Here is a 57,671-nt window from a genome sequence, read left to right as displayed (position 1 = left end):
CTTGAATATATCAAGTATCCTGCTTGTGAAGGCATTAAGGTCGCATTAAGGTTTATCCTGTGTCCCACTTCTATCTCCACATGGTCGTTTACTGAAATTGAAGTTGCATCCAAAATCACTTGAACGGTTACCTGCTTGATTGAACGTGCGTATTGCTTATTTCCCTTAAATTCAACGTTGACAAATGTGGTGCCAGTATTAATACCTGTGATTCTGCCTGTCTGACTGTCGACATATGCAATACTCGAATCACCTGAGGAGTACACCAAATCACCGACATTAGGATTTAAGGTAGCATTTAAAACGATTGTATTACCTTTAATCACTGGAGTGAATCCAACTACACTGATGGATGTTGGTATTGCACTTACCCTAACAGCCACGTTTGCTTGGGACGGTAGATAATCCTCGCATCCTTCATAGCTGACGGTGATTGTCGCAACACCTTGGCCAACGGCACATACCTTACCATTATTATCCACTGTTGCTATTGACTCATCGTTGCTTTTAAATTTTATTTGACCGTCATCAGGATAGTTCAATGTTGCATATATTGTTGAGTTCTCAAACACTTCCAAATATATATTTTCAACATCAGTTGTGATTTTGGTTGCCTTTGCAATGACTGTTACGTTCACTGTTGCAGAGGATCCTGAATATACCTTAGTTTCATTGAAAGTGATGGTGATTCTTGCGGTTCCTTTCTTAAGTGCTGTTATCTTACCATCCTTAAGAGTTATTATATCCGGACAATCAATTGAATAAACTAAATTCAAGTTTAAATCAATGCCACTTTGGTCAACAATGTGTGCATCCAATTTTTGAATGTCTTCAACTGATAGCGTAATGTTATCTTTGACTTTGATTTGAGTGATTCTTTTTGTGACCTTGACGGTTAACTTTTCGCTGAATTGCTCATATCTTTCGTTTCCAGCATAGCTTACTGTTATTTCGGCAGTTCCTCCGCTTAAAGTCTGTATGAATGTATCATCCATTGAAATAACATTAGTGTCATTACAATTGAAAGTTAAATTATTTCTTAGTTCCTTGTAATTTAATTCGAAATCAATGTATCCATTGAAGCCTATCTGAATAATAGCTTGACTTCCATTAATTTGGATTAAATCATCACTTATAAATTCAATCTTTGGCTGCAATTTGGTTGAATTAATTTCAACGTCGACTTCAACCGGCAGATATATGTCATCACCATTGAAACTTACGGAAATTTTAGCCAAACCGGCCTTATGAACTGTGACTTTACCGTATTCATCAACGGAAACAATGCTTGAATCATTGCTTGCATAGTTCAATTTGCCACTTGATGGAGTTAAACTAGCGTTTATGTTGAAAGTGTCGAACGGATTAGCTGAAATTTTATCATCAACATCAATTTCTGATTTGAGGCCTTTTACTCTAATTATAACATTTTTGATTACAGGCAAATACTTGCCTTCGCCGGCATAGCTGATTGTGATATTGGCCACGCCAATTTTAAGCGCATTGAATATTCCATTTTGATTAATGCTTACAATGGATGAATCATTGGAATTGAATGTTAGCCTGCCGCTATTGTTTGGACTTAATGAAGCTGAAATTTGGTTTTGGCTGCCCGCATCGACTTCAATGTATTCATCTGCCGTTATTGTTGATTCCACTCCAACCACTTTAATATGAACATAAGCAGTGCTTGGAAGGTATTTGCCTTCACCTGCAAAACTGACAATGATGTCCGCTTCACCAAATTCATTAGCTGTAATGCGTCCCCTCTCATTAACGCTTACAACAGTTTCATTTGTACTGGAATATGTCAATTTACCTGATGAATATGGGATTACTACCCCTCCAACATAAAGGCGTTCAGTTCTGTTGATTTCAAAATTGCCATTAATATCAATTGAAGTTTCCACTGCGGTAACCTTAACATGAACAATTGTTGAACTTGGAAGGTATTTGCCTTCACCGGCAAAACTGACTGTGATATTTGCTTCGCCAACACCAATAGCTACCAATACACCATATTCATTGACTGTAACCACACTCATATTGGAACTAGTGTAGTTTAATTTGCCTTTTGCGTATGGAATCAATTTAGGGTTTATCTTACCTCTTTCGGACAGGTTCATCTCAACATTGTCATTTACTTCAATTACTGTTGAAACTGCAACAACATTAACCTCCACGGTTTTTGAAGAAGCAGTGTAATTCTCATTTCCAGCATATTTGACAGTTATATTGGTACTACCAATTTTATGAGCTGCGATTAGTCCATTCTCATCAACAGTGACTATCTCTTCGTCATTACTGACATAAATCAATTGGCCACCAGCAGGAGTAATTAATCTTGCAGCGATTGAAACGCTTTCGGTGACATTTAAGGAAATATTATCCGGAGCGACGATTTCACTTGGAATTATTAAAACATTTACATGGACTGTTGTACTGTTTGCCAAAAATCTGCTGTTTTCATTATAGGAGATTGTTATTGCAGTGTTTCCAACTTTTAATCCTTTAATATTGCCATTTTCATCGATTTCAAGAATTTCCGGATTTTCAACCACATATATGAAGTTTCCATTTAATAATGCACTTATTGGAGAGATTGTAGCTCCGATGTTGGTTGAATTGCCGACATAAATATAAATTGTCTCGTTAGCTGAAATGTTTGTTTGAACTTTTGATTCAACCACTTCAATGGCTACGGTCTTAATGGCTGATGCATATCTTTCAGTTTCATTATAGGTGATTGTGATATTGGCCTTGCCAATTCCACAGGCCACAATGTTTCCATTGTTGTCAACAGTTACAACGCTTGTGTTATCGCTAAAGTAATTTAATTTTCCATTAATATGGTTTAGAGTTGCATTTATGTTATCTGTCTCACCATCCAACAGTATTATTTCAGATGGCGCATTAATTTCAGTTGGTTCAAGCACAACCCTAACCAATACTGTTTTGGAAGATGCCAAATATTTATCGGTTTCATTGAAATTGATAGTCACTTCAACCAAACCTAGTCTGTTTCCTGTCATACGACCATAATTACCGATTGTCAATATGTCAGTATCATTGCATCTGTACTCAAGTGCTCCGCTTATCGGCGCATTTTGCCATTCGGAAATCAGACGCACACCAATGTATTTACTATTTTTATTGTATACTTCAATTTCATCAGCAACATCAATTCTGGTTGACCCCTTTTGGACGGTGACAATCACAGTAGCATTAGACGGCAGATATCTTTCAACGCCTGGATATGAAACGGTTATCTTGGCAACACCCTCTTTCATTGCGTTCATATATCCCTTATCATTGATATTAATGACACTAGTGTCATTACTTTCATAAATCAAATTGCCGACTTTCGGATTTAACTTGGCGCCAATGTTTTTAATCTCTCCCACATGCAAGTCAAAACTGGAATTGACCAAGATATTTGTTTCAATGGATTCGACAGTTACAATCATACTTGCACTTGATGATAGATATTTTCCATAGCCAATCAAATCAATGGTTACATTAGCTATACCATTTCCCACAGTTTCATATTGACCATAATTATCCAGAAAACGAATGACATTAGTGTCATTGCTTGTAAATACTAAATTGAATGAATAATTTGGAGTTATGGTAAAAGGCAATATTCCAGTATCCATACGATACAAATTCAAAGTTTCATTAACGTTGATTTTTGTTTGAACTGCACTGACCTTGACAATCACATCTACGCTAGATGGCTCATATTCATTATTTCCTTCAAAGTAAATTGTGACTTTTGCCAATCCCTGACCTGTGGCTGAAACTCTACAAATGCCATATTCAAATTCTGCTGTAGCAATATCAGTATTATTGCTAACACATTTTAATTGACCTGCCTGACTTGGATTCAAATAAACATAAATCAGATGATCATTATTTAAATCGAGATCAATCCAATCAATATCATTATCATCAATGCTAGTTGGTTTTCTGTTAACTTTAACTGTGAAATTCAATTGTGAAGGTTCATAATTGGCATTGCCTGCATATGTTACAGTGACCAATGCCACTCCACTAGAAAGAGCCTTATAATAACCATTAGAGTCCACTCTTAAGACTTGAGTATCATTACAGGCATATGTAACTCCACCACTAGCCAAGCCTGGCCTAACTGATGCTATGAAACTGCCGGAATCGCTAACATTTAAAGAATCCACCTCATAGATCAATTCTATATTTGTTTGGGTGCGAATAACATTGACAGTAATAGTTATATTCGATGGAAGATATTCATAATCCCCTTTTAGATTACATCCGGAATATTTTATTGTGATATTTGCAGTTCCTGCTTTCATTGTAGTTATTTTGCCCTGATTATCAACTTTGACAATGGATGAGTCACTGCTTTGGAAAGTGAGATATTCAGTGAGGAAAGGAGTAACGTCCTCATGGTAAGGGCGTATTGTATAGGACAGATAACTTGTTTTTCCGATATTTTTTATAATTGACTGGTTTGCTTCAATCCAAGACATTTTTTGATACTTGAATGGAAGAATGTATCTGACATTTTCATATTCAGCAACAAGATTTCCCATGAAATAAGTGGTTGTTCCCTCAATTGTTTCTCCAAGCTCCACATCATTCTTGATTATTGTTAAGTTCTGGGAGGATAATTTCAGACTGATATGAGGTAACTTGCTTGAATCATAACTACTGATTGTTTTTATAGAATCGTCATATTCCATGAAATTGAATTGAGTAACAAAACTGCCCGAATCCTTATCATATATTGGATCAGTTGCATTCAGGAATATCCATTTTGTCACGTTAGCCCTATTGTCAACATCAGGCATGTTTGCATGATTATTCCAAACAGTTCCATACCAGTTATCGTTGGCATCTAATCCGCCGAAGACATTACAAATGGCTTCACCATTATTGTTTAAAAATATTGAATTACTTATCTTTCCATTGGTATACCAAAAAACAACTCCGTTCAATGGAGCCGTGTTATTAATGAATACAGATTTATCGATATTTCCACCATATAAACAAAATACAGCAGCACCATCCTTTGCTTCGTTTTCTAGGAATATTGAATTCGCAATGGATATATAATTAGCGCATATTGCTCCACCGCCCATTTTTGAATCGGTTGCTATGGCAACATTGGCCTTGAAAATACAGTTTTCAATGCTGGAAACAACATCACTAGTATATCCATTATCATAAATTGCCCCACCATATTTTGCACGATTATCGGTAAAATTACAATCAATGATGTTTGCTCCAGCACGAAATACGTATATGGCACCACCTGATCCTTCAACAGAGTTTGCTGCATTATTTTCAAATACTGAATTAATTATATGTGCACCGCTTTCATACCAGTAAACGGCACCACCTACAGAATAATCATGAGTGTTATTGATAAAGGAACAGTCAGTCACATAACCGTTGCTTCCACTCCAGTATAATGCTCCACCACCTGTCAAACCGTTTGCATGGTTATTGATAAATGAACAGTTCATCAATCTTCCGTTTGGAGATTGCCAAACCATTCCTGCTCCAAAGTCCGTTTCTCCACCACCATTACAGTTACCATTAACAATCTTGAGATTTTTTATTACAATGCTTCTTGAAAAAGAGTTTACTACAAATACTCTTGATTTGCCTGCTGCATTAACTGTGTGACCTTTTCCATCGATTGTGATATTGTTTTTATAGGAAATTACAATTCCCTTGGTAATTGTATCCCCTGCACTATATACATAATCACGGTCAAGTGTGATGATAGTATTGTTTCTTGCATTTCTTATGAGTTCCTGCAATGCGGAAAAACTTCCAAAATTGATTGTTTTGGTTACATTGACATCATTATAACTGGCAGTGATAGTTGCAATATCATTTATAATATATGAAACTTTAGCAACACCCGTAGAATCCAATGTTATATTATTAGATGTAAGAGTAATATTAGTACCTTTTAAGTCAACATTAATTGCAGGTAAATTAGTTGCAGAATGTATACTGGCAATAGTACTATCATCATCATATAAATTATTTATAGATACAGTAAGGTCAGTATCTCCACTATCTACAATAACATCCATATACAGCCATTTGGTAAATCTTACTTGATTGGTAATTCCCGGCTTTACGGATTTATTGTCATAGGTATTTCCCCACCAATTATAATCAGCGAAAAACATTGCACCCCATGAATCAATAACATTTGTTGGTTCACCCAATACAATAGAATTGGTCATATTAATATATGCTGATACATAGTTGGATATTGCACTACCATTTGATGCCTCATTATTTACAAATAGACTGCCTTTGATATTAACATGGTTATTCCAGGGTCTATTTTCATTAGCCAAAGTACCGTATATTATCAATGCACCACCATAGCGGTTAGCAGTGTTTGAATCAAAAATACAATTCAGTATATCATGCCTATAACCATAGATAGTAGCCAATGCACCACCATTATCCGCCTTATTGTTGATAAAACTTGAATTGTAGAATACTGTGTAGGAATCAGGATAGGAATAAACAGCTCCACCCCAATTTGATGCAGTATTATTTATAAAAGTACAATTTATAACTCTAAGATTATCTCCATATCCATATATGGCACCTCCACTACTGCCAATGGCAAAACCATTAGCGAATACTATGTTTCTCAAGGTAACTGCAGTTCCGGTCACATTAAATATTCTGGATTGCCCATTTCCATCAATGGTATGTCCCTTACCATCAATAATTGTATTATTTTGACTGATTACTATACCCTTACCATCATTAAATGATGAAGTATATATATAATTTCGGTCTAACTCGACTGTTGAAGATCCGCTGTTGACTAAAGCGTTTAAATCTTCAAAACTTCCTGTGTCACTTAAAATTTCATTTTCAGTATTTAAGCTTAAATTATCATCATAATCATTGTTCGTTTCCGTAATGATATTTGTATTGTTGTCTTCTGCAGATACAGAAGCAATATTAATGAGTATAAAGCATATTAAGCATATAACAGTTATCTCATTTTTAAATTTCAAAACAATTTCCTCCCATTTTTATACCAAAATCGGTCGATAATATTATTAGTTTTATAAAAAGAGAATATATATAATTATTGCAAAATTGCTTTTGAAATGAAATTTTTTAAAAAAAAAAGAAAAAATGTTATGTGGAAAAACATAACATCTACTAATTTTTGCGTCTAAGAGACACCGCTCCTAAACTAATTAATACCAATATTAATGCAAATAATGGATTTCCTGTAGCCCTTTCATCATATCTATGGCGCTTCTGATGGGTTTTAGCAGTATGATTTTTCCCAATATCATGATGCTTTTTGTGATGTTCCTCTTCTCCTTTTTCAGGATGATGCTTCATTTTTACAACATTGGTAGTGTTGGTACAGTTTTCGGTTATATTGGTAATATTGTTACCTGCCCGAACCTTATTGCTCTTTTTACCGGTAGCTGTAGTAATGAAATATAATATAAGCTCTTTTGTGCTTTCATTTACCTTTAAAACATCATTGTATTCCCATCTGTGATTGCCTCTATATGTCCAAGAGTGTGTCGGATCGACATAATAATCGTAGTCCATGCCACCACTGTATTCATTATCAACAATATAAACTCCAGTTATATCACATTCGCCCTCATTTTTAACGACGATTGTGAAACTGATTTCCTGGCCCAGGTAAACTTCTTTTTCATTAGAAATTTTTTCCACAGACATTTTTGGTATATGTCTTGTTCTTGTTGTATTAGTTGAATTTGATAAAGTAATATCCAAATAACCTGAAGTGACATTATTTCTTAATTCACCAACAGCACGGGTACCGAATATTATGATAAAGCTTGCATTTTCTCCAAGCCCCAATTCATGAGTCAATACCCATTTTCCATTATTTTTATATTCCCAATTACCTTTTTCCGCTTTCCAAGTATTGTAGACTAAACCTTCACTGTAGTCTATATCTTCAACAAAGACATCAGTGAGTTCCATATTTCCTGTGTTTGTTACTGTTATTCTAAACTGAACATCCTGGCCAACAAGGACTGTCTCATTTATTGTATCCTTTGTTACAGTTTCATTATATCTTGGTGTAAATTGACTACTTTTAAACAGAACCATATTCTGGTTATCTGTAGGTGTCAGGAACAACTGCATATCATATTCCATTTTTGTCCCATTCGGAAGGATATATGATGTCTTGTTGATAGCGAAGCTCGGATCATCGTTGAGTCTGAGGATTTCCCTCACAAAGGCATTGTCTGATTCCCAATATCTTGAATCTGAGAAAATCCAAATGATAGACTGTGTATCATACTGGTCATATCTGCCAGGATAAGCATCCTTCAGATAGAACATTATCTTGAGATAATCGGACACAAGACTTCTGTCGATTGAATTTGTGATATAACTTAAGTCAGAGGTAATTACTCCTTCAGTATGTGCAGGAAGGAACAAGTGCTGTTCAACACAATATTGATTGTAACCGGCATATTTACCGGATTCAATGAAGTGCTGGCTTGAATCCTGACCGTTTAATATATCAACCGTGAAATCATTTACCGCCTGTTGTGAAAATACAAGAGATTCACCTTCAGGAATGAAGGTTTCATCATCTATTTTGAATCCATCAACAACTACCAGGCTGTTTCCACCATGATAACCTACATTATCCTTAAATTCTGATTTAGCTATATCGAAGCTTAAAGAGAAGATTGCTCCTCCGTGATTAGCATGATTATACTGAAAGGTACAGTTCTTGATGTGTGAGTGACTTATTGAAAGTGCACCACCATAGTTATCCGCCGTATTATTGAAGAAAATTGAATTCAAAAAGTAATTGTCATTACTTCTATATCCAGTATTGATTGCTCCACCACCGTATCCGGTTGCAATATTGCCGTCGAATATACAGTGATCTGCAGTCATGTTATAATTACAGCAGATGGCTCCACCGTCAAATCCAAAATTTTCATGGAATCTTGAATTTTTAATGTTGACGTGATTACTAGGATATAAATCTGATGCTGTTTCGGCAACAGCCAAAATAGCTCCACCTTTAAGTCCGCTGTTGTGAGTGAAACTGCAATTATCAATATCCAACTTATGGGTGTTGGTAATTGCTCCTCCACCTTCATTAATCTGGTAGGAACCACTGTTAACTACAACATTATCGTTGAATGTCGAATCCTTAATGTTTGCATTTGAAGAGTATATCGCCCCTCCCAGCCCCTTGAAATCCAGGCTGGATGAAGAGTCCTTTGGTGTGTTTGTAGTAACTCTGTTTGAATCGAATGAAGACCCTGTCACTGTCAAGTCCTTTGCATAAATTGCACCGCCATGGTACAAAGCGTTATTGCCGTCAAAGTCACAATTATTGACAGTTATGCGTCCAGATGAAAATGAACCTGATGTGGCTATTGCTCCACCGTACTTTTCAGCACGATTATTTTCAAATTGACAGTTATTTACTGTTAAATCTCCACTGGTTAAAAGGACTGCACCCCCATCACCTTCGTTAGAAGTTTGTCCATCTACAAATCGTATATTATTCAATACTACAGATCCACCCTGCACATCAAACATACGTGCAAGATGACTTCCATCAATGGTACAGCCATTTCCATTTATTGTCAAACCGGAAATACTAATACCATCCTTTAAACTACTACTGTCCTTAGTAGAATCATATTTATAATTTCTAGCTAAGTCCACAACACCATCATGCTGATTGTTTATCAAATCAGCCTGCAAATCTGTGAATGAAGCGGTTTCTCCATCACCGATAATTTCAACATCTGTACTTTCATGAGTTATAGCTAAATTTTCGTCATTATTTACATCTGAATCCATTGAAACATTTTCAGCAGCTGAAACCATCCCAACGGACATAATTATCAGTATTAAAAATACCAATAAAACATTCAGTTTAACATATTTCATTATTTCCCTCAAACCGAGAGACCAAACCAAATATCTAAACCAAATCAATTTTCCATTCAATAATATAATTTAAGATTTATTTCAGTTTGAAACTTATACAAATAATATAATCTAATCATGATAATGCTTTAGCAAACGAAGTATAGCTAACCGAAATCAATTATATTCATTAATTAAAACACTAGACCAAAAAATACCAATCATATCAGTTAAACACTTATTTAACAGAAATTCGATTTTGTATTTTAATATTAGATTTGTTCAACTCAATAAACATAATATTATATTATTTAAATTTTCAGGAATAACAACAGTATTATTCCGTATTTATTATTTTTAAGTATTTTTTAATATAAACATTTCTATAAATATTTTCATTTATTATTATCCGATTTTTAAACAATATTAAAATTAAATATACAAAAATTCGTGATTTTTATTTAATAATATTGAATTTTTAAAATTATTATTAATTAGAATGCAGTTATTCCCAGATTAATTAAAAACTTTTTAATAAAACTGTGAATTTTATAACAACATAATTATTATAAACAAGCATATAACAAATAGTAAAAAAATGCCAATTAATCAAAATTTCAATTGAATAAATAAACAGAAAAAAAATCCTGCTTTTGATAAAAATTAAGAAAAGAACAAATTTAACAAAAAAAATTAAATGTTTTAGCAGAATTCATTTGTTCTTACAGCACCCGAAAAAGAAATTCTTTACTTTTTGAGTCTTGGATTTGCTCTTTTTCTTTTCCAGCTCTTGCCTTTCATGCATATGCCTTCTTGCTTCAGCCATATCACTCATGATTTTACCTCAAAGTAATTTAGTTATACCTAAATATTACTTTGGAAAAGATCATATATAAAGTTATTCATTAATCCAAGCTTCAACAGTTTCCTTTACATCATATACATTGGCGCCTGGAATTGACAAACCATTTTTTATGTCTGCACCATCGCACAATTTTGCCAAATCCTTCTGTGATGAGCCAAAACCTGATCCCTCATGTGTAACAAAGGGTTTTACGGTTTTGCCTGAAAAATCCAATTTTTCAAGTTGGGTAAACATCGGCATGGGAAGTGTGCCCCACCAGTTGGGAAAACCTATGTAGACAGTATCATATTCTGCGATGCTTTCCAAAGTTTCCCTGATTTCAGGCCTTGCATCTTCCTGCTGCTGCTTTTTGGCAACATCAATGCATTCCATGTAGTCTGCAGGATATTTGACTGCCGGTTCGACCTTGAAAAGATCTGCCCCGTCAAGTTCATGAATGTATTCCGCAATGACTTCAGTGTTTCCCTTTTCAATGTTTTTGAGTTCTCCTCCGAAGTAGTTTTCACCGCTTCTAGAAAAGTAAATTACAATGCTTGACATATTATCACCTTAGTTGCGAGTAACAACAATCATAATTTTAAAAAAATAATAAGAAATAGTCTATTGACTATTCTTTAATTGAACGGGCTAATTCTGCACCTTTTTCGAATGCTTCCGCTAAAACATCTTCATCAGGTACAAACAATACATCCAATGTATCGGTTACTGTAAATCCAGCTTCCTCAAGGTCACGTTGGAGTTTTGCAACAGCTCCTCCACCCCAACCTTTTGATGAAAAGATCAAAGCGCTTTTCTCACTGCCGGTTCCCTTGAAGTTCACGCAATCCAACCAGTACATCATGTTACCGATTCTTGGGAAAGGCTTGTTCATCATTGTAGGAGCACCGAGGGCAATTGCCTTGGAGTCCAGGATATCAGTAATCACATCATCCGGACCGTCTTCCTGCATGAAGTACATTACAGCTTCAACACCTTCGCTCATGATACCTTCAGCGATTTGATAAGCCAATTTCTCAGTTGAATGATGCATTGTATCGAAGATAACAGTGATTTTGTCCTTGCATACGCCTGATCCCCATTCGGAGTATTTTTCAACGATTGGAGCAGGGTTTTTCCAGATTTGACCGTGACATGGCGCAATCATCTTGATGTCATTGATCAAACCTGTGCTGGTCAATTCATCCAATTTCATCCTGAGCATTGGGGAGCCTAAAGTCACAAGGTTAGCATAGTATTTCTGTGCTTCCCTTAAAAGATAGTTTGTGTCATAATCCTCATCGAATCTTTTGGAATGAGCCACATGCTGACCGAATGCGTCATTTGAGAAGAGTATTCCCTCTTCTGCTAGCAGGGTGAACATGCTGTCAGGCCAGTGAAGCATTGGAGCTGAGATGAACTTAAGGGTTCTTCCGCCAATGTCCAATTCATCGCCGGTTGCAACAGCGTTGATTTCCAGATCACCGAAATTGTGATATTGGGCTTCCAAAAAGTTTATACAATTTTGTGATGCATATATTTCAGCATCAGGATTGTACTCTGCAATGGTTTGCCTTAAGAAAGTGGAATGGTCCATTTCAGAATGGTTTTGAACAAACACATCGATTTTGAAATCTTTGCCTTCCTGTTCGAATGCGTCCTTTACTCTTGCATCGAACTGTTCAAACATTCCTCTGTAAACATTATCAATCAATACGGTTTTTTCTTCACCAAACACCAAATATGCGTTATAGGTGGTTCCAGGAATTCCATATCCATGGAAAGTCCTGCTGTGCCAATGGATTACACCAACCCAATAAACACCGTCTGCCATTTTTACTGCTTTTGCTTTCATTTTTATACCTCAAAATTTTAGGTTGTATAAATATATATTCTATATTCTATATAAATTATTATATGACAAAAAGAATTGATTTACATATGCACAGCCTATTCAGTGACGGCGAATTACTGCCATCAGAACTTGCAAGAAGGGCCTTGAAACTAAACCATGAAGCAATAGCAATTACAGACCATGTGGATTGGTCAAATGTGGACACAATACCTGCCATTCAGGATGCAATTGATGACATCAACAGCAAATGGGACATTACTGTCGTTTTGGGTGCTGAAGTGACTCATGCCCCATGCGAATCAATTGACGGTATTGCAGAGCGTGCAAAGGAATTGGGCGCCAAGATTGTTGTTGTTCATGGAGAAACATTGAATGAACCTGTTACTCCCGGAACCAACAGGGCAGCAGTTGAGTCCAAACATGTGGACATTTTGGGCCATCCAGGACTGATCACCAGGGAAGAGGCTGAAATTGCAAAGGAAAATGACATCTATCTTGAAATTTCCGCAAGAAAAGGACACTGCCTTGGAAACGGCCATGTTGCAAACATTGCACGTGAAGTGGGAAACAAGCTGCTTGTAAACACCGATACCCACTCACCGGACAACATAATAACCTTTGAAAAGTCATACGAAATCGCATTGGGTGCTGGATTGACACACGATGAGGCAATGAAAGCTATTGTAGACAATCCTCGCGAATTACTTTCCAAAAAAGGCATATTATGAAAGCATCAAAATTACTGTCAATGATTAAAAAGGATTTAGAAAGTTATCCTATCGATTATTTAAGAAACAAGGTAACCGATCCAAGGTATAAGGATCCCCTAACCAAAAAGCTCGCCAAATACAACAGTGAAGTCTATGATGAAATTTTCGCTTTGGAAATCGCTGACGATTTTGAAATAAAGGACGGCGTCATAAAGAACATGCGGGCAGACATCGGCTTTTATTTTGAAAGGTATGCCGGAGGGGATGATGAAACCAAACGCTTCACCGAAAACATATCACTGTATCTGGCTTTGATTGCAAAAAAGCCGATGCATCCATTCAGTGAAGACAAAGGTGATGACGTATACCACTCAGACGGCGAGTACTACTGCAAACCACGCATGACAGCAATTCATGACGAAAGGTCACTCTGCAGATACTGCGTATGTAAAAATGTGGGATTCAGCGGGATGTTTTACTGAATTCCTCATAATCATCTGAATTCAAAACATCCAAAAAGAACCTCTTTTTTACAGGACCGAGTTGAGTCAAGAAGTCCTCATAATATTTTGTTGATTTAATTGCCTCGTAGTCCCTTTTAATCAAGTCAAACATGTGCGACTTATATTTTAAAGGCATGTCCCTTAAAGCAAATCGGGGACCATTGATTTTATAGGCAAGCAGGTCAAACTTGTATGCATCATACCATCCGTTTTCAATGAAAATCCTCATCAGCACCTGGCCGGCAGGCACAGTGTCAAAGAATTTCTCGTCAACCACATTGGTGATTGATGATTTATGCTTTCTTCTCACATACAGATGCCTATTGACAATTGAAATCCTTTCGGCCTTGAGATATACATAGTAAAAGAATGGCATGTCCTCAAAGAATATGCCTTCAGGGAATCTGGCATCGATTCTTTCGAGAAAACTCCTATTGTAGATTTTTTGACATACCCCAACAGACAAGTCAAAAATGGATCCTGGAGTTTCAATTGGTTTGAATGTTCTGTTTTTAAATGACTGAAGGGTCTTCAGCTCGAACCAGTCATTTTCATAGTATCTCTCGCCATCAAAATTGATCATCTTAAAAAAAGTCATATCCGCATCGAATTTTGTGATTTCCCCATAAGCGACTTCCAATGCATCGGAGGTGAACCAGTCATCAGAATCAAGATACATCACATATCTGCCTTGAGCTATCTTTAAAGCATTGTTTCTGGCCGCACCGGGACCCTGATTCGATTGGTTGATGAGTCTGATCCTATCATCTTTAAATGAATCGATGATATCCTTTGAAGAATCAGTTGACCCGTCATTTACAATGATTAGCTCAAAGTCTTCAAATGTCTGCACCAGAACGCTTTCAATAGATTTTCTGACAAATTCCTCACTGTTGAAAACCGGCAGAATAACTGATATTTCAGGCATAATGCACCACCAAAAAGTCAAAATGTAGATAAAATATCTGATTTAAAAAATAGATTAAAGAATTTCATGCATAGTTCCCTGACAATAAACATCAGAGAAATGCATGATTAAAATATTTTTATCTGTTATGAACGTTTTTCTTTCCAACTTTTGCCTTGTTTCCGGAAAATTTGGTTTTAATTACCTTTAAAGAACCGCTATGTTTAAATATTGCTCCACCGGTTGTAGCGCGATTCTTCTTGAATACACATTTGATTATTTTCATGCTCTTCTTCTCAAGCATGATTGCTCCACCAAGATGTTTCAATACTCCGCCGTTCTTTTTATTAACGGTCCATGATGCAACCTTTTTGGCAACATTTCCCTTGAAAAGACATTTGCTTATTTTTGACTTACAGTCCTGTGAGTAGAAAACACCACCCATTCCGGCTTTATTGCTAATGAATTTGCTGTTTTTAATGGTATATTTTGTCTTAAGGCCCATCCATATAACACCAGCACCTTTATATGCACTATTGCCCTTGAATTCACAGCCGGAAATTGTAACCTGAACCTTGTTTTTATTTATGCTGAAACTGTCCATAACTCCTCCGTCTTCATAAGCATGATTCTTATTGAATTTGGAATTTTTCATGACCAGTTTCTTTCCGGTATAGCAGATGGCTCCACCGTCTTCATAGATTGCCTTGTTCTTTTTGAAAACACATTTATTGATTGTTAAAGAATTGCATGTTAATCCATAAATGGCACCTGCCGCATTGGTAGCCTCATTACCTTCAAATGTACATCCAGTTAAAGAATTGCTTAAACATGAACTGTAATAGATTGCCCCACCACTGAATTGGAATTTGGTAGCTTTCTTATGACTTTTCAATGCTTTGGAAATACATTTATTCTTTTTAAAGACAGTGTTTTTTATTGATGAAGATCCCTTATTCATCCAAACTGCACCACCATAACCCTTTTTATCTGAATTTACGATTTTATTGTCACTGAAAATTGAATCGGTTATGGTCACCTTTGCATTGTAAGTAATAATTGCCCCACCCCTTAGATGAGCAACATTATTATTAAAGTTACATTTATTAACGTTTAATTTACCGCCGGAAAGGTAAATGGCCCCACCATTTTTAGTGCCCTCGTTACTAGTGAAAACACAATTCTGAAGATTCAAATTGCTGTTTACAGCAAAAATAGCTCCACCCTTATCATGTTTACCATTCTTTATGACAATGTTTTTTAGGGTTAATGAATGGCCGGACACCTTAAATATTAAAGATTTCTTTTGACCGTCAATGGAATGGCCCTGACCGTCGATTACAACATCATGTTTTATGACAAATGGTGTTGACACCTTAATATCTCCGGTTAGGTAAACATTCTTGTCACCACTGTTCAAATCATCAGTGAACTTTTCAATCGGAGATCCTGATGAACTGTCAGAATCAACACTTAAAAAAGCGTTTTCACTGTTATGCAATATTATTTCATCCTGAGAAACGGATAAAAATGAACTCTCATCATTTACAGAAATTTGATTATTATCCGCAGAAATAATATTATCATTTCCGTTTAATTCCATTGTACTATTATCATCTGATACCGCGCAAACCGCATTTGCGCAACAGAACAATAATAACAGCAACATTACTATTGAAAAATATTTAAATTTCATAATATTATCACCATTTTATACATATACTATTGTTAAAATGCTTTTTAAAGTTTTTGAATAATCCCATACATTAAAATAAGAACACCATTATAATTTTTAAAAAGATTTACAAACATTATCAAAAATTTAATGCAGAATGCCAAAAAATTATAAAAAGAGTCAACATTGACACAAATAATTTCAATGCATTGTTAACACAAAACTGGATGGCGACAGAAACAGCTATTTCCAAACCTTTTCAACAATTCTTTTTGAGGCATTGCCATCTTCAATACTGCAGAATCTTTCATAGAAGGCATCATATTTATCCTTATATTCCTCTTTTAAAGATTCGATATTTTTAATTGAATCAATTACCTCTTCAGTTGTTTTCAATAATGGGCCTGGAACCTCTTCATGAATATCAAGATAAAATCCTCTTAAAACATTCTCGTATTTTTCCAAATCATACGTATAATATAAAATTGGCCTTTTAAGGTTGGCATAATCGAAAAATACACTTGAATAATCAGTAATCAAAATATCTGCAACTAGATACAACTCCGCAATATCATCATATCTGCTTACATCAAAGGCGAAGTCTTCAACACCACTCAAATCCAGGTTATTTGATATGAAATAATGGGTTCTAACCAGAACAATATATTCATCACTTAAAGCTTCCTTAAGCTTATCCAATTCAAGCTGCAACTTAAACTTGACACTGCCAATGTCAACAAACTCGTCATCACGCCATGTTGGAGCATACAGGATGATTTTCTTATCATTTGGAATATTCAACCGAGATTTGATTTCATTGACCTTGTTTTCATCCGCATTATAGAGGATATCATTTCTCGGATATCCTGACTCAAAAATTTCCCTCTCATATCCGAATGAGCTTTTAAGGATATCTGTAGTATAGCGGTTCGGTGAAATCAGATAGTCCCATTCTTTTGACACGTCAATATATGAGTGCTTTAAGAATGGATCTCTTGTGTGGACATTGCCGATGTCGAGACCCAACTTCTTGAGAGGGGTTCCGTGCCAGGTTGAAACAATTATCTGGTCCTTTCTTTTGGCAAGCACAACTGATTGCCTTCCATTGATAATCCAATATTTGGAGCGTGCCACTTCCTTATAAAAATCCAGAGAAAATCTTTTTACCTTTTTGGGGTTTCCGGGAACCTTTACATTTTTATCGTTCAGGACCCAGACATAGTCAAATTCATCGGGATAATTCTCATACAGATATTCATACAGGTATTTCGGACTGTCTGAGTAGTAGTCTCCCCGAAAACTGCAAAAGATAATCTGCTTTTGATTAATTTCCTTTTTATTGAAAATCTTATAATATATTGCAGCCTTTATACGCCACATATTATCCATTTCAAGAAGCTTGCTGAAATTGATTCTTAATTTAAGCAGTTTCCTGAGTTTATTCTTGTCATGAGATTTTAAGGCTTTAAGCTCCCTTTTCTGGTAAAATGATAAATTTTTGAAATCCATATCGGCCATCAAACCAACCAGCATGTCAAAATATTCATTTCTCCATTTTTTATTGGGATTGGCATAAAATTTATCTGAAAAATTGGAGTAGTAATATTTAAAAAGCTTTGATGAGAATTCATCCTTCAATCTTTCAATATTGATGTTTTCAATCGCTTCTTTAAACTTTTCTGCATAAATCAGAAATGTATCCCCACCCATTTCATCATTGAGCGATTTCAAATTGATTGGGTCATCACGAATCCTTTTTGCATAAATCGCATTTTCAACACCGACAAATGACTCCATACGATTCAAGGCATCAATCATGAATTCATAGTCACTTTGATAAACGATTGATTCATCAAACAGCAAATTGTCAATTTTATCCCTTTTTATCAAACAATGCAATGCTGACAATATCTCAAAATCATTTGTCTTATCTCCAACAAGCAGTTTAAATGAAAATTCGTCATCAGATAATTTGTTTTTAAGTAATGGATATCTTTTCTTTTCGGCAAGCTTGTCAAGCTCTTCAGCGAATCTTTCCTTAATAAAGCCCGTATTGATTCTTTCACCATTTATAAAATCCGCATTGGTATTTTTGGCAACGTCAATGAGTTTTGACAAAGCGTCCTGATAGATGTAATCATCACTGTCGATGAAATAAACGTATTGTCCTTCAGCAATTTTTAATCCTTCATTTCTTGCTTTTGAAACATTAATGCTTGAATCGAAGGATTTTATGATGATATTTAAGTCATCATATTCTTTCAATAAATCGTCAACGCTTTCCCCAGCACCATTCAACACCAAAATTATTTCACAATCATCAATATTCTGTTCACGTAAACTGTCCAAACAGTCCTTTAAATATCTTTTAACCGTGTCAAATGGAATAATAATACTAATAAATGTCATTCAAATCCCAATTATTATTTAAAAATTTCTTTAAACCAAACTTCTTAATTAATTTTTGTATTGTACTTTATATATAGTTTTAGAAAATGAGAATATTGAGGTTCAATGTGGCCAAACCTTATCGACAACCCTTTTTGTTGCATCTCCATCTTCAAGACTGCAGTATTTTTCACAGAATTCTTCATATCTTTTCTTATATTGATCGTTAATATTATCCAAATCGCCTAATGCTTCAATGACCTCATCAGTGGTTCTCAATATAGGTCCCGGAACCTCATTGTATATGTCGATATAAAATCCTCTGAGTTCCTCTTCGTATCTTTCCAAATCATACATATAAAACAGCATTGGGCGCCTTAAATTTGCAAAATCAAAGAAAACACTTGAATAATCCGTAATAAGCACATCAGTTATTAGATATAATTCTGCAATATCGTCATAACGACTTACATCAACAGCAAAATGTTTATAGTCGTCAACATCCGAATCGGTTATCAAATAATGATTTCTAACCAGAACGATATACTCATCGCTGATGGCCTTTTCAAGCTTTTCCAAATCAAGTTTGAGTTTGAATTTTACCTTCCCCACATCATAGGAATCATCATCCCTCCAAGTTGGAGCATATAATATGACCTTCTTATCATCAGGCAAGTTCAATTTTTCCTTGATTTGACTGATCTTACTTTCATCGGCGTTAAACAGGATATCATTTCTCGGATAACCGGTTTCCAGTATTTCGCCATCATATGCAAATGCCCTTCTGAAGATTTCAGTTGAAAATCTGTTAGGGGAGATGAAATAATCCCATGCTGACGAATCATGAATATAACTATCTTTTGTTCGGGGATTTTGAATATAAATATTTCCCATATCAAAACCAAGTTTTTTAAGAGGTGTACCATGCCATGTGGAAAGTAAAACTTGCTGCGGTCTTTTAACCAGCCTGCCGGCCTGTCTGGTGTTTACAACCCAATATTTGGATGTTGCCATCAGTTTGTGATATTTCAGTGAAAACCGCTTTGTAGTTATGGGATTTCCAGGAATCTTAGTCTTATTATCATTTATCACCCAAACATACTCAAATTCATCGCCATAATGGTTATGCAGATATTCATAGATGTATTTGGGGCTGTCGGAATAAAAATCTCCGCTGAAACTTTCAAACATGATTCTTTTGTTGTTTATCGGGCGCTTGTTGTAAATGTTGTGATAAAGAGTGTGGTAAATGTTTTGAGGATGTTTAATGAAATTCAAAAGCCTGTTGCATGTTACCCTTATTTTTGAAAGCTTTATGGTCTTTTGCTTGTTTTTTGATTTCAATGCATTTAACTCAAAGTTTTGAATAAGATTGCCTTTAAAGTCATCGGCAATCCCCATGAATGCATCCAAAGCTTCAATCGGCTGCAGGTGATTTGTTTTTGAAAATGTGTAATAATAATATCCAAACATTTTTTGAGCCATTAATTCCTTAAACAGATCTGATTTGATGGCGGTTTTGGCCGCCTTATACTCCTCAATTGATTTGAAGATATAATCGTCACCGATTTCCTGATTCAATGAGGGCAAGTTTATAAAATCATCACTGATTCTTTTGGCATATACCGCATTTTCAACACCTTTAAAGGAATTGATCCTGTCCAGCAATTCCACCATAAACGGATAATCTGCGAAATATTTTTTTGACTCGACAAATTTTAAATCTCCGATTACATCAAGTTTAATCAAAGCATGAAGAACAGACAATACCTCAAGGTTATCATTTTCGCCAATGACAAGACGCATTGAAAATTCCTCATCGGAATACTTATTTTTCACGATTTTTGCATTGTTTACGCTGAACTCTTCGGAAAACCTGTTTTTTATATAGTATGTTTCTATTCTTTGACCATTGATAAAATCAGCACCTGTTTTTTTAGCACACCCAACAAGTTTTGAAAGGCCATCCTTATAGATATAATCATCACTGTCTATAAAATAGACATATTCTCCGCTGGCCATTTCTAATGCTTCGTTTCGTGCTTTGGAAACGCCCATCTCATCGGCATATGTTTTCACTATAATATTGTCAAAATCACTGATTAAATCATCAATATTTTCAACTGCCCCATTAACAACGAGTATAATCTCAAAATCACTTAGATTTTGCTCCCTTATACTTTCAAGGCAGTCTTTAAGGTATCTTTTACCTTTTTTAAATGGAATAATTATACTTAGAAAAGTCATATTTCACACAGGTTTATTTCTTTTTAATGATATTAAACATTTGAGATATTTCATCACTGCCGTCTGTCAAATCAATGAACTCATCAAAATGAACATCGGGAAACTGTTTTTCAAACGATCTTTTAAGAAGTGCCTTTGAGTTTTTCTTCTCAAAAAGAGCGGGCGTTAAATCGAATCTGAATGGAAGGATTTCAATACTTTCAGGAATAAGTTTAAAAATTCTTTCATGATTATTTGAAATATTGTCGTCCCACTGCTTATATGTTAAAAATGAGTCAAACCCATCTACATCAATTTGATTCAACTTATCAATTAACGAATCATTAAGGTTTCCGGCATAAATCAGAAGCCTTCTATTATCGCCTGAAACATGTTTGACAATGGAAGAGTTTTCCCCTTTAATAATGGTCCTTAAAATGTTTTCAACCGCATCGGGATTGTCATATTGACAGAACTTGTCAATGAATTCGCTGTCATCATAATCCTTATCCGAATTCAATTCCCTGACCAGATCATCAACATTGGTGACTTTTGGAAACGGCAAATCCTCAAGCGGAAAGTAAAATCCCCTATAGGATTCATAATCTTCTTCATCATAGCTGAACAGTATGATTTTTCTTTTCGTATTTGCAAAGTCAAAAAACACGCTGGAATAATCCGTTATCAAAACATCCGCCATATTCAAAACATCATAAACTTCATAATCTTTGGGAAATGCTCTAATATGATCAAATTTTGAAAAGTCAATTTGTGAAGCATTTAAAACATGCAATTTAGCAAACAGAATCTGATTCTCACTTAATCTTGAATCAATCTCATTCAGATATTTTTCAACATCATCCCTTTGGCCTTCGTCATTTCTATCCATCAATACGCCTCGAAATGTAGGCATATAAACAAATATTTCATAATCGTTTAAATTCAGGTCTGATTTCAGTTGGGACTTTGTGAAAAAAACAGAGTTGCGGGGATATCCCTCAAGCAATATTTTGCCGGGATAGATCTTTTCAATCATATATGCATTGAGCATCTTATCCATCATGTAGTCATTTGGATAAAGCAGATAATCGCTGGACAAAAGAGGATGCTGCACATTTCCAACTCGATGCTGCTCAGCCACATTGTCCCTGCCCATTACCTTTAGTGGAGTGCCGTGCCAGGTATTTACAAAAATCTGACCCTGTCTTTTAACGTATTTTGGCCTTATTCCGGAATCGGTGAAAATATACTTTGCCTTTTCCAGGGTTTTGGTTGCCGTCGCCTCCTTGGTAATGATTTTATCTATCTTTAAATTGTAATTTTTCTGAAAAGCCCTTATTTTATCTACAACATGAGGCTTTGCATGAACATGAACCTTAAAATCCCCATATTTTCCGGTTGATAACTCCTCAACAATTCTGAATATGTTTCCGGTGAAATCCAATCCGTCACGGGATTCCAAATAAATCAGGTCATTATCCAAATCGCTATTGTAATATGTGTTATAAATCATTGAATTTACAGCACCATCTTTTAAATTAAGCAATTTAGATTTAAAACCCATTTTCATCACAAAAAAAATTATTATCAATAATAGTCATTATTTATGAGACTATTCATATCATTTACAGATAATGATTTAGAAAGCGAGATTAATAAAACTTTGTGTTATTTTGAAGATAGTGAAGCAATATTGGCGAAATTGAGAATATTTATTTTTTCATTGATTATCTGAAAAGACAGAAAACGAGAAAAAATTAAAAAATCAAAAAAAGAGAAAATAGATGGATACAGCGAAGATTGCATCAATCATAACTGTACCTACCATCTAAGGACAATTATTTAACTTTAACATATAACTTGTTATTGATATTGTAATTGGTATTATTCAATATAACAATGATTTTATGCTTTGCCCTTGTTAATTTGGAAGTTTTAATGTTCAAAACTCCTTTGGAGTTTGTTTTAATCTTGTATACCTTGCATTTTTTGCCTGTATAAACCTTCACTGTGAATTTTGTCTTCTTGATGAGTTTCTTTGTTGCCTTGTTTTTGATTGTCAGTTTGATTTTTGAAGGCTTTTTGACATTCTTCGAATATGTTATTTTAGCCTTGTCCTTTACTTTAGTCCAGGATTTGACAAAGGAAACTCCTTCACCGATTGAAACTGTGATTTCGGATTTGGCTATATTGACCTTGAAAGGTACAATGAATGAAGCATATCCGTTGGAATCCGCTTTTACCCATTTGGAAGTATGGGATTTCGGTCCTGTAATCTTGATTTTTACATTTTGCTTTACGGACATCTTCCAAAGGGAAGTCAGCTTAACCTTTATTTTGACACTGCTTGAAGTGTAGGTGTACTGATAAACCTTGACGGTGAATCCTCCGTAAACCTTTGCAGCTGTACCGGCAGTATTTTTTGAATAGGTTAGTCCGGACATCTTGAAAGACTCGCTGGTTGAATATATCGCTCCGCCTTTTGATATTGCATCATTCTCTACAAATGAAGAAGAAGAAATTGTGTTTCCCTCACTTGTAAGGTACAGGCTTCCACCGTTATTGGCTGAATTTTGATTGAATTTGCAGTTTGATATTGTGATAGGGTCATTTTCAGAAAAGATTGCCCCACCATTCTTTGCAGCATTGTTTGAAGTGAATTTGCAGTTTTCTATCTGGAATTCTCCGAAATCAGCAAATATTGCTCCACCATGCTTTCCGGCATAGTTCTGATTGAAGTTACATTTTGAAACCTTTACCTTTCCCAAATCTGAATATATTGCTCCTCCATAGTTTTTGGCATTGTTTGAAATGAAGTCACAATTCAGAATGTCCACATTTGAAAAATACTTTCTGTTGAATACCTTTATTTTGATTGCAGCACCGGAAGTTCCGTAATTTTCTATGAATTTACAGTTCTTGATTGTGGAGGATATGCATGCATCCAGTTCCAGCACTCCCCCTGAATGGGTGTTAATATTGTATCTGAAGGTGGAATTATCTATTTCATTGCTTCCCAGCTCATCGGTATAGATTATTCCACAGTTATATACCTGATTATATTCAAACAGGCAACTCTTTACAAGCAATTTGGATAGCTTGTATTTTACATCATTAAAACTGACAACAAGAATTGTTGACAGGTATGCATTGTTGTTTCTGAATGTTGAGCGGTACAATTCCAGATTGGATCCGATACGGGTAATGATTGCGCTGCCCATACCAGCCTTGAATTTGGCCCATTCCAAATCACTTTCACGAACTGCAGTGTTGTTTTCAAAAAGAGAGTCATAAATCTTGACATCCGTTTCGCTTTGGGCATTTAATGCTCCTCCATCGGAATTATAAACTGTATTGTCCTTTAAAATACAGTTTATAAGAGTCAGATTAGAGTTTTCTCCTAAAAAGATTCCTGCACCGCTGCTGTTGGAATATGCATTTTTAATTATGAGGTTTTTCAAGACAACATTACAAAATGGTCCTATATAAAATCCTCTTGCAAGATTTGAACCGTCGACACAGGAATAGTCTTCACTGCCTGAAATGGTGATGTTTTTTGATATTTTCACACCATCTATCAGTTCTTCGTCTTCTGTATCATTAAATTTATAATCATCAGTCAGATTTAACGTACCATCATTTTCTGTTTCGTTTATCTGGTCACTTAAATCCGAGTATGTTTTTGTCGCATTTGAGTTTACATCATGATTATCTTCAGCATGAACAGCCGCCATGCCTATAAATATAAATAAAATAACACAGATTAAAATTGTTTTTTTATTTAAATTCATCAAATAATCCCTCAATTTTTATATTTTTTACCGGATATGTCAAAAATTGACATTATCCGAAATATGTTTTTTAAAAGAATATGTTTATTTTAGTATATAAAGTTAATTCCTTTTATTTAAAGGCATTTTGAAAAATTTAAGGGTTTTTTAAAAAAAAATGTAAAATAAAATTTAAGTTTATTTAGCCCCAATGATACCCTTGACATAAGGTACCCTGTTCAGGACTGCCAGAATTCCCATCGATCCGAATAGACCTATCAGAACTGATACAATAATCAATAGACCATAAGGCATGGTTGCTTTCGGCAATGCATATCCGGATATGAAGATAAGTGGATAATGAACCAGATAGATTCCATAACTGTATTTAGCCAAGCTTGAAAGCAATTTTCTGAATGCATTAAATTTAACTTTCAAATTGAATTTTGAGAAATTCTTGAATATTATAAATAATGAAATGGCAATCAATGTATTGAATATTGAATATCTTTGGAAACATGAAATATTGGTCGGAGATGACCTTAAATACCCGATATATGTGGATAATGCCGCTACAACAATCAGAACAACCAAAGCAAGATAAGGGTTGTTCAAGAACTTCCTTTCAGTGTATCTCAGATAATATCCGCATACAACCAAACCTATAGGGCTTAGGAAATAGCTAAGCTTGATAGGGAAAGCTTGGTTTAGAGTAAAACTGAATATGCATGTTATCAACCAGAAAACGAGGAAATATTCAGCTTCCTTTAAGTCCGCATGCAACAGCCATCTGTTGAAAACCGGCATGATCAGATAGGTTCCAAGAATCATCCAGAAGAACCAGTTTGCATTAAAACCATAAACTTCACCCATAAATGCACCGACTACAAAATTGCAGAGGTAACCTAAATCATATGCCTTTACAACATGACTGATGCCTACAAGTGAAAGTATTATGAATATTATGATGAAAATTATATTCCAGAATGCAAAGGGATAAACAATCCGCGGAATTCTTTTTGACAGGAATGGCTTGATTTCCCATTCACGGCCCAGTGACAGCGCACCTGACAGCATTAAAAAGAGCAAAACACCAACTCTGACTGGATTGTAAATTATCTGTGATACCATCCAGCTCATTGTAGGGCCTACCCATGCATTATAAATCAAATATTTGTATAGTGTAACAGTGTGAACAAGCACTACACAGGTAATAGCCAATGCCCTCAGGGCATCAAAATAAAATATTCTCTTTGATTTTTTTTTCGTGCCATTTTCCGCCATACTATCCTCTGTCATTTATTTCTTATTTTAATCACTTATAAACTTATTGATAATTAATATTATCATAATTATACAGATTTACACAGAACAATATCACGAATTTAACATATGGATAAATTTAAAATTGTAATATTGCCAATGATAACAAAATCTGTCCCGTTTGAAAACAGTCCTACTTCAACACACATAAACCCTCATAGGAGATACATTGACATTAGTCTTTGGAAGATATTCAATACTATCAATATAATCTGAATCGATTAGATTTTCGAATTGATAATTAAAATTTAAAGTCAATTCATCATCTAATTCATTAATCTCATTAAGTTAAATTCGAATAAGAATCAGTATCATTTTCAACACGGATAACATTTAATGTTAAACATATAAATAATATTTTTAATAATTTATAATCAAACTCCATTTAAGTTAAGTTTTCTTTGTTCTCTTCTACCATATCTTTCATAATGAAGTAAAGGATTCATTCCATGCTGTTTTACATCAGGATTACACATATGATACTCATCAGTGCTGAAATTAGGACCCGGATTGTATCCTTTTGTATAACCTACATGCAAATAATGGTAAACAGGATCATCATAACCATTTAAATCATCATAAGTCTGCAAATACCAATCTTTATCAAAATATGGTGAACTTGAAATTAAATCATAATCATTTTGATGTTGTTCATCAGTTAAACACATTCTTCTTTTTTCTTCTCTGCCAAATAACTCATAATGGACCAAAGGATTTTCCAAAACCCTTTTAACATCATTATTGCACTCAAAGTATTCATGTGTACTGAATTTAATACTTGGATTATACCTTTTTTTATATCCGATATGTAGATAATGATTGACTGGATCTTTATCTTCGTCTAAAATATCATAGGTGCTCTCATACCACTCCCTATCAAAATAAGGAGAGTTCAAAATCAAATCATAATCTCGTTTATTTTTTTCTTCAATTGAAAATATTCTATTTTCTTTTTTTCCATATTGCTCATAATGAATCAAAGGATTCAAACCTTTCAATTGAACATCCCTATTACAGGCATAATAATCCTCGGTATTGAACTTAGGGCTAGGACTTAATCCCCTTTCAAAACCAATTAACAAGAAATGAACAACAGAATCTGTATTTTTTTCTAATTTGTAAGTATCTCTATACCATTGATCATCAAATAAATCTGAATTTAAAACTTTAAAATAATCATTCCATTTAGGAAAAACATTGCTAAAATTAGTTTCTTTTAAAAAATAATAAAATTTATTTGCTTTCCGCCTATATAACTCATTTAAAATAAATTTAATTTGATTATAAATTGACATTTCTACAATTGTGAAAACTCCTTCATACTGCTTTAATTCATTTTTATAATCTTTGAATGTGAAAATATAATCAAAATTTTCTAGATAAATCCATTTATCTAGATTATCTTTTACAATCGCAATTTTAACAATAGACTCATCATGCTTTAACATTTCAGGGTTAAAATCATAATCCTCACAAATAACAATTTGTTTGGAAAAAATACTACTTTTCTTAAAAGAAATTCTTAATTTAAATTTCTTAATTAAAATAAGAATCAACTCAGTTGTAAAATCTTCAACCTGTTCATAGTCTTTTAATTCCTGAAAATCAACAAAATTATGTCCTAATAAATCATCATCTTTTGTAAAATATGAAATATTGAATGATTGATAAATATGTTTATAATCATATTCCATTACATCATAAGTAAATAAGTAATGTTTAGTATTTTTTTCTTTTAAATATTTTTTTAAAGCTGAATCTCCCGCAACTAAACTAAATAAATTATTTTTAATTGATATAAAATCACCAGTGAATTGTTAATTAAATAAATTTAATTTAAACCTTACATAATTATATAATCATCATAATATTTAAATTTAAAAATGATATCATCCAAATTTACAAAATATTTCTACTTACGATATTGATAATTTTTCTTCTAAATAATACTCAATATTTAATATTTTAATACTATTGTTTCCATTTTATCAGTAATCTGTAATTTTCAAAAATTTTATAAACCGGAATAAAATCACTAAATTCAATATACTCTCTCATAGAGACGATATTTGCCCTTATGGTAAACCTCTTTATAATTTTTATCATCCAGTTTTTTTACTTCCAAAATTAGATAATCGTGATCATCTGGATTAAATTCCGTTACATCTTCTCCCCATTTTAAAATATCTTTATTTAAATACCATTCAAAAATTCTCAATTCCCTATATCCCATGAAACTTTTAGATTGATAATCATCATCATATTCTTTTATAAAATTACAAAAATCAATTCTATCTAAACCATCCTGATTTATTTCCACAGTATTGGTAAAATTAAATACCATAACTAAACATAGGACAATTAAGATAATTGGAATTACCTTAGATAATTTAATTCTTAAATCTGATTTTGAATTTCTTAAATAATTAAAATTGTTTGACTTAAGTTTTTCTTTTAAACTATTTTCATCATCAAAACCAGTATTTATAAATTCTAAAATATAATCAAGAGCCAAAATTACAAAATAAATTAATGCTGGAAATGCAGGTAGTAAATATCTAACACATTTTATATTAACATAAGATACAACAACAAGATAAAATGAAAACAAAGCAAAGCACATTATAGATAACGAAAATTTATCTTGATTAATTGGTAAATTTCTACCTAATGACATTAATATAATACATATTAACCATAAAGCCATTAAGGTAATTAAATAATTAAATTTGAATCCGAATCTAGATACAATTGCTAAAATAATTATTATACTCAATAATATCCCAAAAGAAAATTTATTTCGATATTCAATATGTTTAAAATTTACTTTGAAAAAATTATAATTTTTAATATAATTTATACATTTTAAAAATATTCCACCAAACAATATCCCCATTATTAAATAAGCAAATGGTGTTGCATCATTAAATATTTCAGTGAAATTTTTATCAAAAGAAATCCAATTACAAGATAGTAATTTTAAGAAATTTTTAATATAAAATAATTTATCATTAATTTTATTTACATCCACTGTACTAGAATACCCCTTAATTGATCCACCCGCCATTGAAAAATATGAGATTTCTGGGTAAAAACCTAATAACAATTTGAAAATAACTAAAAATATTATTACTACAAGAATTGTTGATATAAATATCCATTTAAATTCATTACTCTTAAAAAATGATAAAATTTTCATTTTAAAAGCAGTTCTATCATGAAAAAGAGATTCAAATAAGTTTACTAAATCATGATTTTTTAAAATATATAATACAATTATACTTAAAATATACGCCGTTGCAAATCTTGTGAAAAAAGATACACAAAACATTATAGCAACCAATAAATAATATTTATAATTTTTATCAACTGCCGCTACTGTAAAAATTAGCGTCCATAATATCATAGAAACGGCAGGAACATCAAGCATTCCATTTGCAAAATAGTACAATGATAAAGATAGGCTACTGTATAGAATTGCTCCTAAAAAACTGAGTAAATTTGAAAATCTTATTTTTAAAAAGGTGTACATACCAAAAATTCCAAAAATTCCAAAAATTCCGGTTACAACAAAAATAGAGTTAATATTTACAAAACCCATTCTAAAAAGTAAAGAAGTGAAAAATATAATCACCGGAGAATTTTGAATCCAAAACCCACCTAAAAGATGATTTGAATTTAGTCCCGCAAGTTCAAGTGAACCAGCTAAATATGCATAAATATCTGGATTGAATGCCCCTCTAGTTTGATGAAATTGAATCATGAAAAACATTAGCAAAATACTAAAAAAAGATAGTAAAATTAAATATTTTTTATCACTATGATTGATATTAATATCATTGCATAATCTATTTAAACTCAATTAATCACTCCCAATATATTATTGTTTATTCATGACCATTTAAATATCTTATTAAAAATCAGAATGATTATAAACCTTTATTCCAGAAGCATGATATATTTTAAGATTTAAAATCCTGCGAATGTACTCAGAAATGAAAAACATGAATTCATCACTTTGTTTAAAGTTTAATGCATTGAAATTAATTTTTTCATAAATATCTCTTCTTAAATATGAACAAAAAAATGAAGAATGCATTAATTCTAAAATTTCCCCATTAAAAAATACTGGCAATTGCAAAATATTATCATAAGGAGCAATATCTAACCAATAGTCATCATGTGCATGAGGTGCATATTTTTTAATCAAATGAGAATCTTTAATTAATTGATTAGAAACAATTAATCCACAATCTGACAAATCATATGCATATCTTTGCATTAATTCAATTGCTCCAGCTGTTAAAATTGAATTTTGATTTAAAATTAAAATATCTGAATTGGGATTAGAAGATTGAATTCCATTAATTAGTGCATCTGAAAATCCTAAATTATTTTTTTCAGTTATTATTGTTGCATTTTTCTTAAATTTTTCAATTGATATATTTATATTGTTATTTGAAATAATTATTTTAATATTTTCTAAATTCAGTGCTAAAATTGAATTTACACATTCCTCTAAATTATGATCATTATCATAAATTGGGATAATTATATCAACATTTTTATTTAATTTATTTTGTTTGTCTGAAAATTTTAGTTGATTTTTTTCATAAACCTTATCCCTATTAGCAGGAGTTGTATCTAATTTACGATTATTTGCTACTTTTAAATAGTACTTTGATAATAAAAATGGAATTGAGTATAATTTATAATATTTATTTATTTTCAATATCAAATCCCAATCTTCACCTATCGCCAAATCTTCATCAAAACCAGAGACTTTTTCAAGCACATCTTTTTTATGAACAAAACAATTAATATCAATGTAATTTTGATTAAACAATAATGATTTATTCAAATGTCCAAATAATACTTGAGATAACTTTGAATCATAAAAATCATATCTTTTTTGAGCTGAATAAATTGCATCTGCATCCGGAAACTCAATAAAAGCACCAATTGATGCTTTAAGATAATCTTTATCAAAAAGATTGTCAGAATCTAAATAAGCAATATAATCTCCATTAACTTCATTTAATGCAATGTTTCTAGCCCCTGATGCATCTTTGTTCTCAGTATTATATATTATATTGACTTTTTCGTGAGAAATCTCCTTTAATAATTCTGTAGTTCCATCAGTACTTGCATCATCAACTATAACCAACTCAAAATTTTCATATGATTGAGATAAAACAGAATTTATTGCATTTAATACAACATCCTTTCGATTAAATACTGGCATTATAACTGAAATTAAAGGTTTTTTAATTAATTTATCAACTTTTGAACATAAATAATCGCCAATTAATTCCATAAATTCAAAGCAACACAATTGATTATCTGTAAAAGGAGCATTTATAAATGGTGAATAATATGAACTGATTAAAAAACTATTAAAATCAAAATTTGATTCATGATTTTTAATTTCATTATCCTTAAGGATTTTTTTAAGTTCTGAAATTTCATTATTTAAATTTTTTTGATTTTTAATTAAATTTTCATATTCATTTTTATAAAAATTATACTTATCACTTCTATTTAAAATTTTTTCCTTATACTTTTTAGAAAATTTCATATTAAAACTCCATGATTAATTTAAATTTTTTAACTCTGATAATATCTCATCCGCCCGATTATCAAAAGTATGATTTTTAAGAACAATTTTTTTTCCTTTTTCTGCTATTTTTATTCTTTCTTCATCATGAGTTAGATAATATTCCAATTTACTATTTAAATCATCTACTCCATCATAAGTTACAACATTTCCTTCAAATAATGTTTCGGCTGATGGAATTTTATCAGATATTACAAAGGTTCCACATGCAAGTGCATCAAAAAGCCTATTTGATGGAAAATCCAGTTCTCTCATAGTTTCCCAGTGGTCATTTAATAGTATTTTACAAGATGAATAATATTTATGCAACTCTTCATTAGGAATAAAAAATCCATTTACATATTGCTCATCAATGAATTCCGGCCAACCTCTACCATAAACTGCTACATCAAAATCTGTTTCCATAATATCTTTTATAATTTCTCTATAAAAACCTCTTGTTGAGCCTACAAATAAAATATCCTCAGATATAGAATCATCATACTCCGAATAAAAAATATCTGGATCAGTACATTGCAATAATGGTTTTACAGTTGTATTCAACTCCTCAGACAACTCATTAGCATACCTTATAGAAGAAATAAAACAAATATCAAATTGTTCGTACTCTTCTTTTCTTATTTTTTCCGGATCATAAATATTCCACATGACATTTATTGCATCAAACATTGGAGTAAATTCATATTTTCCCCTTAAAATGATATTTATATCCGCTTTAACAGTTGTATCATACCAATTTTCACGTTCATGAATCAAAACATTAAAACCCTTTTTTTCAAATGATTTTTTTAAAGCAACAGCAAAAAAATAATCTCCCCAATGATGATGACCAACAGGATTAGGAGTTTTAATTGCTATTGTCAAATCAGAATATTCCTCATCGATAAGTTTTTTCATGATAATTGGCTTTGAAAATTTTCCCAATCTTTTCTGCAATTTAATAATTTCATCATAAGAGCTTGATAAATTCTTATTTAAGATAGTATTTTCATTTTTAAGTTTTTTTATCTCTTTAATACTTTTTTTGTATTTTTTTTCTATTTTTTCATAATTATTTTTATAATAATTATAACTGTTACTTTTATCCAATACTCTATCTACAAACTTCATAATACTACCTTAATAATTATTTAATTCAATTAAAATATCTGGAAATTGACTTAAAACATTTTGTAATTGAATATCATTTTTTCCACTCTGGTTTACATCCCATAATGTAGTTTCATCTAATAAACTTAATTCACGAGCAATATTCACATAACGTAATATTGGCATTGGTTTTTCAATACCATAAATCTTTGTCTTATTTAAAACCATCATTGCCCAAAACCAGATATCATCTCCTGAAGGACATAACTTCAAAAATAATTCCTCATTAAATACATTAGCATCTAATGAATTAGGATAAAACAATGTTCCTGCACCATTGGTCGGAAAATTAAGATAAGAGGGACTTTCTTCTTTATTATTTAATTTCCAATTAATATAATTATCAACATTATTGCTATCCAATTTGATTTTCCTTGACCTGGTTGATATTATTGAATTAGGATATTTTTTATGAGCTTCCCATATATTTTTTAGCCAATCCTCTGGATAATAAATATCATCATCAGCAGTGACAATATAATCATTAGGATATTGCTTAAGTGCTGGAATTAATTTTTTATAAGACCTAATATCTTCACACCATCTAATTGTTAAACCATTATTTTTAAGTTTCAATACACTTTCGGGAATGTCTTTTTCCTTATTTGGAAATTGTTCTTCAGCCAACCATAAAATCAATTTGTTAGGTTTTAAATTTTGAGTTAATAAAGAATATAAACAATAATGTAAGTCATGCATACGTTTAGGAAAAGAGGTTAATGAAATAATAATTGAATCTTGAGTTTCATTTAAATTAATTCCTTTTTCTTCAAATCTTTCAATTTCTTTATCCAATAACTTTTTATCAATATAATTAAAAGAATAATTAACATTTTTATTAAATTTATCAAATTTCGTGAAAGATTTAAAGTTGATGACTAAAACATAATATCTATAAAATATAAAAGAGATTTTTTTAAGTGTCTCATTTTCCAATCTCATTTTTATAAATTCACTTCGCATTTTTGCATAGAATTCCTCTTTGAACTGGTCTTCCGTTCTGTTAAGGTTTTCTTTAGATTGTAATATTTTAAATTCAATAAAATTTAATTTAAATTCATTAAATATATTATTTTCCACCAATACCTCTTGTATATCATCAAAAATATCAAAAAGCACTAACCGATGATTGTAATCTGATTTATGAGTTTGAGTTGAATTTAAATTTAATCTATTGTAATTATATAAAATTTCAGGAACATAAGATATTGACTCAGCAAATAATATGGTTTCAATATGGAAAGGAACATCTTCAAACATTTTATAATCAACATTGAATCGGAGATCATTATCTTTTAAAAATGAGGTTTTATATAATTTAGACCAAACAACAAACACATTATTCATTGCTAATTGTTTATTATAATTATAATCAAAAGAAAAATTATTATAGTCTATATCCTCCTCAATAGGCAAATAAATTCTTTTTTTAAATTTATTGTTTGATTTATGCTCAATGGCATTAAACAATACAACTTCCGAATTATTTGAAATCGCATTTAGATAAACTTTTTCCAAACAGTCTTCTTCAATCCAATCATCAGAATCTACGAATGTCAAATATTCCCCTTGAGCAAGTTCTATTCCTTTATTTCTTGTTTGTGAGGGGCCACTGTTCTCTTGAGCAACAACTTTTATTCTTTTATCGTTACCAGCATACTTATTAAGAATTTCCAAAGAAGAATCAGTAGATCCATCATCGATACAAATAATTTCCATATCCTCAAATGTCTGATTAATGATACTATCCAAACATTTTTCCAAATATTTCTCAACATTATAAACTGGAATGATAACAGAAATTTTTACCATTTGAATCTCCTAAAATATTATTTTCTGAAAATTCTAAAAAGTTTTCTTAAAGGACTAGTGATTTTCCAACTAGAAGATGACTTTATTTCTTTATTTTCATTTTTAACTTTTTTTAAATCTTTTTTTAGAGATTTAAGTTCATTATTTTTCTTTTTAATATCTTTTTTAAGAGAATTTATTTTTTTATTTTTTTCATTAATCTTGCTCTCTAAAACAAATAAATATTCCTTAGTATTATTTGAAACAAATTTTAATTCATCTAATTGAACTTTCAAATCCTCAATGATTTTTTCATTTTCTAAAAGTTTATCATGAACATTACAATCATCATCTAAAGTCATTTAAATTCTCCTTAAAACTAATAAATAATATATTTTTAATAGTATTAATATTTATATTTCAAAAACATTGATTTAATAGTATTTTGCGATTAAAGAAAATATCATTGAAACAATTAAAACTAATACCAAAACAAAAATATAATAATCATATTCCGTTTTATCAATTTTATTAAGATTTAAAGAAAATGCAATAGGCAATAGAGCAAATAATGGTAAGAAATATCTGGTATGTACTCCAGTAATAGTTAAACTACCTGCAGGTGACCATGATAATAATTGCACAATATATGTTCCAAAATATATTACAATAAAAGTTAGTAATGCACCGAATCTAAATTTTGAATTAATTTTTTCACCAATTGGATAAGTGAAACAAATTAAAATAAATGATATCAATACCAATAATGATATCAATTCAGAGGCATTATAAACTCCGCCTTCAATAGTATATGAATAAAAACTAAAAAATCCATTGAAAATATAAGTAAAGCTATATAAGATATTTATTAACGCATTTAAAATATTTAATGGATTAGATAATAAAAAATTCATTTGATTATTGATATTCACATTATTTTGAATAATATATGCTACCCTCCATGAATGAACTAATGCCGGAGTTGCATAAAACTTACTCCACAGCACTCCAATCAATCCAACTGTAATTAAACCAATTATACAATAAATATAATAATTTTTTTGCTTAAAATTATTCTTTGGCAAAAAGAACAATAATAAAATTAAAGCTAGATAAGGCAATTTACATAAACCCGTAAGTAAAGATAAAACTGAAATAATTAAAATTTCTTTTACTCCAAACTCATTTTTATACATGTATAGCAAATAAGAAATTGTCAAAATACCTAATCCCGCAACTACAGAATCTATACTTACCGAAAATGCCTGAAATAAACAAACAGGCAAACATGCAACAAAAAACAAAGGCATTTTAAATAAAGGCGTTTTTTTAATTGCATAAGCCACAATTGTTGAATATAATAAGCTATTAAAAATTCTTGCAAGCCACAACATCCAAATTACATTTAAATCCAGTAATTTAGCGATGAAAATCCCCAATCCTGAGAATAGATATCCAAAAAAGGGGTTTTGTTCAAATGCCGAAGAAACTTCAACTAGAGTATTATTAATTTTGTCGGTATCCCCATTAACTTTAAAAACGGTTTTATCTATTGAGTGAACGAAAAAACCTGGGATACTATCAATTGTTTTATATGAACCATTGACATATTCTGGAAATAAAATTCCTCTTGAAGTCAATTCAGCACGCGTAAAATGTTCCCCTTCATCTGAAACCGAATCAATTGGAATTACAAAAGAAGTTATTAATCCAAATAGCAATAACACAATAAAAACAGTTTTATATAGTTCTTTATCATTGTTATGTCCATGATAATAACTTATCAAAATAATACCCAATATTGAGAGAGAAATTATAGCAAAAAATTCCATTTTAGGATGATTAAAATTTTTGACAGTCATCAAAGATAATGAACATAACATTATTAAAACTAAAAATAAAATCCAATATTTCTTTGATTGAAAAAAATTATCTTTAAAAGAACTTGATTTGAATTTTAAATTAGACATAATTTTACTTTTCATAATTACCATCTAAATTGTTTTTATTCCTTATTGAATTACTCCTATTTTTTAGAATCTCTTCATAAACTTCATATACTTTATCAGCATTTATTTCAGAGGTCATGTTTTCATACATGAATTTTCGTCCGTTTTGTGCCATCTGCTTTGATTTATCAAGGTTATTTACTGCAAAAAGCATTTTTTCATATAAATCGTCAGCATCGCCCTGTTTATACAGAATTCCAGTTACGCCATCATCAATAAGTTCCTTTGTTCCGGCACTATCAGCACCAATAACCAAATTTCCACAAAGCATTGCCTCAACAGTTGTGCGGCCGAATGATTCAATGCTTCCACAGGTAAATGAAATATCAGATTCTGCAAAACAATTTTCAACATCTTTCTTATATCCCAAAAAGCTTACATTGTCCAAATCATAATATGCCACCAGACTTTCAACAAATTTTTTAACTTCCTTGTTTCCTGTTCCAACAAAGGAAACTTCAAAATTATGGAATCCTGAGGAGTATAACTTTGCACAGGCCTTGATGAATTCAATTTGACCCTTGTGATATTCAAATCCTCCAACCAATATAAACCTGATCTTTTCATCGTTGAAAATGGTTTTAGCAGGATTATAAAATCTTTCGGCATCAATGCCGTCATGTATGCTTATCAGCTTATCATCATCAATGACATTTTCATATTTTTTATAAAGGATGTCTGAAACTGTGATTACCTTATCTGACTTGTTGATTAGTGCGTTTCCTTTTGGCCTATCCCAAATTGTAAGGTTTTGGCCCTCTTCAAGAAATTCCCTTAAATGCCAAACGACAGGAACATTTTCTTCAAGCCCTGCAATTGCTCCCACATATGTCCAGGTTGTATTCAAATGAACTATATCAATATCATTATCCCTTATGAACTTGCGAATGTCTTTGACTGCTTTTTTGTTGATTTCACGTTTTTTATCTATGGATTCATAATAATCTGAATCCTTTTCAATGCCCATTGGAACTACCCAATCTTTTGACACTATCAATTTATAGTCAATGCCAAATGATTTTAAAACATCTACTCCATGTCCCTTCATCGGCACGACTACAAAAACATCAACGGGATACTTTTCTTTTAAATGGACAATTAAGCTTGTCATGCTTAAAAAAGCGCCTGAAGTCCTATTGTTGTCGGAGGGTAAAAATAATATCTTCAATCTTTTGGATTTATCATGGCCCTGATTAATCTTTTTTAATTTTCTTACAGGAGATGCAAACGAATTGCCAAGCTTGTAAGATCTTGATTGCTTAATGTTTTTTAATGATTTTTTCAATTTGGAATTTTTCGATTTGAGATTCTTATTTTTATTTTTGAGAGATCTGTTACTAGATTTAAGCTTCTTATTCTTGCTTTCCAAATCCATTATTTGAGAATTTAAGAATTCATTCTCATTTTTTACGGCAATTAAATCATCATAGGATAATGTTAAGGAATCATCGAATTCGATTAAATTGACAGGAGAACAATATTTATAATAAATTTTTTGAGTTGATTTATTGAATCTATCATCAACAATTTCCTTATCCATCCTTTTAAGAACATTTTGGAATGATTTCAATACATTTTCTTTTTGTTCCTCGAAGTCGTCAGACTTTAAAATATTCCTAATATGCCAGAAGACATGAACATAAAGCATTTCTAAAATGTCTTCATCCTTACAGGAATGCCTGTCCATAATGTCAAAAGCATTATTCAACATTTCCATGGCTAAGGTTAAATCATTAACGTTGTTTGCTGATGAATCAGGGTTCAATTCACGATAAAAATAAAATGGCTTGTGATTATAAACGATGCTTTTAGCCAATAAAGCGGTTTCAAATAAAAAAGGTGTGTCAATCCACCCTGGGACTTCCATGAGTTTTATGTTATTTTCACTCAAAAAGCTTTTTTTGTAAATGGCAGTCCATATTGAAGGATGTCCATTTAAAATATTAACATCATCATAGACTGTAAAAAACTCATTTGTCGGTACATTCTTCTTTATTTCACTAATGAAAAATTTAGGATTTTCTTGCGAATCGTAATAATGATAAAAGTTGACTTTGGCAATGTCCGCCTGTCCTTCTTTAGTCATTGCATATAATGTTTCATACATCTTTTCATGTATGCAGCCATACGGTTCAACAATGCCTATATACTCCCCACTAGCATTATCGATTCCCATATTTATCTGATGACCATAGCCTTTAACATCTGAATAGAGAATCTTTACTCGGGAATCTGTTGAATATTCTTCTAAAACATCTAAGGTCCCATCAGTAGAACCTGCATCAACACAGATTATCTCGATATCCCCAAATGATTGATTGATAACGCTCTCAAGGGATTGCTTAATAAATTTTGCCCCATTATATGAAGGCATTATGACTGATATTTTCGGATTAGACTCGCCCATACTTTCCCCTAAATACTTTCTAAATTAATTCTTTTTTAGTTTTCTTAATGGTTCTGTTATCTTCCAGCTTCTTGAATTCAAGAGTTCATCATTAAGCTTTTTATACCTGTTTTTCTCTTTCTTTAATTTTTTATTTTCTTTCTTAAGCTTTTTATTCTCTTTTTTTAATGAGTTGATTTCTTTTAGCAACTTATCCTTTTCCTGATTGTGAAGCAATTCCAAATATTGAGTTCTGAATTCCTGATAATCTTCAATTTCCATTACCAAATTAAATTTAGGATTATTTTTAGGGACAAATTTTTCATCGATTTTTGAGAATTTCTCCCTTGCCATACGATAATACTCTTCGGAATTTGTACTTATTATATAAAATAATGTGTGAGGCACTATAAAACGATTGAATTCATATTCAAATTCATCATAAACCCCTTCAGCTTTAATAAACTCCTCAAGAATGTCAAATATTTTAAATATATCAAAACCATTTGAAGAAGTATTGTTAACTGAGTTTTCATTATCCAATCTGTAATGGTACAGACATTTATTTACAAATGACATTCGTTTTGCCCGAATCATTGATTTGACATGAAACGGAACGTCATCAAAAGCAACGCCTACATTAAATCGGAAATCATCATAAGAATCCAATAGCTCCTTTTTATATAATTTGGCCCATGGAGCCAAATCTCCATTAAAGACCAATCCCATTACATCATGATAATCGAATGTGGATCTCTCAAAGTTTCTATTTTTCAATACTTTATCAAAATTAAAATATACTCTTTCATTGCTGATTTCATCATTGATTATTACATTTGCCTTGAATATTACCATATCCGAATCATTATAGACGGCACTTCTATAAGTTTCCTTCAAGGCATCTTTGGATATTTCATCATCGGGATCGAAGAAATAGATATACTCACCTTTTGCCTCATCCAAAGCCCTGTTCCTGGCTGACCCGCATCCGCCATTCGGTTTATCGAATACTTTCACACGGCCATCCTTGGCTGCAAACTCATTAAGTATTTCCAATGAATTGTCCTTTGAACCGTCATTTACGCATACAAGTTCAAAATCCTCGAATGTCTGATTCAAAAGGCCTGAAATCGAATCATTTAAAAAATCTGAAGCATTGTAAACAGGAATGAGTACTGAGATTCTAGGTTTTTCAGGATTGCTTTTGAAATTAATGAGTTTCTGTATTTCAGGATGTTTTTCATGCTTGAAATAGAAATTTTCTTCAAAATTTCGCACTATTTCCGGTTCATCCTTAAATACTTCGCGTGTTGCATCCAAAATGTCTTTTGCTCCATCGGCTCCCATCAAATCAATGAAATCCAGCATCTCATATCTAAATTCATGTTTTAGATTGTCAAATCTTGAATCTGAAAAATTTTCAAAAACCATCTTGTAATGCATCATGTGATGAAAACGCTTTTTACGGGTATTGCACTGATTAGCTCCATCAACATAATAATATGCATAATAATCAATCGGCACTGTATGAATTTCATCGACTTTTGATAAAATTTCAGCCAGAAAAACCGGATCCTGTCCCCTCAACAAATCCGGAAATGAGATATCATTTGATACTATAAATTCCCGTTTAAATATATTTTTATAAAAAGACCATGGAATGCCATACTCTTCGGGTAAAATAACATTAAAATCCTCATAATAATCCAATGGCAAAAATGGAGAAAACTTCCCTTTTTGATCGACCAGCTTAATATTTCCGGAAACCATATTCGCATCGTTTTCAACGGCCGTTTCATATAATTTTTCTAATGCATCATTTTCAATAAAAATGTCATCCGCATCCAAAAAGCCAATATATTTCCCACTGGCTTCGCCAATACCATAATTTCTAGCTTTACCTGAACCTTGATTTTCCTGTGATAAAACTTTAATAAAATCATGTTTTTTGGCAAATTCATTTAAAATCTTTAATGAATCATCACTTGACCCATCATTAACACATATAAGCTCAATATCTTTTAATGTCTGGTTGATTACAGTAGTTATAGAAGTATCTAAACGGTCTGCATCATTATAAACTGGCATAATAATTGAAACTGTAGTCATTAATTCCCATCCAAAAGTTAATAAAAATATAAAACTATATTTACTTTTTATTGAATATATATATTTAGTATCAAAAAGGTAAAATCATGATTAATAATAAAAGAATTGAATATATCAGTTTAGCAAGTGTTTTATCCGCAATTGCGGTTATTTATCTTCATGCAAATTCCTGTTTTTGGCAATTTTCAACTGCAAGATATTGGATAACAGCAAATTTGATTGAATCAGTGTTTTATTTTGCAGTTCCTATCTTTTTTATGATTTCAGGTGCAATGCTTATAGATTACAATAAGCGATACAGTCTAAAAGAATATTTTTCGAAAAGAATAACAAAAACTGTCATTCCTTTCATAATTTGGAGTTTCATTGGTTTATTTATTCAAATCTATTATATGCATACAATCAAATTAAGTTCCGTTGATTTAACTTATATTGTCAATGGACTGCTTAATGGTAATCTAGTGCAGGTTTATTGGTTTTTCATACCTTTATTCTGCATATATTTATCAATTCCAGTATTTGCATCAATTTCTGATGATAAAAAAAAGGATATTTTCATCTATGTTTGTAGTTTGACTTTCATTCTGAACATTCTAATCCCATTTATTATTTCTGTATTTGGCCTAAAAATAGACTATTCCATTTCAATAGCTGTTGGTGGAGGAAGCTTATTTTATACATTGGTAGGATATCTGATACATAAATATGAAATACCAAGGAAATATAGGCTCATCATCTACATACTTGCAGTCATAGGATTTTTAATGCATTTTTTCGGCACATATTATTTATCAATGTCTGCCGGAGAAGTTGTAAAAACATATAAAGGATATACAAACGTCCCTTCCATCCTATATTCAGTAGGAATTTTTGTTTTCATAAAATATGGCATCATTAACATAATGAAATTTAACATCATAAACAAAATCGTCAGCTTTTTAGACTATTATACCTTCGCAATTTACTTAATCCATTGGTACCTGCTGGAATTTATACTTAGGACTTTCCATATCAGCAATACCTCAATTATTTATAGGATTTTTGCACCATTAATCGTTTTAGTGCTTTCCGTAATAATCATTTATTTATTGCGCAAAATTCCAATTATTAAAAAAATACTCCCATGAATAGAGTTAATTTGACAAATTGAAAAGGTCCGCTAACAAAATTAAAAAAAGCATACAAAATGGACGTTTCAATTATTTAGGTGCATATCATCTTAAGAATTTTGTTACCTTCCAACTTGAAGAATCAAACAATTCATCATTTAACCTTTCTATCTTTTTAAGTTCGGCATTTAACTCTCGTTTTTCATCTTTAAGCTGTTTGTTTTTAATCTTAAGCTGTTTTTGCTCATTTTCAAGCTCTTTTAGTGTGAATTTATTATGCCTTAACTTAAAATCATCCAAGGAATCCGAATTGATTACCAACAAATACATTTTAACAACGGTTAAATCAATGTCTTCCATAAATTCCAAATGATATTGTGAAAATTCATTTTTTATTTCATAAAACAGCTGTTCGCAACTGGAATGCTTCAATAAATAGGTTTTATATAATATGATAAATTTTATATAGTTTTCATTGGCATCATCAAAATAATCCTCTCCGCAATCATTGAAAACCCCTTTGAAACTCCTAAAAAGATCAACATCCGAAACATTCTTCTCAGAAATCAGATATTTGAATAAATAGTTTTTATATTCATTTGATGCATTATCAAAATTGCCATTGGATAAAATGTCACAGACCATTTTAAAATGAGCCATGTGCTGCCTTTTCCTATCATACGTATTAATTTTTTTACTGAGCCTTCCACCAACAGAATTATTATACCCATATAAATCTAAAGGAACCGCTCCAATTTTAGAGGTATTGACTAAAACATTTGCCAGGAATATGTTATTTTCACCTGCAAATACGTCCGGAAAAGTTATATCCCTTGATGAAAGAAAATTCAAATTGAAAATGGACTTTGTAAATCCCTGAGGAATTCCGTAACTCTGTGTGTCAATTACACCATATTCATTGATATAAAGACACTCAAGGAATTCATGAGGGTTTTCTCTTTTAATCTTATATTTCCTATCGACGAAAGCCAGATTGGCAGTGACCATATTCAGATTCTCTTTTTTGGCCAATTCATACATCCTTTCTAATGCATTTTCATCGATGAAAACATCATCAGAATCAAGAAATGCAACATACTCTCCGGCTGCAATTTTAAGGCCTGCATTTCGAGCATTGCCCTGTCCCTGATTTTCTTGTGAAATAACTTTTAAAGTAGAGAATTCTTGTTTTAATTCATCTAAAACTTTTAATGAATCATCAGTGGAACCATCATCAATACAAATAGTTTCTATATCTTTCAATGATTGGTCATATACACTGCTTATCGATTTTTTAAGAAATTTTGCATTATTATAATTAGGAATTATGACTGAAATTTTTACCATGCTATCACTAATCTTTCCTATTATGCTTTCTAATAGACCTTAAAGGTTTTGTAACTTTCCAACTCCTGGAATTAAGAATGTCCTTTTTAATTTTTTTGGCATCTTTAATATCCGCTTTTATTTTCTTAATGTCCCTATTCAATTTTTTATTATTATTGGCCAATTTTAAATTGCCATATGCCAAATCAAATGCTTCAAAAGAAGGCGATTCAACCACCATTTTAAAGAATTCGGTGTTTTTCAAACTGATATTTGAAATAAAATCATCATAACATTCATGATTCCATATTGAATAAAAATCCTCTTTCATAGCATCATATGCATCTTTTTTATACTCATCTTTAATATAAGAATATCTCATAGAGATTGCATCCACTTTAGTGTTAAAAAGATTGTATTTATTTTCTTCAGACTCGCCGCTATCCAAAGCATTTTCAATTATCCAGTTTGTGCTTGTGATTGTGTTTTTAAAATTTGAATCATCATTTAAATACTTGTAATATCTTCGCTGATTGCCTTTCTTGAAATCAGTCAGTACAATCGTTTCATCCAATCTTTTAAGAACCTGGCTAAAATAAGATAAGACCTCATCCTTCTGGTCTCCCAAATCGTAATTTCTGGACAAGTCATAAACATGCCAAAACACACGTATGTAGAACGCTGATAAAACATTTCTATAATAGCAGGAATATTTGTCTAAAACTTCAAAAATATCCAGAACTCTACGCAAAGGCAGTGTCAAATCACTAAGGCTGTTAGTGGATGAATCTGGATTCTGTTCACGATAATAATAAAACGGTTTTTCACTATATGTAATGCTTTTTGCACAAATGAACGTTTCAAATAAGAACGGATTGTCAACCCAACCCCCGCCGGGAACTTCCATGAATCTGATATTATTTTCTTTCAAAAAGCTTTTCTTATAAATTGCAGCCCAGATGGAAGGATGGCCTTTTATGATATTCGGATGCTCATAAATTGTAAATTTACCTTTTGGCAAATCCTCTTTTAAAACATCCACACGATAGGAGATATCATCAGGGTCAGAATCATAATAATGATAAAAATTCACCTTAGAAACATCAGTGGAACCGTTGTCGGTCAAATCATATAATGTTTCATACATTTTCTTATCAATGAAATCATCTGTTTCAACGATTCCAATGTATTCCCCATTAGCTTTATCAATACCTAAATTAACTTGATATCCATAGCTTTTTTTATCTGTTTGAATTAAATTTATCCTAGAATCCTTTTTAGAGTATTTTTTCAATACTTCCAATGTTCCATCACTAGATCCTGCATCAATGCAGATTATTTCAATATCCTTGAGAGTCTGAGTTATAACGCTTTCAATGCACTCTTCAATAAATTTCCTAACATTTAATGAAGGCATTATAATCGATATTTTTGGATTTGACATTTTTTCCCCTATTTTAATAAAAACTCAAAAATTATTTGTCTTATGAATAATCAAAATCCTTTTCTCAATTTTCTCAGCGGTTTTGTCACTTTCCAGCTGGTAGAGTCCAAAAGTTCCTTGTTTTGCTTTTTAAGTTTTTTATTATTCTTTTCCAATTTCTTATTTTTCTTTTTGAGTTTTTCATTTTCATTTGTCAGCTTAGCTATATTCTTATTTAACTTATTGCTTGTTTCATCATAGAGCACTTTCATGAATTCAAATTTGAATTCCATATAATCATCAATATCCAATACCAGATCATATTTTACACGATTTTTTGGAACAAATTTCTCATCAATTCTTGAAAATCTCTCTTTAGTCATTAAAAAATACTCTTCAGAGTCCGCAGTAATGATATAAAACAATACATGATTAACTATAAACTTGCAAAAATCGGATTCCACTTCTTCATAGATTCCTTCATTTTTAAGAATCCCTTCAACAATATCAATTATTTTGAATATGTCTATGCTGTTGGAGGACTTATGGTTTACGGAATTTAAATTATCCCACCTATAATGATATAAGTATTCATTGACAAAGGATATCCTTTTGGCCCTGCTCATTGATTTGACATGAAACGGCACATCATCAAAAGCGACACCTAAATCAAAACGAAAATCATCATAACTATCTATAAATTCTTTTCTGTATAATTTAGACCAAGGTGCAAATCCCATATTTAAGACAGCCCTTTTTACATCACGATAATTGAAAGAACATCTTTTGTAATCTTTCTTTTTCAGAATCTTATTAAGATGGAAATATGAACGTGAATTTGTTATCTGGTTATTTTCAATAAGGTTGGCCTTGAAGATTACCATGTCCGAATCGTTATATATTGCACTTTTATAAACTTTTTCAAGGGCATCTAATTCAATCCAATCATCAGGATCATATAAATAAACATAATCTCCAGTGGCTTCGTCCAAAGCCCTATTTCTTGCAGATCCACAACCCCCATTTTCCTTATTGATGATTTTAATGCGTGAATCATTTTTTGAAAACTCTTCTAATATTTCCAGGGAATTATCTGTAGAACCATCATTGACGCAGACAAGTTCAATGTCTTTGAACGTTTGGTTTAAAAGACAGCTGATTGAATCATCAAGAAACTCGGAGACGTTATAAACAGGAATCAGAACTGATATGCTTGGATTTGCCTTTTCAGCAAAATTGACAAGCTTTTGCATTTCAGGATTTTTTTCATGCTCAAAATAGAAATTTTCCTCAAAATTCCTCAAAATATCAGGTTGGTCTTTAAAAACATCCCTGGAGGCATCCAAAATATCCTTTCCGCCTTCAACACCCATTTTATTAATGAAGTCCAACATTTCATAGCGGTATTCATGACGAACATCATCAAATTTGGAATCTGAGAGATAATCAAAAACCATTTTATAATGTTTAATATAATCAAAACGTTTTTCTCGAGTATTGCATTGACCAGCATCATCCACATAACGATGAGCATAAAAATCTATCGGCACAGTATAAATTTCATTAACTTTAGATAGTATTTCAGCTAAAAAAACAGAATCCTGACCAATCATCAAATCCGGGAAAATTACATCCTCATTTACTATGAATTCCCTTTTGAAAATATTTTTATGAAATGACAAAGGAATTCCATATTCCCCAGGTTTTAAACTGTCATATTCAGTGAAACGGTCTTGATAAGATGAAAATTCATCCCCCTCATCAATTAATTTAATATTGCCTGAAACCATATCCGCATTATTTTTCTGTGCAAACTGATATAAATTCTCTAATGCGGACTCATCAACAAATACATCACCTGCATCTAAAAAAGCGACATACTCCCCTGCGGATTTACTCATCCCAAAATTTCTAGCTTTACTTAAGCCTTGATTTTCATGAGAAAAAACTTTAATGAAATCGTACTCATCAGCAAATTCGTTTAAGGTTTTCAATGAATCATCACCAGATTCATCGTTTATGCAAATAATTTCAATATCTTTCAATGTTTGGCTGATTACAGAACGTATAGATTTTTTTAAACCGTTTGCATCATTATAAACAGGCACAATAATCGAAACTTTAGTCATTAATTCCCATCCACTAATTTTATAGAAATATATTTGCTTCTTATTGAATATATAAGTTAGTATAAAAAAGCCAAGGATACAAATGAATTGATTAGCAGTTGTTTTTTCTTTATGTAGGGTTGTTTTCAGTAATTTTGCTATTATCTCAATTATTTTTGGTTATGATTAGCAACCAATTTGGAACAATTCAAATCCTTTCGCACTTATCTTTTTATCATAAATATTTCTTCCATCAAAAATTACTTTCTCTTTTAGTTTCTCTGAAATCAAATCAAAATCAGGATTTCTAAACTCTTTCCATTCAGTTATCAATATCAATCCATCACAGCCATCTGCAACATCATATCTCCTATTGCAGAATGTAATTGAATCCAAATAATTATCATCAATTGTTCTTTTAAATTCATCATTCGCTTCAGGATCATATGCCCTTATTTTTGCTCCTTTGTCAATAAGTGATGCAATTACAATAAGTGATGTAGCTTCACGAACATCATTAGTGCCTGGTTTGAAGGACAGTCCCCAAATTCCAAAAGTTCGACCATTTAAATCATCACCGAACCTATCCACTACCTTGTTTACAAGCACCTTCTTTTGATTTGCATTGACCTTTTCCACATTGGACAAAATCATCGGTTCATATCCTGCAACCTGAGCAGTATTTATCAGTGCCTGAACATCCTTTGGAAAACAGCTTCCCCCATAACCGCATCCGGCATAAATAAAATCATAACCTATGCGTCTATCTGAACCTATGCCTAAACGCACCTGCTGGACATTTGCCCCTGTAACTTCACAGATGTTGGCTATTTCATTCATAAATGATATTTTTGTTGCAAGCATCGCATTTGCAACATATTTTGTCATTTCAGAAGATTTGATGTCCATTAGAATAAACCTGTCATGGTTAAATACAAATGATGAGTATAAATCTTTTAATGTATCAAACACTTCCTCTTTTTCAGCACCTATGACAACACGGTCAGGATGCATGCAATCTTCAATAGCCCTTCCTTCTTTTAAAAATTCGGGGTTGGATGCGATGTCGATCCTTACGGAAGAGTTACGTTGTTTAAGAATCTTTTCAATGTGGTCCTTAACTTTAAAACAAGTCCCAATAGGAACTGTGGATTTGACAACAACAAGAGAATCCTTAGTGATATTTTGAGCAATATCTGTAGCGGCTGAGAATATGTAATCCAAATTGGCGCTTCCATCTTCTGCCATAGGAGTTCCAACGGCAATAAATATGATATCAGTATTGTCCAACGCCTCTTTAATATCAGTAGTGAAGAACAAATCTCCCTTTTCCTGGCCATTTTTCACCATAGTCCCCAGATGCGGCTCGAAAATAGGCAGAATCCCCTTCTTTAAATTATTGATTTTACTTTCGTCAATGTCGACGCAATACACCTTATTGCCCATTTTAGAAAAACATGCTCCAGTTACAAGCCCAACATAACCAGTTCCGATAACAGTAATATTCACAGTACCACCATACAAAGCCATTATTTCAGGATGTCATAAAATTCATCAAGACATCTCTCATTATACTCTTTATAATCGATATCTAAAGTATCTATCTCATCATTCATAAAATCTTGCAATCCCTTTAGAACACCCTCATAAGAATTTTCAACATTATAGATATTAAATTCATCGGCAATGACCTTATCATCATCTCCAAGACTCATTACCGGAACATTCAACATTTCCGATTCAAAAACGGTTTTTCTGTAAAATCTATTGTTTGGAGGTAGGATGAACAAAGCACAGTCCTTCAGAATAGGCAAGGGATTTGACAGCTGCTTTATAACAGTCACATTTTTCCAATGTCTCAACTGGGATGCCAAATATTGAGTCCTGTTGAACCATCCGAAGTTTCCAATAATTATCAATTGCACATCCTCGTATTCATCGCATAACCTATCGAAGGCCATCAGTATATTTTCAGTCCACTCCTCATTATATATGGACCTGTCAATCGAAATAATCTTTCTGCCGTCGTCATTCAAAAGCCCCTTGAGATATTGGGGATGAGTATTGTAAATCCTTACGTCCTTGTTAAGCATTATATCCTTTTGCGATTCATTCCGGATAAATTCAAAGTTAATTAGGCTGTGTGCAACTTTGACGTTTGCAGAATCATCAATTTTCCTTATAGGATTAATCAATTCAGAAGAAACCACAACAACATTATCATAATTGCTGAAAGCCTCCTTCAAGAGATTCATATTAAATTTATTGTTTTCAATTTCCATAAAAGGGTCATTATGAACCCACATGCTAGACTTGGCCTCGCAATTGCAAAACATCAGAATCTCGTTTTTATAATATCCATCATAATTTACAACATGGTCAAATGACATGCCGTAAAATTGATGCCTGAATTCCCTTTTGAAGAATTTTCGAATGGAACTGCTGCATTTTTTATCCGAATTCAGGAATTTTGCATAACTTTTCCTTTCCAAATAGGTAGGCCTTGTTTTCGTCTTCATCGGCATTACATGAATGCCTTCAGGTATTGACTTCAAGACCGATTCGGGATCGTTTTTAAAATGCTTTGACCATTGATGGAATGTGACGATGAAATTATATTTATCCGAATCAACCTGGGACAACAGTTGTCTTAATGAAAGCGTAATTTCGTTGTTGGACAGGTTTCCAATGAAAATCAGGATGTTTGGCTTGTCATTCTTATTATTTTCTTCAGGACAAACCTTTTGATTTAAAAATACATGGCTGCAGATATTTTTTGCACAATCTGCACTGTCAAACGGAGCATACTCATCAATCAATGCGGAATAATCCTCATCCAGATTAGAATCCAATTCGGCAATCACATCCTCAATATCATCGGCCCTAACGAACGGCAGATTCAAATCGTCAAGATATGTTAATCTCTTTTTATCAAAATTATTGAAGAGTATAATCTTTCGTTTTGAAAGTATGAAATCTAGCACGACCCCGGAATAATCGGTTATGAATGCATCCGCCATGCTGATTATGTCATAATCATCATATCCCAACGGAAACGGTCGGATATGCTTAAATTTGGAAAGGTCAATGGACTTTTTAGCGTATCCGTCAACCTTAAAGAATACTGTTTGATTATCCTTAAGACCCTTATCAAATTCCTTTAGGTTGTTCTTAACCGTTTTTAAAAATTTCTTATGAAATGACTTGCCCTGATAACGGGGCATATAAACGAAAATGTCTTTATCAGCAACTGCCAATTCAGATTTCAGATGGGAGTTATCCTTAAAAAAGGAGATGTTTCTGGGGTTTCCTTCGTTCAGTATTTTACCCTGATAGATATCTTCAATCATCAGAGGCCCCATTATCTTTTCGCGGACATACTCATTGGAAATCACAGTATAATCAGACAATAGGAATGGAGCCTGCTGGGAAGCAAGCCTTGAATAATTCCTGATATTATCAACACCCCATTTCAATGAGGGATTTTCATGATAAACATTGAGAATTACCTGTCCGCTTCGTTTGGCATATCTATATCGTATCTTTGAATCGGTAATGATATATTTGGCATATTCACAGACATTTGTCGCTTTAACATCGTCAGAAATTATCTTGTCGATGCGCAGATTATAATTTTCCCTAAGCTTTTCAATATGGCCAACACCCTTTTTGGCATAAATGCAAACCCTGAAATTCTTATATTTGTCATCAGACAATTCTTCAATTATTCTGAAGACATCGCTTGACAATTGCTCCCCATTCATCGAATCAATGAAAATGAGGTTATCATCAATTTTCTTATGATAATAAGGATAATAGACAAAGGAATTTATAAAGTTCTTTTTGTATTTATTAATTCTTTTAGATTTCATATTCCTCTCCGAAAATCAATTCAGAATCTCCTTGAATTCCCGAATTGCGTTTTGGTTATACTCTTCATAATCAACATCCATAACTTTGACCTTGCCTTCCATAAAATCATGAAAACCCTGCAATATACCTTCCTTAGAGTCCTCAACCATGTATCCTCCATAATTTCTAATCCATTGAACCCCTGTAACATCTGTAGAGATTACAGGAACATTCAATATATCGGCTTCCATAATTACCATGGACCACCCCTCATATAATGAAGGAGACACATATAAATCACATCTTTTTAAAATAGGCATTGGATTTGAAATGAATTTAATGACAGTGACATTTTTCCAGCACGGCAGGCTTTTTCTAAGCTCCAAAAAGTCATCATAATCTCTGCCACGGCTGCCGACAATAATCAATTGGGCATCAGGATAATCCTTATAGAATTCATTGAATGCTAAAATCAAACGTTCAAAACCTTTTTCCGCTGTAAAACGACCGATGCAAATGAATTTTTTGCCGGGACCGTTTAAAACATCATCAAGACCACCAAGGTGATTTGAATCGATGACTGTTTTCCTATCAAAGATTATGTCCTTTTTTGACCGTTTAATTATTCCATGATAATTTGCGATATTGTGAACAACACCCACATCGATGTCATTATCAGCAATTTCTCTAATTGATTCGATTAAATCCGGTGAAACCGCAACGACATTTTCATATTTGTTATAGGCTTCCCTTAAAACAAACAGTTTTTGAGTACTCCTTGTTTTGGTTTCCTGAATCATGTCACTATGAACCCAAATATAGTTTTCACAATCCATATTTTTGTATAACAGAATCTGATCAACGCCATATCCATCAAAATTAATCATCTTATCAAAAGTAATGTTTGGGTATAATCTATTAATTTCACGTTTGAACATCTTATCTAATATTTCAGGATAGTCTGCATCCATACATAACTCATCATTATCAAAAAACTTATCATAGGCCTTTTCTTCTGAATAGGTCATATTAATTCCGGACCTCATTGGCAAAAATTTAACATCACTGGAGAATACGCTCAATGATTCCTCATGATTATATCGAATATTGCCCTCCTCTTGCCTAAAACTTATATAGATATTATATTTTGACAAATCAACATTTGCCAGCATGCTAACCAGTGAGGAGGTTATTCCATTTTTAAACAGATCCCCTGCATATATTAAGATGTTAGGTTTATCATTCTCAATAATCATTTCCCGACAAATTTCCTTATGATTGAAGATATGATTACAGATGTTTTCCACAGCATTCTGATTGTCATACGGGCAAAACTTCTTTATGAATTCCGTTTCATCATAATCTTTCTCGCAGTTCAGTTCATGAATCAGCTCATCGATATTTTGAACTTTAGGAAATGGAAGATGGGAAAGCGGAAAATAGGTGCCCCTATAAGACATGAATTCTTTTTCATCGTGATTGAATAAGATTATTTTGCGTTTAGAATTAGCGAAATCAAAAAATATATTTGAATAATCCGTTATTAAAATATCCGCCATATTCACAACATCATATGATTCATAATCTTCTGGAAATGAACGAATATTGTTGAATTTAGAATAATTAATTTCAGATTCTGTGAAAGGATGCAATTTGACAAATAAAATCTGATTATCCTTGAGCTTTGAATCCAATTCCATAAAATAATCTTCAAGGGTTTTTGCGAAAGTATCCGGAAAATCTTCATTTAATATTCCCCTATATGTGGGCATGTAAACAAATATTTCCTTATTTTGCAAATCTAACTTCTCTTTAAGTTTTGAACCTTTAAAAAAAACGCTATTTCTGGGACATCCTTCCAACAATATCTTTCCGGGATATAACGTATCAATCATATGGGAATTAAGTATCTTTTCCATCATGTGCTGATTGTGAAATAACATATAATCCGAAGACAAAAAGGGATGCTGAAAATCTCCAATCTTATACCTTTGTGCAAAATAATCAAATCCAGTAAGTTTAAAAGGAGTTCCATGTCCGGTATGGATAAAAACTTGATTATTTTTCTTTACATATTTAGGCCGGATCCCATAATCTGTGAAAATGTATTTGGCTTTTTCTAGGAGCCTGGTAGCTTTATCCTCATCGGTTATGATTTTATCAATTTTCAAATTATAATTTTTCTTTAAAGCATCGATCTTGCTTTTGACTTCCGGTTTTGCATAAACAGCGATTTTAAAATTGCCATAATTTCCTGTTGACAACTCTTCTGCGATTCTAAAAATATTGCCTGCGAAATCATTGCCGTCCATAGACTCAAAATAAACTAAATTTTCATCGACATCCTTGTAATAATTTGAATATATTAATGAATTTGATATACTTTTAAAAAACTTTTCAGATTTCGTTGTATTATCTTGATTAAAAGTCATAAAAATCAACATGAGAACTTAATTCATTAATTATCCAATTGAACAACCTCACCTTGTAGAAGGTGAGGATTCCTAGATTTTGTTTTTCTTTTCTAGGCAATCCCCGCGGAACCATCGGTTCAACAATCATTATGTGATTGTTATATATTAATTGAATTACAATAATATTTAAATTTAAAGAGAGAGCATTTGAAAAGTATTTTCAATCCCATTTATGCAATTCATCCACGACCTTGAAGAGATCATGATATTCTTGCATTATTAGATAAATTAAACTAAAATGCATAATACTTAAAAATGGATAAAGTTAATCTATTAAAATAAATATTTATATTTATCGGTGACTTTCCCAACGGCTTTGTCATTGTTAATTGGGATTTTTTACATGATTTTAAATTTTTTACAGACGAAAAAAAGGAAAATGTGTACTGCACAATCGAGTACACAAAAAAATTTAATGATATCCTGACCATTTGCCCAGATATGGAATCTTACTAATCATGACGACAATCAGCCAGCTTAAAATGCCAACAGCAATAATTGCACCAATCCACATTGAACAACCTCACCTTGTAGAAGGTGAGGATTCCTAGATTTTGTTTTTTTTGCCTTTTCTAGGCAATCCCCGCGGAACCATCGGTTCAACAATCATTATGTGATTGTTATATATTAATTGAATTACAATAATATTTAAATTTAAAGAGAGAGAGCATTTGAAAAGTATTTTCAATCCCATTTATGCAATTCATCCACGACCGAAGAGGTCATGGTATTCTTGCATTATTAGATAAAATTCCGGATGGCTTGGATAATACTACACCAGTTAAAAGAATTCCTAAGATCAATTTAAATGTATTATTCATCAGATACATGCCGTAACTAGCTTTACTTACTGATGTGTTGAACAACTTCACCTTGTAGAAGGTGAGGTTGTTCAATTACTGAAATGTCAAATTCCTTAATAGACAAATAATATCCCACCACTACAAATGAAATCGGTCCGATAAAAAAGCTTAAATCAATTGAATGAACCAAATGCAAATACAACATTATTTGATAAAAAATAAAGAACCGCCCAATATTACTAAAACAAAATATTCAAATTCTTTCATGTTTGAATTTTGTATTACCTTATTTAATATAGGTATAAAGAAATATACACCAACAATTAACCAGAAATACCAATTATATGAAAATGGCAAACTGAATATTTGATTCAGGTAACTTGGATTATAATAAACTCCAATTAATAAACCTTATCCCCGATTAAACCTGCATCGTGAAATACCTGGGAAACATTCAGTATGATAATTCACAAAATAGCTAGAAATCTTAATGTATCATAATATTTTATTCACTCATACGTGTGAATAGCCCTAATCAATCTTCATATTTAAAACAATCCTCATCTTAATTGAATAATAAAATCCACAATAATCTTTAGAACTTATACAAAAATATTTATAAATTAGAATTAATAGGACAATCATTAAAATTTATGACCTAATTTATTTACATTATTGCTTGCAAACATGTTAAACCAAGACAAAATTATATTACATATTATTTAAATTACAATATTTAAACTTTTTGATAAAATGAATTAATTGCTTAAATATAGATTTATTAATTGTAATTGATAAAATTAAATCATTTAATTGATCATAATTAATTTACAAGTTTATAAAATTCTTTATTAATTAAAATAATGGGAAATTTAAAATATTTCAATATGACATATATATTTTACACTGAAAAATATTTAAATTATAAATTTAATGAAAAAAAGATAAATTTATTAGAGAAATGTTCATCATACATCAACAAAAAAAAGAAAATGAAGTACTCAAACTAAAATGTCTGAGTACCTGCTTCCGGAGACAGGCTTACACTTCTAGTGTCCAATAATTTGTTTCCGGATCCGTCATATAAATTAATTTCAGCAAAGTCAGGGAAATACTTGTATGCATCCGCACTGGAAACTTCAAGATGTCCACTGGAATCTACTGTAACTGGGACCATGTTTCCATGGTTTAAAGTTGATCCGTCACGGGAGTAGAAAATTTGCAGTGTTACCTTTTCACCGGCGTGTTCAGGCCCAACATATATTGAAGCATATGTCTTATCTTCCAATTCTCCACCTGTTGAAAAGCTTCCCCCCAAAATCGACATCGAAGTGGTTTTTGGCTTGGCTTTAGAAGCCTCAGAAGACTTGGAAGATTGGGAAGATTGGGAAGGCTGAGAGCTGGAAGATTCTTCAGTTTGAGCCGGTTCAGTATTATTGGCACTTTGCACCTGCTGTTGAGGCTGTGAATCGGCGCTATGATTTGAATTGAATCCATAAAGATAAATAAAAGCGCCTGCAAGAGCAACAACAACAATTGCCAGTGCAATGATAATGTATTTTGTCTTATTATCACTATTCTGCTTACCGTTCATTGAGTTAATCACGCTTTCATGACTAACTGTCTTTTTCAAAGGACTGCCGCATTTTTTACAAAATTTTGCGGTGTCGCTATTTTCACTATCACACTTGGGACAACGCATTACTTTTTCACCTCATAATCCTCTAGATAATAATAATTTGTATACATTATTAGATAAAACTATCCATAATATTTCATGAAAAATGACAAAAGAATTTGCACTTATTTCAATTTTGTTCCATAAAACATTATTCTTCGAGCAATGAAATTCCAAAATAATACAATGATAGCTGAAATTATCTTAGAAATTAAATAATATAATCCCAATACATCAGTAAACAGATATAATAAAACTTCTGTAAAAACTAAACCGATTGTGCTGATAAGTATGAATAAATTAAATTCGATTAGACGATTGTCAATGTTTTCCTGATTGAATACCCATTTGGTACTCATTATATAATTGACAAGTACGGATATTATGAAAGACAGGATACCTGAAACCAAATAGTAGATTCCGCAAACGTCACTGAAGAAATACAGGAAAAAGAAATCAACAAGAAATGCAGTTCCGCCTACGAAGATATATCTGAAAAACTGCAGGAAAACGTTGTCAGTCTTTTCAACGAATAATTTGTCAATCAAGTTTATTCATCCTTTTTTTTCAATTCATTTAATATAATCAGATGATGTTCGAAGTTGTCGGCATGCTGTTTTTTCAATACATGCAATATCACACCTACGAAAAATGTCATGGCAGCAACCATAACCACCATTGCAATCATAATCAATGTAGGTATCCTCAAGACAAGGCCTGTGCTGTAGTATTTGATTAGTATCGGCACAAAGTGAATCCCTGCAATGACCAATAAAATCAATGTTGCGATTGAAAAGAAAAACAATGGTCTTTGATTACGGATCAATGAAAAGATCATCCTTATAACCTTAAAACCATCCTGATAAGTATTTAGTTTTGATTCACTTCCTTCAATACGGTCCTTGTATTCGATTGGTATTTCAACTATTTTAAAATTTTTAGTTAACGCAAAAACGCTCATTTCAGTTTCAATTTCAAATTCCTTTGATGAAATTGGGAATGATTTGACAAACTCATAGCTGAATCCTCTCATTCCAGTCATGATGTCCTTTAAGTCACTTTTAAAAAAGGTATTGATGAACTTACGGACCAGTTTGTTTCCGGTATTATGGAATGGCCTATCATTTTCCTCAAAATAAGTGGAAGATAATCTATCTCCAATCACCATATCCGCTTTTTTATCCAAAATCAATTTTTCAAATTCCAAAGCAGTTTCAGCGGGATAGGTGTCATCTCCGTCAACCATAATATAACAATCGGCGTCAATGTCTCTAAACATTGCCCTGACCACATTTCCTTTTCCTTGCTTATACTCATATTTTACAATAGCCCCTGCATTGCGGGCAATCTCATCAGTGCCATCAGTGGAATTGTTATCATAGACATAAATATCCGCATGAGGCATTACCTTTTTAAAATCTGAAACGACCTTTCCGATTGTTGCAGATTCATTATAGCATGGAACCAAAATCGCTGTTTTCATATCATCAACCAAAATATAAATATCAATAATTAATTTTAAGAAAAGAATATTATATAAATATTTGCCAATTTTGAAAAATACCCCTTAAAAATAATTTTTGAAAAAATAACAATAATTTGAGGGTGGGACACGAACTCACTAATTTTTAAATTTTTTTTATTTATTTTTCCTTTAATTTTATATACTATGAAGTACAATCTATTATTATAGATATAAA

Annotated in this window: 35 protein-coding genes (1 of these 35 running past the window's edge); 3 read left to right on the top strand and 32 right to left on the bottom strand. The window is 32.1% G+C overall.

Translation table 11 applies throughout. The annotated features are described in order from the left end of the window. The 5 genes from QZ138_RS00175 to QZ138_RS00155 all read right to left on the bottom strand — a co-directional run. Positions 1–7,046, bottom strand: partial view of an Ig-like domain-containing protein gene (locus QZ138_RS00175; RefSeq protein WP_292884715.1) — the 5' portion only. Its footprint begins 934 nt before the window's first position; only the first 7,046 of its 7,980 coding nucleotides appear in the window; its start codon is at positions 7,044–7,046; its stop codon lies beyond the left edge, outside the window. A 151-nt stretch (positions 7,047–7,197) separates the two neighbouring features. Continuing rightward, positions 7,198–9,960 (bottom strand): hypothetical protein, encoded by a 2,763-nt coding sequence (locus QZ138_RS00170; protein ID WP_292884712.1) that lies wholly within the window; start codon positions 9,958–9,960, stop codon positions 7,198–7,200. A 691-nt stretch (positions 9,961–10,651) separates the two neighbouring features. Further along, a complete protein-coding gene (locus tag QZ138_RS00165) occupies positions 10,652–10,774 on the bottom strand; it encodes a hypothetical protein (RefSeq protein WP_292884710.1) in 123 nt (40 codons plus the stop codon). A 63-nt stretch (positions 10,775–10,837) separates the two neighbouring features. Then, a complete protein-coding gene (locus QZ138_RS00160; protein WP_292884707.1) occupies positions 10,838–11,344 on the bottom strand; it encodes a flavodoxin in 507 nt (168 codons plus the stop codon). A gap of 67 nt (positions 11,345–11,411) precedes the next feature. Beyond that, entirely contained in the window at positions 11,412–12,635 is a 1,224-nt protein-coding gene (locus tag QZ138_RS00155) for an FprA family A-type flavoprotein (protein ID WP_292884705.1), read from the bottom strand. Positions 12,636–12,697: 62 nt separating this feature from the next. Here QZ138_RS00155 and QZ138_RS00150 point away from each other — a divergent pair, with 62 nt between their 5' ends. Further along, positions 12,698–13,363 carry a histidinol phosphate phosphatase domain-containing protein gene (locus tag QZ138_RS00150; protein ID WP_292884702.1) on the top strand — a complete coding sequence of 222 codons (666 nt, stop codon included), beginning with the start codon at positions 12,698–12,700 and terminating at the stop codon, positions 13,361–13,363. Beyond that, on the top strand, positions 13,360–13,827 hold the full coding sequence (locus QZ138_RS00145; RefSeq protein ID WP_292601309.1) for a DUF2115 family protein: 468 nt from the start codon (positions 13,360–13,362) through the stop codon (positions 13,825–13,827). The genes QZ138_RS00150 and QZ138_RS00145 overlap by 4 nt, the downstream gene beginning before the upstream one ends. Here QZ138_RS00145 and QZ138_RS00140 read toward each other — a convergent pair. The 16 genes from QZ138_RS00140 to QZ138_RS00065 form a co-directional block, all read right to left on the bottom strand. After that, a complete protein-coding gene (locus tag QZ138_RS00140) occupies positions 13,808–14,776 on the bottom strand; it encodes a glycosyltransferase family 2 protein (RefSeq protein ID WP_292884699.1) in 969 nt (322 codons plus the stop codon). The two genes, QZ138_RS00145 and QZ138_RS00140, sit on opposite strands and share 20 nt — an antisense overlap. 118 nt (positions 14,777–14,894) lie before the next feature. Next, a complete protein-coding gene (locus tag QZ138_RS00135) occupies positions 14,895–16,451 on the bottom strand; it encodes a hypothetical protein (RefSeq protein ID WP_292884696.1) in 1,557 nt (518 codons plus the stop codon). A gap of 222 nt (positions 16,452–16,673) precedes the next feature. Then, a complete protein-coding gene (locus tag QZ138_RS00130) occupies positions 16,674–18,839 on the bottom strand; it encodes a bifunctional glycosyltransferase family 2 protein/CDP-glycerol:glycerophosphate glycerophosphotransferase (RefSeq protein WP_292884693.1) in 2,166 nt (721 codons plus the stop codon). Between the two features lie 102 nt (positions 18,840–18,941). Then, positions 18,942–21,065, bottom strand: coding sequence for a CDP-glycerol:glycerophosphate glycerophosphotransferase (locus QZ138_RS00125; RefSeq protein ID WP_292884690.1), 2,124 nt, complete (start codon positions 21,063–21,065; stop codon positions 18,942–18,944). Positions 21,066–21,078: 13 nt separating this feature from the next. Beyond that, on the bottom strand, positions 21,079–22,608 hold the full coding sequence (locus tag QZ138_RS00120; protein WP_292884688.1) for a CDP-glycerol glycerophosphotransferase family protein: 1,530 nt from the start codon (positions 22,606–22,608) through the stop codon (positions 21,079–21,081). 274 nt (positions 22,609–22,882) lie between these two features. After that, positions 22,883–24,835 carry a right-handed parallel beta-helix repeat-containing protein gene (locus QZ138_RS00115; RefSeq protein WP_292884685.1) on the bottom strand — a complete coding sequence of 651 codons (1,953 nt, stop codon included), beginning with the start codon at positions 24,833–24,835 and terminating at the stop codon, positions 22,883–22,885. Positions 24,836–25,012: 177 nt separating this feature from the next. Next, positions 25,013–26,098: an acyltransferase gene (locus QZ138_RS00110; RefSeq protein WP_292884683.1), complete on the bottom strand. Its 1,086-nt coding sequence runs from the start codon at positions 26,096–26,098 to the stop codon at positions 25,013–25,015. Positions 26,099–26,511: 413 nt separating this feature from the next. After that, entirely contained in the window at positions 26,512–27,831 is a 1,320-nt protein-coding gene (locus tag QZ138_RS00105; RefSeq protein ID WP_292884680.1) for a hypothetical protein, read from the bottom strand. Positions 27,832–28,178: 347 nt separating this feature from the next. After that, positions 28,179–29,999 (bottom strand): glycosyltransferase family 39 protein, encoded by a 1,821-nt coding sequence (locus tag QZ138_RS00100; RefSeq protein ID WP_292884677.1) that lies wholly within the window; start codon positions 29,997–29,999, stop codon positions 28,179–28,181. 51 nt (positions 30,000–30,050) lie between these two features. After that, positions 30,051–31,715 carry a glycosyltransferase gene (locus QZ138_RS00095; RefSeq protein WP_292884674.1) on the bottom strand — a complete coding sequence of 555 codons (1,665 nt, stop codon included), beginning with the start codon at positions 31,713–31,715 and terminating at the stop codon, positions 30,051–30,053. 15 nt (positions 31,716–31,730) lie between these two features. Further along, positions 31,731–32,864, bottom strand: a complete 1,134-nt coding sequence (locus tag QZ138_RS00090; RefSeq protein WP_292884671.1) for a glycosyltransferase — start codon at positions 32,862–32,864, stop codon at positions 31,731–31,733. Between the two features lie 9 nt (positions 32,865–32,873). Further along, on the bottom strand, positions 32,874–34,715 hold the full coding sequence (locus QZ138_RS00085) for a glycosyltransferase family 2 protein (protein WP_292884668.1): 1,842 nt from the start codon (positions 34,713–34,715) through the stop codon (positions 32,874–32,876). Positions 34,716–34,732: 17 nt separating this feature from the next. After that, positions 34,733–35,056: a hypothetical protein gene (locus tag QZ138_RS00080; RefSeq protein WP_292884665.1), complete on the bottom strand. Its 324-nt coding sequence runs from the start codon at positions 35,054–35,056 to the stop codon at positions 34,733–34,735. 72 nt (positions 35,057–35,128) lie between these two features. Further along, on the bottom strand, positions 35,129–36,679 hold the full coding sequence (locus tag QZ138_RS00075; RefSeq protein WP_292884662.1) for a DUF2142 domain-containing protein: 1,551 nt from the start codon (positions 36,677–36,679) through the stop codon (positions 35,129–35,131). Next, positions 36,669–39,110, bottom strand: a complete 2,442-nt coding sequence (locus QZ138_RS00070; protein WP_292884660.1) for a glycosyltransferase — start codon at positions 39,108–39,110, stop codon at positions 36,669–36,671. The genes QZ138_RS00075 and QZ138_RS00070 overlap by 11 nt, the downstream gene beginning before the upstream one ends. 24 nt (positions 39,111–39,134) lie before the next feature. Further along, complete coding sequence (locus tag QZ138_RS00065) at positions 39,135–41,198, bottom strand: glycosyltransferase family 2 protein (protein ID WP_292884657.1); 2,064 nt, start codon at positions 41,196–41,198, stop codon at positions 39,135–39,137. 86 nt (positions 41,199–41,284) lie between these two features. Here QZ138_RS00065 and QZ138_RS00060 point away from each other — a divergent pair, with 86 nt between their 5' ends. Next, positions 41,285–42,325, top strand: coding sequence for an acyltransferase (locus tag QZ138_RS00060; protein ID WP_292884655.1), 1,041 nt, complete (start codon positions 41,285–41,287; stop codon positions 42,323–42,325). An 87-nt stretch (positions 42,326–42,412) separates the two neighbouring features. Here the strand turns inward: QZ138_RS00060 and QZ138_RS00055 are convergent, their stop codons facing one another. The 11 genes from QZ138_RS00055 to QZ138_RS00005 all read right to left on the bottom strand — a co-directional run. Then, positions 42,413–43,654 (bottom strand): glycosyltransferase, encoded by a 1,242-nt coding sequence (locus QZ138_RS00055; protein WP_292884652.1) that lies wholly within the window; start codon positions 43,652–43,654, stop codon positions 42,413–42,415. A 7-nt stretch (positions 43,655–43,661) separates the two neighbouring features. After that, positions 43,662–45,077 (bottom strand): glycosyltransferase, encoded by a 1,416-nt coding sequence (locus QZ138_RS00050; RefSeq protein ID WP_292884649.1) that lies wholly within the window; start codon positions 45,075–45,077, stop codon positions 43,662–43,664. 50 nt (positions 45,078–45,127) lie between these two features. Next, on the bottom strand, positions 45,128–47,185 hold the full coding sequence (locus tag QZ138_RS00045) for a glycosyltransferase (RefSeq protein ID WP_292884646.1): 2,058 nt from the start codon (positions 47,183–47,185) through the stop codon (positions 45,128–45,130). Between the two features lie 165 nt (positions 47,186–47,350). Then, positions 47,351–48,673 carry a UDP-glucose/GDP-mannose dehydrogenase family protein gene (locus QZ138_RS00040; protein WP_292884643.1) on the bottom strand — a complete coding sequence of 441 codons (1,323 nt, stop codon included), beginning with the start codon at positions 48,671–48,673 and terminating at the stop codon, positions 47,351–47,353. 20 nt (positions 48,674–48,693) lie between these two features. Next, positions 48,694–51,036, bottom strand: coding sequence for a CDP-glycerol glycerophosphotransferase family protein (locus QZ138_RS00035; RefSeq protein WP_292884640.1), 2,343 nt, complete (start codon positions 51,034–51,036; stop codon positions 48,694–48,696). Between the two features lie 15 nt (positions 51,037–51,051). Beyond that, positions 51,052–53,448, bottom strand: a complete 2,397-nt coding sequence (locus QZ138_RS00030) for a glycosyltransferase (RefSeq protein WP_292884637.1) — start codon at positions 53,446–53,448, stop codon at positions 51,052–51,054. 764 nt (positions 53,449–54,212) lie between these two features. Beyond that, on the bottom strand, positions 54,213–54,386 hold the full coding sequence (locus QZ138_RS00025) for a hypothetical protein (protein WP_292884634.1): 174 nt from the start codon (positions 54,384–54,386) through the stop codon (positions 54,213–54,215). Positions 54,387–55,299: 913 nt separating this feature from the next. Further along, positions 55,300–55,995 carry a zinc ribbon domain-containing protein gene (locus QZ138_RS00020; protein WP_292884631.1) on the bottom strand — a complete coding sequence of 232 codons (696 nt, stop codon included), beginning with the start codon at positions 55,993–55,995 and terminating at the stop codon, positions 55,300–55,302. Positions 55,996–56,096: 101 nt separating this feature from the next. Continuing rightward, the gene (locus QZ138_RS00015; protein WP_292884628.1) at positions 56,097–56,519 is read right to left on the bottom strand and encodes a GtrA family protein; all 423 of its coding nucleotides are present in this window, start codon (positions 56,517–56,519) and stop codon (positions 56,097–56,099) included. Positions 56,520–56,521: 2 nt separating this feature from the next. Then, positions 56,522–57,454, bottom strand: a complete 933-nt coding sequence (locus QZ138_RS00010) for a glycosyltransferase family 2 protein (RefSeq protein WP_292884626.1) — start codon at positions 57,452–57,454, stop codon at positions 56,522–56,524. Positions 57,455–57,489: 35 nt separating this feature from the next. Next, positions 57,490–57,671: hypothetical protein (locus tag QZ138_RS00005; protein ID WP_292884624.1), on the bottom strand; the 182-nt coding region annotated here is incomplete at its 5' end.

It is taken from the genome of Methanobrevibacter sp. UBA212, from assembly GCF_905233225.1.
GTDB lineage: Archaea > Methanobacteriota > Methanobacteria > Methanobacteriales > Methanobacteriaceae > Methanocatella.
Note: the sequence above shows the minus strand (reverse complement) of the source record. Positions and strands in the feature narration are given on the sequence as shown.

Excerpts from the sequence above, each read along its gene's own strand:
- QZ138_RS00045 (WP_292884646.1), bottom strand. The coding sequence starts at position 47,185 with ATGACTAAAGTTTCGATTATTGTGCCTGTTTATAATGATGCAAACGGT.
- QZ138_RS00150 (WP_292884702.1), top strand. The coding sequence starts at position 12,698 with ATGACAAAAAGAATTGATTTACATATGCACAGCCTATTCAGTGACGGC.
- QZ138_RS00090 (WP_292884671.1), bottom strand. The coding sequence starts at position 32,864 with ATGAAGTTTGTAGATAGAGTATTGGATAAAAGTAACAGTTATAATTAT.
- QZ138_RS00070 (WP_292884660.1), bottom strand. The coding sequence starts at position 39,110 with ATGGGCGAGTCTAATCCGAAAATATCAGTCATAATGCCTTCATATAAT.
- QZ138_RS00165 (WP_292884710.1), bottom strand. The coding sequence starts at position 10,774 with ATGAGTGATATGGCTGAAGCAAGAAGGCATATGCATGAAAGGCAAGAG.
- QZ138_RS00065 (WP_292884657.1), bottom strand. The coding sequence starts at position 41,198 with ATGACTACAGTTTCAATTATTATGCCAGTTTATAATGATGCAGACCGT.
- QZ138_RS00135 (WP_292884696.1), bottom strand. The coding sequence starts at position 16,451 with ATGAAATTTAAATATTTTTCAATAGTAATGTTGCTGTTATTATTGTTC.
- QZ138_RS00140 (WP_292884699.1), bottom strand. The coding sequence starts at position 14,776 with ATGCCTGAAATATCAGTTATTCTGCCGGTTTTCAACAGTGAGGAATTT.
- QZ138_RS00110 (WP_292884683.1), bottom strand. The coding sequence starts at position 26,098 with ATGGCGGAAAATGGCACGAAAAAAAAATCAAAGAGAATATTTTATTTT.
- QZ138_RS00130 (WP_292884693.1), bottom strand. The coding sequence starts at position 18,839 with ATGACATTTATTAGTATTATTATTCCATTTGACACGGTTAAAAGATAT.
- QZ138_RS00170 (WP_292884712.1), bottom strand. The coding sequence starts at position 9,960 with ATGAAATATGTTAAACTGAATGTTTTATTGGTATTTTTAATACTGATA.
- QZ138_RS00080 (WP_292884665.1), bottom strand. The coding sequence starts at position 35,056 with ATGACTTTAGATGATGATTGTAATGTTCATGATAAACTTTTAGAAAAT.
- QZ138_RS00145 (WP_292601309.1), top strand. The coding sequence starts at position 13,360 with ATGAAAGCATCAAAATTACTGTCAATGATTAAAAAGGATTTAGAAAGT.
- QZ138_RS00160 (WP_292884707.1), bottom strand. The coding sequence starts at position 11,344 with ATGTCAAGCATTGTAATTTACTTTTCTAGAAGCGGTGAAAACTACTTC.
- QZ138_RS00060 (WP_292884655.1), top strand. The coding sequence starts at position 41,285 with ATGATTAATAATAAAAGAATTGAATATATCAGTTTAGCAAGTGTTTTA.
- QZ138_RS00085 (WP_292884668.1), bottom strand. The coding sequence starts at position 34,715 with ATGGTAAAAATTTCTGTTATCATTCCAGTTTATAATGTTGAGAAATAT.
- QZ138_RS00095 (WP_292884674.1), bottom strand. The coding sequence starts at position 31,715 with ATGAAATTTTCTAAAAAGTATAAGGAAAAAATTTTAAATAGAAGTGAT.
- QZ138_RS00035 (WP_292884640.1), bottom strand. The coding sequence starts at position 51,036 with ATGAAATCTAAAAGAATTAATAAATACAAAAAGAACTTTATAAATTCC.
- QZ138_RS00010 (WP_292884626.1), bottom strand. The coding sequence starts at position 57,454 with ATGAAAACAGCGATTTTGGTTCCATGCTATAATGAATCTGCAACAATC.
- QZ138_RS00050 (WP_292884649.1), bottom strand. The coding sequence starts at position 45,077 with ATGTCAAATCCAAAAATATCGATTATAATGCCTTCATTAAATGTTAGG.
- QZ138_RS00055 (WP_292884652.1), bottom strand. The coding sequence starts at position 43,654 with ATGGTAAAAATTTCAGTCATAATTCCTAATTATAATAATGCAAAATTT.
- QZ138_RS00030 (WP_292884637.1), bottom strand. The coding sequence starts at position 53,448 with ATGACTTTTAATCAAGATAATACAACGAAATCTGAAAAGTTTTTTAAA.
- QZ138_RS00105 (WP_292884680.1), bottom strand. The coding sequence starts at position 27,831 with ATGGAATATGATTATAAACATATTTATCAATCATTCAATATTTCATAT.
- QZ138_RS00020 (WP_292884631.1), bottom strand. The coding sequence starts at position 55,995 with ATGCGTTGTCCCAAGTGTGATAGTGAAAATAGCGACACCGCAAAATTT.
- QZ138_RS00155 (WP_292884705.1), bottom strand. The coding sequence starts at position 12,635 with ATGAAAGCAAAAGCAGTAAAAATGGCAGACGGTGTTTATTGGGTTGGT.
- QZ138_RS00120 (WP_292884688.1), bottom strand. The coding sequence starts at position 22,608 with ATGGGTTTTAAATCTAAATTGCTTAATTTAAAAGATGGTGCTGTAAAT.
- QZ138_RS00075 (WP_292884662.1), bottom strand. The coding sequence starts at position 36,679 with ATGAAAAGTAAAATTATGTCTAATTTAAAATTCAAATCAAGTTCTTTT.
- QZ138_RS00125 (WP_292884690.1), bottom strand. The coding sequence starts at position 21,065 with ATGACTTTTCTAAGTATAATTATTCCATTTAAAAAAGGTAAAAGATAC.
- QZ138_RS00115 (WP_292884685.1), bottom strand. The coding sequence starts at position 24,835 with ATGAATTTAAATAAAAAAACAATTTTAATCTGTGTTATTTTATTTATA.